The organism is Isoptericola hypogeus (assembly GCF_039531145.1).
Taxonomy (GTDB): Bacteria; Actinomycetota; Actinomycetes; order Actinomycetales; family Cellulomonadaceae; genus Isoptericola; species Isoptericola hypogeus.
On record NZ_BAAAPM010000002.1, the window covers coordinates 312,201 to 369,871 of the forward strand.

General features: G+C 75.2%; 46 protein-coding genes (2 of these 46 cut by a window edge). 24 read left to right on the plus strand and 22 right to left on the minus strand.

The window, feature by feature from the left end; all coding sequences use genetic code 11:
* The 3 genes from ABD254_RS01785 to ABD254_RS01795 form a co-directional block, all read right to left on the minus strand.
* Window positions 1–84 carry the start of a DUF5719 family protein gene (locus tag ABD254_RS01785; RefSeq protein WP_344245036.1) on the minus strand. Its footprint begins 1,632 nt before the window's first position, so only the first 84 of its 1,716 coding nucleotides appear in the window; the start codon lies at window positions 82–84; the stop codon falls past the left edge of the window.
* Between the two features lie 4 nt (window positions 85–88).
* Complete coding sequence (locus ABD254_RS01790) at window positions 89–3,538, minus strand: glycosyltransferase (RefSeq protein ID WP_344245038.1); 3,450 nt, start codon at window positions 3,536–3,538, stop codon at window positions 89–91.
* 90 nt (window positions 3,539–3,628) lie between these two features.
* Window positions 3,629–3,961: a WhiB family transcriptional regulator gene (locus ABD254_RS01795; protein WP_344245248.1), complete on the minus strand. Its 333-nt coding sequence runs from the start codon at window positions 3,959–3,961 to the stop codon at window positions 3,629–3,631.
* Window positions 3,962–4,109: 148 nt separating this feature from the next.
* On the opposite strand from ABD254_RS01795, the gene ABD254_RS01800 reads away from it, so the two are divergent.
* Both ABD254_RS01800 and rfbA read left to right on the plus strand, forming a co-directional pair.
* Complete coding sequence (locus ABD254_RS01800) at window positions 4,110–4,889, plus strand: TIGR03089 family protein (RefSeq protein WP_344245040.1); 780 nt, start codon at window positions 4,110–4,112, stop codon at window positions 4,887–4,889.
* Between the two features lie 64 nt (window positions 4,890–4,953).
* Window positions 4,954–5,817 carry a glucose-1-phosphate thymidylyltransferase RfbA gene (gene rfbA / locus ABD254_RS01805; protein ID WP_344245042.1) on the plus strand — a complete coding sequence of 288 codons (864 nt, stop codon included), beginning with the start codon at window positions 4,954–4,956 and terminating at the stop codon, window positions 5,815–5,817.
* Between the two features lie 59 nt (window positions 5,818–5,876).
* Here the strand turns inward: rfbA and ABD254_RS01810 are convergent, their stop codons facing one another.
* Both ABD254_RS01810 and rfbD read right to left on the minus strand, forming a co-directional pair.
* Window positions 5,877–6,632 (minus strand): class I SAM-dependent methyltransferase, encoded by a 756-nt coding sequence (locus ABD254_RS01810; RefSeq protein ID WP_344245044.1) that lies wholly within the window; start codon window positions 6,630–6,632, stop codon window positions 5,877–5,879.
* A 61-nt stretch (window positions 6,633–6,693) separates the two neighbouring features.
* Window positions 6,694–7,539: a dTDP-4-dehydrorhamnose reductase gene (gene rfbD, locus ABD254_RS01815; RefSeq protein WP_344245250.1), complete on the minus strand. Its 846-nt coding sequence runs from the start codon at window positions 7,537–7,539 to the stop codon at window positions 6,694–6,696.
* A 162-nt stretch (window positions 7,540–7,701) separates the two neighbouring features.
* On the opposite strand from rfbD, the gene ABD254_RS01820 reads away from it, so the two are divergent.
* Both ABD254_RS01820 and ABD254_RS01825 read left to right on the plus strand, forming a co-directional pair.
* Entirely contained in the window at window positions 7,702–8,316 is a 615-nt protein-coding gene (locus ABD254_RS01820; protein WP_344245046.1) for a dTDP-4-dehydrorhamnose 3,5-epimerase family protein, read from the plus strand.
* Between the two features lie 355 nt (window positions 8,317–8,671).
* A complete protein-coding gene (locus ABD254_RS01825) occupies window positions 8,672–10,432 on the plus strand; it encodes an HNH endonuclease signature motif containing protein (RefSeq protein WP_344245048.1) in 1,761 nt (586 codons plus the stop codon).
* A gap of 54 nt (window positions 10,433–10,486) precedes the next feature.
* Here ABD254_RS01825 and ABD254_RS01830 read toward each other — a convergent pair whose 3' ends face one another.
* Genes ABD254_RS01830 through ABD254_RS01845 form a run of 4 tightly spaced genes read right to left on the minus strand, consistent with a single transcriptional unit; the run spans window position 10,487 to window position 15,361 of the window.
* Window positions 10,487–11,524 carry a lysylphosphatidylglycerol synthase domain-containing protein gene (locus ABD254_RS01830; protein ID WP_344245050.1) on the minus strand — a complete coding sequence of 346 codons (1,038 nt, stop codon included), beginning with the start codon at window positions 11,522–11,524 and terminating at the stop codon, window positions 10,487–10,489.
* Complete coding sequence (locus ABD254_RS01835) at window positions 11,521–12,696, minus strand: glycosyltransferase (protein WP_344245052.1); 1,176 nt, start codon at window positions 12,694–12,696, stop codon at window positions 11,521–11,523. Before ABD254_RS01835 ends, ABD254_RS01830 begins: the two co-directional genes overlap by 4 nt.
* The gene (locus ABD254_RS01840) at window positions 12,693–13,718 is read right to left on the minus strand and encodes a glycosyltransferase family 2 protein (RefSeq protein WP_344245054.1); all 1,026 of its coding nucleotides are present in this window, start codon (window positions 13,716–13,718) and stop codon (window positions 12,693–12,695) included. The genes ABD254_RS01835 and ABD254_RS01840 overlap by 4 nt, the downstream gene beginning before the upstream one ends.
* Window positions 13,715–15,361, minus strand: coding sequence for a DUF2142 domain-containing protein (locus ABD254_RS01845; protein ID WP_344245056.1), 1,647 nt, complete (start codon window positions 15,359–15,361; stop codon window positions 13,715–13,717). Before ABD254_RS01845 ends, ABD254_RS01840 begins: the two co-directional genes overlap by 4 nt.
* Before the next feature lie 60 nt (window positions 15,362–15,421).
* On the opposite strand from ABD254_RS01845, the gene rfbB reads away from it, so the two are divergent.
* From rfbB to ABD254_RS01865, 4 genes are all read left to right on the plus strand, one after another.
* Complete coding sequence (gene rfbB / locus ABD254_RS01850; RefSeq protein ID WP_344245058.1) at window positions 15,422–16,417, plus strand: dTDP-glucose 4,6-dehydratase; 996 nt, start codon at window positions 15,422–15,424, stop codon at window positions 16,415–16,417.
* Window positions 16,418–16,522: 105 nt separating this feature from the next.
* Window positions 16,523–17,833, plus strand: coding sequence for an LCP family protein (locus tag ABD254_RS01855; RefSeq protein ID WP_344245060.1), 1,311 nt, complete (start codon window positions 16,523–16,525; stop codon window positions 17,831–17,833).
* A 27-nt stretch (window positions 17,834–17,860) separates the two neighbouring features.
* On the plus strand, window positions 17,861–19,219 hold the full coding sequence (locus tag ABD254_RS01860) for an LCP family protein (protein ID WP_344245062.1): 1,359 nt from the start codon (window positions 17,861–17,863) through the stop codon (window positions 19,217–19,219).
* A 148-nt stretch (window positions 19,220–19,367) separates the two neighbouring features.
* Complete coding sequence (locus tag ABD254_RS01865; RefSeq protein ID WP_344245064.1) at window positions 19,368–20,435, plus strand: TIGR00341 family protein; 1,068 nt, start codon at window positions 19,368–19,370, stop codon at window positions 20,433–20,435.
* A 101-nt stretch (window positions 20,436–20,536) separates the two neighbouring features.
* On the opposite strand, the gene purE is transcribed toward ABD254_RS01865, so the two are convergent.
* The 4 genes from purE to ABD254_RS01885 form a co-directional block, all read right to left on the minus strand.
* A complete protein-coding gene (purE, locus tag ABD254_RS01870; RefSeq protein WP_344245066.1) occupies window positions 20,537–21,067 on the minus strand; it encodes a 5-(carboxyamino)imidazole ribonucleotide mutase in 531 nt (176 codons plus the stop codon).
* Window positions 21,064–22,326, minus strand: coding sequence for a 5-(carboxyamino)imidazole ribonucleotide synthase (locus ABD254_RS01875; protein ID WP_344245252.1), 1,263 nt, complete (start codon window positions 22,324–22,326; stop codon window positions 21,064–21,066). Before ABD254_RS01875 ends, purE begins: the two co-directional genes overlap by 4 nt.
* A gap of 145 nt (window positions 22,327–22,471) precedes the next feature.
* Window positions 22,472–23,815, minus strand: a complete 1,344-nt coding sequence (locus tag ABD254_RS01880; protein WP_344245068.1) for an ATP-binding protein — start codon at window positions 23,813–23,815, stop codon at window positions 22,472–22,474.
* Window positions 23,816–23,842: 27 nt separating this feature from the next.
* A complete protein-coding gene (locus tag ABD254_RS01885; RefSeq protein ID WP_344245070.1) occupies window positions 23,843–24,526 on the minus strand; it encodes a response regulator transcription factor in 684 nt (227 codons plus the stop codon).
* 141 nt (window positions 24,527–24,667) lie between these two features.
* On the opposite strand from ABD254_RS01885, the gene ABD254_RS01890 reads away from it, so the two are divergent.
* The 5 genes from ABD254_RS01890 to ABD254_RS01910 all read left to right on the plus strand — a co-directional run bounded on the left by ABD254_RS01890 (window position 24,668) and on the right by ABD254_RS01910 (window position 34,465).
* Window positions 24,668–25,990, plus strand: coding sequence for a sensor histidine kinase (locus ABD254_RS01890; protein WP_344245072.1), 1,323 nt, complete (start codon window positions 24,668–24,670; stop codon window positions 25,988–25,990).
* On the plus strand, window positions 25,987–26,694 hold the full coding sequence (locus ABD254_RS01895) for a response regulator (protein ID WP_344245074.1): 708 nt from the start codon (window positions 25,987–25,989) through the stop codon (window positions 26,692–26,694). The genes ABD254_RS01890 and ABD254_RS01895 overlap by 4 nt, the downstream gene beginning before the upstream one ends.
* A 180-nt stretch (window positions 26,695–26,874) precedes the next feature.
* The gene (locus tag ABD254_RS01900; RefSeq protein ID WP_425553610.1) at window positions 26,875–27,672 is read left to right on the plus strand and encodes an ABC transporter ATP-binding protein; all 798 of its coding nucleotides are present in this window, start codon (window positions 26,875–26,877) and stop codon (window positions 27,670–27,672) included.
* On the plus strand, window positions 27,669–30,281 hold the full coding sequence (locus tag ABD254_RS01905; RefSeq protein ID WP_344245076.1) for an ABC transporter permease: 2,613 nt from the start codon (window positions 27,669–27,671) through the stop codon (window positions 30,279–30,281). Before ABD254_RS01900 ends, ABD254_RS01905 begins: the two co-directional genes overlap by 4 nt.
* A 71-nt stretch (window positions 30,282–30,352) precedes the next feature.
* A complete protein-coding gene (locus tag ABD254_RS01910) occupies window positions 30,353–34,465 on the plus strand; it encodes an FtsK/SpoIIIE domain-containing protein (protein WP_344245078.1) in 4,113 nt (1,370 codons plus the stop codon).
* 29 nt (window positions 34,466–34,494) lie between these two features.
* Here the strand turns inward: ABD254_RS01910 and ABD254_RS01915 are convergent, their stop codons facing one another.
* The gene (locus ABD254_RS01915; RefSeq protein ID WP_344245080.1) at window positions 34,495–34,917 is read right to left on the minus strand and encodes a hypothetical protein; all 423 of its coding nucleotides are present in this window, start codon (window positions 34,915–34,917) and stop codon (window positions 34,495–34,497) included.
* 218 nt (window positions 34,918–35,135) lie between these two features.
* On the opposite strand from ABD254_RS01915, the gene ABD254_RS01920 reads away from it, so the two are divergent.
* Window positions 35,136–35,384: a WhiB family transcriptional regulator gene (locus ABD254_RS01920; protein WP_166849954.1), complete on the plus strand. Its 249-nt coding sequence runs from the start codon at window positions 35,136–35,138 to the stop codon at window positions 35,382–35,384.
* A 78-nt stretch (window positions 35,385–35,462) separates the two neighbouring features.
* On the opposite strand, the gene ABD254_RS01925 is transcribed toward ABD254_RS01920, so the two are convergent.
* Window positions 35,463–36,938: a sensor histidine kinase gene (locus tag ABD254_RS01925; protein WP_344245256.1), complete on the minus strand. Its 1,476-nt coding sequence runs from the start codon at window positions 36,936–36,938 to the stop codon at window positions 35,463–35,465.
* 63 nt (window positions 36,939–37,001) lie between these two features.
* Between ABD254_RS01925 and ABD254_RS01930 the strand changes: the two genes are divergently transcribed.
* The 6 genes from ABD254_RS01930 to ABD254_RS01955 all read left to right on the plus strand — a co-directional run bounded on the left by ABD254_RS01930 (window position 37,002) and on the right by ABD254_RS01955 (window position 43,852).
* The gene (locus tag ABD254_RS01930; RefSeq protein ID WP_344245085.1) at window positions 37,002–37,529 is read left to right on the plus strand and encodes a DUF2505 domain-containing protein; all 528 of its coding nucleotides are present in this window, start codon (window positions 37,002–37,004) and stop codon (window positions 37,527–37,529) included.
* A gap of 213 nt (window positions 37,530–37,742) precedes the next feature.
* A complete protein-coding gene (locus ABD254_RS01935; protein WP_344245087.1) occupies window positions 37,743–39,071 on the plus strand; it encodes an ABC transporter substrate-binding protein in 1,329 nt (442 codons plus the stop codon).
* Between the two features lie 111 nt (window positions 39,072–39,182).
* Window positions 39,183–40,289 carry a carbohydrate ABC transporter permease gene (locus ABD254_RS01940; protein WP_344245089.1) on the plus strand — a complete coding sequence of 369 codons (1,107 nt, stop codon included), beginning with the start codon at window positions 39,183–39,185 and terminating at the stop codon, window positions 40,287–40,289.
* Entirely contained in the window at window positions 40,286–41,200 is a 915-nt protein-coding gene (locus tag ABD254_RS01945; RefSeq protein WP_344245091.1) for a carbohydrate ABC transporter permease, read from the plus strand. Before ABD254_RS01940 ends, ABD254_RS01945 begins: the two co-directional genes overlap by 4 nt.
* Before the next feature lie 69 nt (window positions 41,201–41,269).
* Window positions 41,270–42,832: a glycoside hydrolase family 1 protein gene (locus ABD254_RS01950; protein WP_344245093.1), complete on the plus strand. Its 1,563-nt coding sequence runs from the start codon at window positions 41,270–41,272 to the stop codon at window positions 42,830–42,832.
* 9 nt (window positions 42,833–42,841) lie between these two features.
* Window positions 42,842–43,852: a LacI family DNA-binding transcriptional regulator gene (locus ABD254_RS01955; protein WP_344245095.1), complete on the plus strand. Its 1,011-nt coding sequence runs from the start codon at window positions 42,842–42,844 to the stop codon at window positions 43,850–43,852.
* Between the two features lie 21 nt (window positions 43,853–43,873).
* On the opposite strand, the gene ABD254_RS01960 is transcribed toward ABD254_RS01955, so the two are convergent.
* The 3 genes from ABD254_RS01960 to ABD254_RS01970 all read right to left on the minus strand — a co-directional run bounded on the left by ABD254_RS01960 (window position 43,874) and on the right by ABD254_RS01970 (window position 49,438).
* Window positions 43,874–44,923, minus strand: coding sequence for a 1-acyl-sn-glycerol-3-phosphate acyltransferase (locus ABD254_RS01960; protein ID WP_344245097.1), 1,050 nt, complete (start codon window positions 44,921–44,923; stop codon window positions 43,874–43,876).
* Window positions 44,920–45,771, minus strand: coding sequence for a patatin-like phospholipase family protein (locus tag ABD254_RS01965; protein WP_344245099.1), 852 nt, complete (start codon window positions 45,769–45,771; stop codon window positions 44,920–44,922). The genes ABD254_RS01960 and ABD254_RS01965 overlap by 4 nt, the downstream gene beginning before the upstream one ends.
* A gap of 133 nt (window positions 45,772–45,904) precedes the next feature.
* The gene (locus ABD254_RS01970) at window positions 45,905–49,438 is read right to left on the minus strand and encodes a proline dehydrogenase family protein (RefSeq protein WP_344245101.1); all 3,534 of its coding nucleotides are present in this window, start codon (window positions 49,436–49,438) and stop codon (window positions 45,905–45,907) included.
* 53 nt (window positions 49,439–49,491) lie between these two features.
* On the opposite strand from ABD254_RS01970, the gene ABD254_RS01975 reads away from it, so the two are divergent.
* Entirely contained in the window at window positions 49,492–50,244 is a 753-nt protein-coding gene (locus ABD254_RS01975; protein ID WP_344245102.1) for an AraC family transcriptional regulator, read from the plus strand.
* A gap of 25 nt (window positions 50,245–50,269) precedes the next feature.
* Here ABD254_RS01975 and ABD254_RS01980 read toward each other — a convergent pair whose 3' ends face one another.
* A complete protein-coding gene (locus ABD254_RS01980) occupies window positions 50,270–51,559 on the minus strand; it encodes an Nramp family divalent metal transporter (protein ID WP_344245104.1) in 1,290 nt (429 codons plus the stop codon).
* A 219-nt stretch (window positions 51,560–51,778) separates the two neighbouring features.
* On the opposite strand from ABD254_RS01980, the gene ABD254_RS01985 reads away from it, so the two are divergent.
* From ABD254_RS01985 to ABD254_RS01995, 3 genes are all read left to right on the plus strand, one after another.
* The gene (locus ABD254_RS01985) at window positions 51,779–52,384 is read left to right on the plus strand and encodes a biotin transporter BioY (protein WP_344245105.1); all 606 of its coding nucleotides are present in this window, start codon (window positions 51,779–51,781) and stop codon (window positions 52,382–52,384) included.
* 249 nt (window positions 52,385–52,633) lie between these two features.
* Window positions 52,634–53,914, plus strand: coding sequence for a Glu/Leu/Phe/Val family dehydrogenase (locus ABD254_RS01990; protein WP_344245258.1), 1,281 nt, complete (start codon window positions 52,634–52,636; stop codon window positions 53,912–53,914).
* A 203-nt stretch (window positions 53,915–54,117) separates the two neighbouring features.
* The gene (locus ABD254_RS01995) at window positions 54,118–54,840 is read left to right on the plus strand and encodes a putative protein N(5)-glutamine methyltransferase (RefSeq protein ID WP_344245107.1); all 723 of its coding nucleotides are present in this window, start codon (window positions 54,118–54,120) and stop codon (window positions 54,838–54,840) included.
* A gap of 16 nt (window positions 54,841–54,856) precedes the next feature.
* Here the strand turns inward: ABD254_RS01995 and ABD254_RS02000 are convergent, their stop codons facing one another.
* The 3 genes from ABD254_RS02000 to ABD254_RS02010 all read right to left on the minus strand — a co-directional run.
* Window positions 54,857–55,714 (minus strand): tryptophan-rich sensory protein, encoded by an 858-nt coding sequence (locus ABD254_RS02000; RefSeq protein WP_344245109.1) that lies wholly within the window; start codon window positions 55,712–55,714, stop codon window positions 54,857–54,859.
* Window positions 55,715–55,786: 72 nt separating this feature from the next.
* Window positions 55,787–56,563, minus strand: coding sequence for a hydrogen peroxide-dependent heme synthase (gene hemQ / locus ABD254_RS02005; RefSeq protein ID WP_344245110.1), 777 nt, complete (start codon window positions 56,561–56,563; stop codon window positions 55,787–55,789).
* Window positions 56,560–57,671: the 3' portion of a ferrochelatase gene (locus ABD254_RS02010; protein ID WP_344245112.1), read on the minus strand. Its footprint extends 34 nt past the window's final position; only the last 1,112 of its 1,146 coding nucleotides appear in the window; its start codon lies beyond the right edge, outside the window — the gene reads right to left on this strand; it ends in the stop codon at window positions 56,560–56,562. The genes hemQ and ABD254_RS02010 overlap by 4 nt, the downstream gene beginning before the upstream one ends.

The window sequence follows — 57,671 nt, forward strand, 5'->3', positions numbered from 1 at the left end:
CGCCGCCACGCCCGTCACCCCCGCGACGACCCGTCGCGCCGTCGTCGGCAGCCTCCCCGCCGTCCGCTTCGTCGTGCTCGTCATCGCGTCACCGTCCCCGCCTGCGCCCGACCGGCAGCGCCAGCAGCGCGTACACCAGCAGCACTCCCCCGGCGAGCACGAGCCACGACGTGCGGTGGGGCGCCTCGTACGCCACCTCCACGCGGCCCGCGGCCGTTCCGACGTCGAAGGCCTGCAGGCCGCCCGCGTCGACCGCCGCGAGGCGACGCCCGTCGACCGTGGCCCGCCAGCCCGGGTCGGCCGACGCGGCGAGACGCACCGTGCGCGCGGTGTCGGAGCCCCGGAGCGCGCCGCCCGCGTGCATGCCGTCCGCGGGCAGCGTGCGCAGGGCGTCGGAGGGGGCGAAGGTCGCGCCCTCGGCGGCGCGCACCACGGTCGCCCAGCCGGGCGCCGGGCCGTCGGTCGTCACGCGCCACACGAGCACGCCCTCCTCCGTGACGCGGGCGAGGCCGGGGACCAGGTCGAGCGTCGTGACCAGGTCGGGGTCGCCCCCGGCGGGCACCTGCACCGCGCCGATGCCGAGCGACGCGAGCCGCGCGGCGACGTCCGGCGAGCGGCCGGTGACGACGTCGGCGACCACCGCGTCGAGCAGCGCCACGTCGTCCCGCTCGCCGCCGGACAGCAGGCCGGCCGCACGCGCCTGCACGACGCTCGACGCGTCCTGCAGACGCGACCCGTCGTCGTGCAGCAGCGTGTAGTCCACGACGCGGGGCCCGGCGGCGTCGCCACCCTCGGCCCCCGGCTCGGCCCCGGGGACGACCCGGTCCACCTGCAGCACGCCGGCGGCCCGCGGGGGCGCCTGCATCTGCTGCCCGACGGCGGGGACGACCGGTTCCTGCGCGGCCCGCAGGTCGCCCACCCCGCCGGCGACCTGGTCGCCGGTGGCATCGAGGGACCCGGTGGCGTCGAGGGACCACGACGCGAGCTGCGTCGCGGGCAGGGCGAGCGTCAGGACCCCGAGGACGGCGCGCGCCGCCGCCGGCGCCCGGCGCCGGCCGCCGTCGCGCAGCCCGTCCAGGGGCCGGGCCGGCAGCGCGCAGACCGCCGCGGCCCCGAGGCCCAGCAGCAGCACCGACAGACCGGCGCCCGGCCACCCGGTCACCGGCGCGCTCTCGCCGGACGTCGTCCCGCTCGCGACCGCCGTCGCCACCGCGACCAGCGCGGTCGCCAGGCCGGCGGCGGCGCCGAGCCAGGCCAGCCGCACCCCGCGCGCCGCGCGCCGGCGCACCAGCGCGACGGCCGCGAGCGCCAGCACGACGGCGCCAACGAGCGCGGGCCCGACGCGGCCGAGCACCCCGAGCGCCCCGTCCGCGTCGCCCAGCCCGAACCACGTGACCCCGCCCGGCAGGCCGAGCAGCAGCTCGAGCCCGCCGGGGACCACGTCGGCCACGACCGGGGCCCCCGGCTCGGCCACCAGGAGCCGCCAGCCGCCGTCGGACCACGAGCCCAGGACCTGCCCCCAGAACGGCAGCACGACCACCACCGACGGGACCAGCACGAGCAGCAGCGAGCGCCACGCCCGCCGGGCGAGCACCGCGGCCAGCGCGACGACCGGCACCGCGACGACGAGCAGCACGGGCGCGGCGCAGACGGCGAGGGCGAGCAGCAGGCCCGCGGCAGCGGCAGCCCCCAGGGAGCCGCGGCGACGTGCCAGGCGGGCCGGACGGGCCGCGGGTCCGCGCACCTCCGCCAGCTCGACGACGTCGCGCGCCTGCACGCCCACCGCCCGCACCGCGGCCAGCAGCACCCACGGGAGCACGAGGTGGGCGACGAGCGCCCCGAGACGGCCGGACGCCAGGGACGCCAGGAAGCCCGGCGCGGCGGCCCACGCGAGCGCGGCGACCGCCCGCACCCCCACCGCGCGGGTGAGGGCGCCGGCCGCGAACCACCCGGCCAGGGCGGCCAGCGGGAGCGCGGCCAGCACGAGCGCGTTCACCGCCGTCTGCGCCCCGCCGCCGACGAGCACCGTGAGCGCGGTCAGCGGCACCAGGAGCGGGTCGGCGGCGGCGCGGGTGCCCAGCCCGTCGCGCACCCAGCCGGACGTGGCGGCCTCCCAGACGTCGCCGAGCGTCCCGGGCGCGGGCAGCAGCGCGCCACCGACCACCCGGCCGCCGTCCGCGAGCACGCCCTGCCACGGCCCGAACAGCACGACGTCGAGCGCGACGACCGCGAGCAGCACGATCGCGAGGCCGGTGCGCCGGGCGCGGGCGAGGCGGCGCAGCTCGGTGCGCTCGAGCTCGCTCGGGGCCCACCGGTTGCGGTGCGCCTCGGCCCGCGCGAGGCGGGCGTCGCGCCGCTCGGCGGCGACCTGCCGCCACGTGCCCTGCAGCGGGACCAGCACGCGGCGCGGCAGCCGCCGGGTACGCGCCGCGCGGCGCCGCGCGCGGAACAACGGCACGAGCCGCAGCGCCGTCACCGCCGCCGCCACGAGCTCGTCCCGGGCGTGCGCGGGGCGCTTGAGCGCGAGGCGGTACATCGCCGCGAACGGCGCCCAGACGAGCATCGCCACCCACAGCGCGGGCACCGCGAGCAGCGGGGCCCACGCGAGCCGCAGGTAGAGCTGGCTGCGCCGGCGGGCGTATCGCGACGCCTCCGGGTCCGGACGCGACGGCGCCTCGGCGTCGCGCCGTCCCCGCAGCCCGAGGAGCGACGCCTGGGCGTGCCGCACCACGGCGCCGGGCACCACGACCACGCGGTGCCCCGCGAGCCGGGCGCGCCGGCACAGGTCGAGGCCGTCGCCGAACGGCCCCACCTCGGGGTCGGTGCCGCGCAGCTCGGCCCACACCGCGCCCCGCACGAGCGCGCCCGCGAGCCCGACGGCGAGCACGTCCTCGCGCCCGTCGTGCTGCCCCTGGTCGATCTCGGAGTCGTCGATGCCCGTCATCCGCCGGCCGAGCGGCGACACGGCGTGGCCGACCTCGACGAGGACGCCCGGCCCGTCGGCCGACGGGGCGCCGTCGTGCTCGAGGGGCCAGCGACGCTGCTTGCAGCCGGCGATCGCGACGGCGCTGGAGTGCTCGACGGCGCGCAGCAGGCGCGACAGCGTGCCCGGCTCCGGCGCTGAGTCGTCGTGCAGGATCCACAGCCACCCGGTCTCGGGGACGCCCACCGCGTCGGTGGCGCGGTCCACCGCCTCGCCGAGGCTGCGCACCCCGGGGGCGGGCACGAACCGGGCGCCGCCGAGACGCAGGTCCTCGTGCCGGGCGGTCGACTCCGCGGCGCCGACGTCGACCACGACGACCTCGTCCGGAGAACGGTCCTGTGCCGCGACGGCGGCGAGGGTCGCCGCGAGGAACGGGGTGCGGCCCCGCGTCACGACGACGCTGGTCACGGCCACGACGAGTGGGACCGTGCCGGTCTGGACACCCGCGTGTCCCGGCACGGTTCCCGGCAGCGTTCCCGGCACGGTCGAGCCGGTCGCACCCGGGGGCGCGACCTCGCCGCGCGGGCCGGGGCTGGTCGTGTGCGGAGCAGTCATCCTGCTCGCCATGATGCGGCGCCGGCGCGCGGCAGCGTGGGATATCCGGCCCGTGCGTGTCGGACCGGCCCAGCTCGGCTCAGGCGAGGCTCAGACGGCGCGCCGCTTGAGCTTGCGCCGCTCCCGCTCCGAGAGCCCGCCCCAGATACCGAAGCGCTCGTCGTTGGCCAGCGCGTAGTCGAGGCACTCGGCCCGCACCTCGCAGGAGGTGCAGACCTTCTTGGCCTCGCGCGTGGACCCGCCCTTCTCCGGGAAGAAGGCCTCCGGGTCGGTCTGGGCGCACAGGGCTCGTTCCTGCCACCCCAGGAGGGTTTCGTCGTCGGCGACCTCGCCGAACAGCGGCAGCACCGGTGCCACACGCTCCGACTCACGATCGACCTCAGACGGGAAGACCCCCCGGTCCCCATCAAGCAAGTTCCACATGGCGTGCCCCTCCATGCCGTTATTGGGGAAACTGCATACCTGGAATTACACGCGTGTCTTTCGAAGTCGTCAAGTCGAAATGTGCTAGTGAGCACGATCTCCACCGGCCATTCACACGAGCGCGGCACCCGCCCCTAGGCTGACCTGCGTGAGCACTGCGATCCCCGCCCGTGACCTGCCCGGCATGCTCGACGTCCTCGTCGCCGATCCGGGCCGCCCGCGACTCACCTGGTACGGCGACATGTCCGAACGGGTCGAGCTGTCGGGCGCTGTGCTCGTGAACTGGGTCAGCAAGACCGTCAACCTCCTCGTGGAGGAGATGGACGCCGCACCCGGCTCGGTGGTCGTCGTCGACCTGCCGGTGCACTGGCGCTCGGTGGTGTGGGCGCTGGCCGCCTGGCGGTGCGGAGCGACGGTCGTCGTGCCGGACGGCGGCCCCGCCGACGCGCCCGTCGGAACCCCCGACGTCGTCGTCACGACCCGCCCCCGCGCGTGGGCCGACGCCCACCGCGGCGGCGCCGACCTGGTCGCGGTGGCCCTGCCCGCCCTCGCACGCCGCTTCGACGGCGACCTGCCGCCCGGCGCGTTCGACGCGGCTGCCGCCGTCATGACCTACGGGGACGTCATCTCCTGGGCGCCCGACGCCGACCCGGAGCGCGTCGCGCTCGAGGCGCCCGGCGCGGCGGGAGTCGCCTTTGCCCACCTACTCGGCGTCGACGCCGACGCACCTGGTGCGGGCGGGGGCGAGCGCCTGCTCGTCGCGGGCGACCGGCCCGCCGGCGCCGTGCTGCGCCACCTCCTGGCGGCCTGGGCCGCGGACGGGTCCGTCGTGCTGGCCTCCGCCGACACCGCCGACGAGCTGCGCGCGGACCCGGCCCGGCTGGCCCGGCTGCGCGAGACCGAGCGGGTCACCGCCGGCTCGCTCTGAGCCACGGCGGGCCGGCGGGTCCAGGGCGCACACGAGCGGCGCGAGTACGCCACAATGGGCTGCCATGCGCGGAATCATCCTGGCCGGCGGGTCCGGCACGCGGTTGCACCCGATCACCCTGGGCGTGAGCAAGCAGCTCGTGCCGGTGTACGACAAGCCGATGATCTACTACCCGCTGTCGACGCTGATCCTGGCGGGCATCCGGGACATCCTCGTCATCACCACCCCGCACGACGCCGAGCAGTTCCGCCGCCTGCTGGGCGACGGGTCGCAGTTCGGGGTGTCGATCAGCTACACGGTGCAGGAGCAGCCCAACGGTCTCGCCCAGGCGTTCGTGCTCGGCGAGGAGTTCATCGGGTCCGACCCGGCCGCCCTCGTCCTCGGCGACAACATCTTCTACGGCCCCGGCCTGGGGAAGCAGCTGGGGCGGTTCCACGACATCTCGGGCGGCGCCGTCTTCGCCTACCGCGTCGCCGACCCCACCGCGTACGGCGTGGTGGAGTTCGACGACGCCGGCCGCGCGCTCTCCCTGGAGGAGAAGCCCGCGCAGCCCCGGTCGAGGTTCGCCGTGCCGGGCCTGTACTTCTACGACAACGACGTGGTCGAGATCGCGAAGGACCTCGAGCCGTCCGCGCGCGGCGAGTACGAGATCACCGACGTCAACCGTGAGTACCTGCGGCGCGGCACCCTGCAGGTCGAGGTGCTGCCCCGCGGCACCGCGTGGCTCGACACCGGCACGTTCGACTCCCTGCTCGAGGCGAGCGACTACGTGCGCACGATCGAGAGCCGGCAGGGCCTGAAGATCGGCTCGCCCGAGGAGGTGGCCTGGCGGCGCGGGTTCCTCAGCGACGACGAGCTCCGCGTCCGCGCCGAGAAGCTCACCAAGTCCGGCTACGGCGCCTACCTGCTGGGCCTGCTCGACGGCTGAGCATCCGTCGGTCGAGCCTGTCGAGACCTGGTTTCGACAGGCTCAACCGGCGGGCCGGCTCAACCAGCGGGGGCGGTGCCCCATGCCACGAGCCCCGTGCCGGTGCGCGGGAAGCCGCGCTGCGCGAGCCGGAACGGCCACGTGCCCGCGCGCACGAGGCGGCCCTGGGTCGCCGTCGTCGGCTGGAAGAGCCGCCCGCTGCGCGCCGTGCGCTCGGCGACGCTGCCCTCCTCGCGCAGGCCCGGACGCCGGCGCGCCAGCCGGTTGCGCACGGCCTCCAGCGCGTAGCCGAGCGGCATCCCGTACAGCCGCAGGCCGACACCCGTGAGCCCGGCGGAGGCCAGCAGGTCGCGCAGGACGGGCGGGTCGTAGCGGCGGAAGTGCCCCACCGCGGAGTCCATCGGCCCGAAGCGGGACTGCCAGGCCGGCGTGGAGACGAGGAGCGTCCCGCCCGGGGCCAGGCGGCCGGCCCACTCGGCCAGCGCGGCGCCGTCGTCCTCGATGTGCTCGATCACCTCGAACGCGCAGACCAGGTCGAAGCGCTCGTCGTCCTCGAGCGCGTCCAGCGAGCCGTGCAGCACGACGCCGCCCGTCCCGGCGTCGGTGACACGGTCGCGCGCGACGGTCGCGGAGGCCTCGTCGAGCTCCACCCCGGTGTACGACGCCGCCCGCTGCGCGAGCCGGACGGCGACCGCGCCCTGCCCGCAACCGACCTCGAGCACGCGGTCGAGGCGCGCCGGCAGCAGGGGCGCGACGACGTCCCAGCGCAGGTTCCCGTACAGGGTGAGCGGGGGCGGGGCGGCAAGGCTCGGCACGGAGGCTCCTTCGGGTCGGCGGGCTGCCGATCGGCGGGCGGTCCCGTCGTCGGCGACGGCGCTAGCCTGCCAGCACCTCGCCCGCGGCGGCGTCCCAGCGCTCGGCCCAGTCGCCGATCTCCTCGACGCCGGCCGCCCGCAGGGCGTCGTGCCCGAGCACGGAGTACGCGGGCCGGGGCGCGGGGCGCACGAACGCGTCGCTCGTCGTGGGCGCCACGCGGGCCTTCGCCCCCAGCCCCTCGACGATGCGGCGGGTGAACCCGAACCAGGACGTCTGCCCAGACGACGTGCCGTGGTAGGTGCCGGCCGGCGCCTGCGCCTCGACCAGCCGCACGATCAGGTCGGCGAGGTCGCGCGTCCACGTCGGCTGGCCGACCTGGTCGTCGACGACGGTCAGCTCGTCGCGCTCGGCGGCCAGGCGCGCCATCGTCCTCGGGAAGCAGCCGCCGTGCGCCCCGTACAGCCAGGCGGTGCGCACGATCAGGTGGTCGGGCGCCTCGGCGCGCACGGCCCACTCCCCCGCCGCCTTCGTCCGCCCGTAGGCCGACACGGGCCCGAGCGGTGCCCCCTCCGTGTACGGCGAGGTCGCGCCGCCGTCGAAGACGTAGTCGGTCGACACCTGCACGAGCCGTGCGCCCGCGGCCGATGCCGCGCGGGCGAGCAGGCCCGCTCCCGTGGCGTTGACGGCGAACGCCTGCGCCTCGTGCGACTCCGCGTCGTCCACCGCGGTCCAGGCTGCGCAGTTCACCACCACGTCGAAGTCGCGCACGACGGCGGCCGTGGCCACCGGGTCCGTGACGTCGAGGTCCGCACGCCGGGCGGCGACGACGCGCGCCCCGCGCTGGGCGAGCACGTCGAGCAGGTCGTGGGCGAGCATGCCGCCGGCCCCGACGACGAGCCAGCGCAGGTCGCCGGCGTGGACGCGGGAAGGGGGCGCCGAGGCCGGGGTCCGGGCGGGGGCCGAGGTGGGTCCGGGGGTGGTCACCGTAGGATCCTAGGGCCCACCGTGGCAGCCCTGCCCGGGCGGTCGCGCCCCGTCGTCATCCGTCGTCATCCAGGAGGAACGAGCGTGCAGTACCGCGAGCTGGCCGTGCCCGGCGCCTACGAGATCACCCCGAAGCAGTTCGGCGACCCCCGCGGCGTCTTCCTCGAGTGGTTCAAGGCAGGCGCGTTCGCCGAGGCCGTCGGCCACCCGCTCGACCTGCAGCAGGCGAACTGCTCCGTCTCCGCCGCCGGCGTGCTGCGCGGCATCCACTTCGCCGACGTCCCGCCCGGCCAGGCCAAGTACGTCACCTGCGCCAAGGGCGCGGTCCTGGACGTCGTCGTCGACATCCGCGTCGGCTCCCCCACGTTCGGCACGTGGGACTCCGTCCTGCTCGACGACGTCGACCGCCGCGCCATCTACCTCGGCGAGGGCCTCGGGCACGCGTTCATGTCCCTGGAGGACGACTCCACCGTCCTGTACCTGTGCTCCACCGGTTACAACCCCGGCGGCGAGCACGGCATCCACCCCCTCGACCCCACCGTCGGCATCGACTGGCCCACCACCGCCCGCGACGGGTCGCCCCTGACCCCGCTGCTGTCCGACAAGGACACCGCCGCGCCGTCGCTGGCCGAGGCCGAGCAGCAGGGCCTGCTGCCCACCTACGACGCCGTCGAGGCGTACCTGCGCACGCTGGCCTGAGCGGCGCTCAGGTCCGACGGACGACGGCGGCCGGGCTCCCGGCCGCCACGACCTGCTCGGGTACCAGCGGCCACTCGTCATCGCCACGGTCATGACGGCATCTGTCGGACGGGCCGGTCACCGAGGACGGCGTGCCCGGCCGCCGGGACAGGCCAGGTCCCTGCATCCTGTTCCGATCGCCGACCGGAGCGGCATCATCGTCCACATCTGCCCTGACCTCTGGTGTTCAGGCACGTCAAACGGTAAAATCGCACACATGTTCGACGGCGCGCATCGGTGGGGTCAGAGAGACTTCGCTGGCGCGCGCGAGTCTGTTCCGAAGCCCGTATCGACGGCCGGATCGGCGGACGACGGGGTGTCTGGCGCGCAGCTCGGTGCGCCGCTGGCGCTCGAGCCCGGGATGCTGTCCCCGGTGTCGGAGGCGCAGATCGAGGACCGGGTAGCGGCGCCGGTGGGCGCGTCGGTGCACTACGTCGCGGCGGCGATCGGCGACGTGGTCCGGTTGCAGGCGTTGATCGACGCGCTGGAGGGGCGCAAGCTGCTCGCGATCGAACGGGCGCGCCGGGCGGCGGCCGAGTGCGAGGACCGGCTGCTGGACGAGGCGGACCTGCAGGTCGGGCGGGCGTCTACCGTGCGCCGCCGCGAGCTGGCCGAGCGAGCATTCACCGCGGACCTGGCGACGGCGTTGCGGGTGGGCGAGCCACGGGCGGGACATCTCGTCGACACCGCGCGCGTCCTGGCCCGCTCGGGGGCGGCGACGCTGGTCGGGTTGTGCGCGGGCCGGTTCTCCCTGGCGCACGCGATCGTGCTGGGCGACGTGCTGGACGAGCTCCCCGACCCCGACGCTTCAGACCACCCGGACCTCGTGGATGGTGTAGACCCGGCGGCGGTGCGCGCGGCGGTGCAGACCGCGGCGCTGCCCGCGGCCCCCACGACGACGTTGGCGCAGTTCCGCACGTGCGCGCGGCGGGCGCGGGACCGCGCCCACCCGGTGCCGCTGGTCGTGCGGCACGAGCGGGCGGCCGACAAGCGTGCGGTGCACGTGGACCCCGCCGCGGACGGCATGGCGTGGCTGACCGCCTACCTGCCCGCCGCGCAGGCGCACGCCGCCTACGACCGGTTGACCAAGACCGCCCGCACCGCGCGCGACACCGGGGACCCGAGGACCTTGACCCAGCTGCGAGCGGACACGCTCAGCGCGCTTCTGCTCGCCGGTCGGGACGATCAGCCCGACCCATCACCGTCCGAGGCCCAACCAGCCGACCCGCCACCGACCGACGCCCCGCCCGCCGACCGTGTCCACCCGCCCAACGCGCGCGAACCTGGCCCCGGCCTGCCCGGCAACGAGCCCGGCAGGAGCGAGCCCGGCAGGAGGGCGCCCGGTGGTCGTGGTACGCCCGGCACGGGCGGTGTCGTCGCATCGGCCGGGGGTGAGGGCTCGTCGGCGGGGCGCTTGGCCGGCGGCCGTGTGCCGGACCTGGCGCAGCTCGCCCGCCGGATCACTCCGCGGGTGCAGGTCACCGTCCCGGTGCTGAGCCTGCTCGATCACAGCGACCATCCGGCGGAGCTCGCCGGGCACGGCCCGATCGACCCGGTCACGGCGACCCTGCTGACCGCGAACGCGCCGTCGCTACGGCGGCTGCTGGTCGATCCGGACACCGGGCAGGTGCTGTCCACGGACCCGGGCACGTACTCCGTCCCGGCCGCGCTGCGCGCCTTCTTGGAGGCGCGCGACGGGCGATGCCGGTTCCCCGGCTGCACCCGCCCCGTGGCCCGCTGCGACGTGGACCACACCACCGCCTGGGCCGACGGCGGCCGCACGACGGCGACGAACCTGGCTCATCTGTGCCGCCGTCATCACGTGGCCAAGCACCAGACCGGCTGGGACGTGACCGCCCAGCCCGACGGCACCCTGACCTGGACCTCCCCCACCGGCCGGGTCCACCACGACCCCGTCGCCGAGCCCGTCGACCTCACCGGCCCGGAGCTCGACGACGTCGCCCGCTGGGCGCGGGACGACGGCGCGGACGTCGGAGATACCCTCCGTGGCGACCGCCCGTCGGACCGCGGATCGACATCGTCTCAGCCGGGCGACCCCGGGCCGCCACCGTTCTGATGCGCGGGCGGGGCGGGCGGCAGCTCTGCCTCGGGTCATCGGCGAACCGAGGCGCTACGACGTCCGGCGGGCCCAAGCCCCCAGTGCCGCGAGCAGCAGGTCGGCGATCGTCACGAGGACGCGGCTGACCAGCACGACGAGCAGCACGGCAGCGTGGGGCAACGCCCCGGCCAGGACGGCGAGCAGCACGAGCTCCCGCGCGCCGGCACCGGCCGGCATCACGATCACGAGGAACCCGACCACCCACGCCAGCGCGTAGCCGCCGACGGCGAGCGCCGCGCCGCGCGCGTCCGCCGGCATCCCCAGGCCCACCGCGAGCACCCACACCTGCGCCCCGGCGCACAACCATCCCGCGACGGACCACGCGGAGGCGGCTCCGAGCCCCCGCCAGGACAGCGGGTGCTCCAACGGCTCCCGGCGCGCGAGCCGCAGCGCCCAGGCGACGAGCCGGTTGAGCACGGGCGGCAGCAGCACGACCACGACGGCCGGCAGGATCCAGAGCCACCGCGCCGCCGGTCCGAGCTCCTCGGTCGCGACGAACGGCAGCGCGACGAGCCCGACCACCGCCCCCGACACGACCCCGACGAGCGTCGCGACCGCCGTCGTCGTCACCGAGCGCCGTCGCGGGATGCCGTGGTCGGCGCCGATCTCCGCCGCGGCCACGACGTTCCACACGCCGCCGGGCACGTACTTGCCGAGCTGGCTCAGCCCGAAGATGCTCAGGGCCACCCGGCGCGGCACGGGTGATCCGAGGTCCGCGAGGACGGCGCGCCACGCGCCGAACGTGCAGCCCACGAACACGACGGCGAGCACGAGGGCGAGGGCCAGGCGCCCCGCGGAGAGCTGGGCGGCCACCTGCGCGAGCTCGTCGCGGGCGGCCACGACCGCGTAGACCGCGAGCCCGATCGCGAGCACCAGGAATCCCCACCGCACCCACGGCGAGCGCAGCACCGCGACCAGGCGACCCAGCGCGCCGGAGTGCCCTGTGTCGTGGCGCTGGCCGTCGTCGCGGCGCGGGGCGGCGGCCCCGTCGACACCGTCTGCGCGAGCCCCCTCCGTGCGACCGTCGGTGCCGGCGTCGCCGGTGGTCACGGGACGATGCCCCGCGCTCGCAGGGCGTCGACCAGGGGGACGACGACGACGTCCGGCCGCACCAGATCGCGGCCCCCCGCCGCCCGGTCGCGCGCCGCGGCCAGCGCTCCGGGGGCGGTGAGGTCGAGCAGGCGGTCGGCCAGCGCGCGGGGGTCGGCGGGCGGCACGAGCTCCACGTGACCGCCGAGGAGGCGGCGCTGCGGCGCCGTGTCGGAGGTGACGACGACACAGCCCGCCGCGAGCCCCTGGAAGACCTTGTTCGGCACGACCCTCAGGCCCTTGGGGGTGGCGGAGAAGATCCCGAGGCACACGTCGTGCGCGGCGACGAGGGCCGGCAGCGCGGCGGGGTCGATCCAGCCGTGCCACGTCACGCCCGGGACGCCGGCGAGCCGGGCCCGCGCCGCGGGCAGGTCCTGGCCGGAACCGACCATCGTCACCTCGATCGGCCGGCGCTCCGCCGAGCCGTCCGCCCGCCCCAGCGCGTCGGCGAGCGCCTCGGCCAGCACGTCGGCGCCCTGCAGCGGCGTGTACAGGCCGAAGAACACCAGGCGCAGCGGACGCGCGCCGTCGTCGACCCGCGGCGGGCCGCTCGGCGTCCCACCCGGCGACCCACCCGGCGGCCCACCCGCGTCGAGCCACGCCTGCGGCGCCCCCACCGGCACGACGAGCGCCCGTGACGCCCGCGACCCGGCGATCTCGGCCAGCATCGCGGCGTGCTCGTCCGTGTCGACCAGCACGACGTCGGCGCAGGCGGTCGCGACGCGGTCGAGGCCTCGCAGCAGCCGCACCCGCAGGCCGCGGGCACCGCGGTCGGCGGCCGTGTCCCCGGCGAAGACGAGGTGGTCGAGCAGCACGGGCGTGCGTGGGAACAGCAGGCGCGCGAGGACGACGTCGAAGTGGCCGAGGTAGCCGACGAGCACGGCGTCGGGCGCGCCGTGCCGGAGCCGGTGCGCGGCGGCGTCGCCGACGAGCAGCAACCAGCAGCGCAGCAGCCGCACGACCAGCACCCCGAGCCGCCACGGCTCGCGCAGCATGCGCACCCGCTCGGCGGTGCTGAGCCCCAGCGGGCGGTCGAGCTCGGTCACCGCGTACCCGTGCGCGCGCAGCCCGTCGACGAGGGTGCCGACCCGCGGGTGCCGGCCGGCGTCGTACGTGCCGAACGCGACGATCACGCCGTCGCGTCCTCGCCCTGGCGGCAGCCGTCGGCGACGGGCCCGGAGGCCTGGTCGCCGGCCGCACCGGACCCGCCGGGCACGACCCCGTACTGCATCGTCTTGACGCGCTCCAGCGTCTCCTCGACGAGCGTGCGGTTCGTGCGCAGCAGGTCGGCGATGACGAGGAGCGCGAGGCACAGCAGCGACCCGACGAGCATCGCCGCCGCGAAGACGAGCGACTGCACGTGCCCGCCCGGGTCGCCGGACGCCCAGAAGACCAGGAACCGCACGGCGGGGATCGCGGCCGCCACGAAGAAGACCGCCGCGAGGGTGAGGAACACCAGGTGCGGGCGGAACATGATCGACGAGCGCACGATCGCCCGGCCCGAGCGGCCCATGTGCTGCCAGATGTTGCGGAACAGGCGCGACTCGCGCGTCTTGGGGTTGGTGGTGATCGGCAGGCTGGTGATCCGCAGGCGCTTGTTGCCCGCCTGGATGATCGTCTCCATCGTGTAGCTGAACTGCGTGACGACGTTGAGCCGCAGCAGCGCCCCCCGCGAGTAGGCCCGGAAGCCGCTGGCGGCGTCGGGCAGCGACGTGCCCGCGGCGGCGCTCACGACGCGGCTGCCGACCCGCTGCATGCGCTTCTTGAAGGGCGAGAAGTGCGCGATGGTCGCCGTCTGCCGGTCCGCGATGACGATGTCGGCCTCGCCGGCGAGGATCGGCGCCGCGAGGTCACCGATGCGCTCGGACGGGTACTGGTTGTCGCCGTCGGTGTTGACGACGACGTCGGCGCCGTGCGCCAGCGCGTAGTCCACACCGTCGCGGAACGAGCGCGCGAGGCCCATCGTGCGGGTGTGCCGCACGACGTGCCGCACCCCGAGCCGCCGCGCCACCTCGGCGGTGCCGTCGGTGGAGCCGTCGTCGATCACGAGGACCTCGACGCTGTCGAACCCCGGGACCTCGCGCGGGATGGTCGCGAGCACGAGCGGCAGCGTCCCGGCCTCGTCGAGGCACGGGATCTGGACGAAGAGCTTCATCGATCATCCTTCACGGAGCCGGGCCCCGGACGGGGCGCGGCGAGTCTATTCGGCCAGGCGACGGTGGCGACCAGCGCCGCGACGAACGCCACGCCGGCGAGCACGAGCAGGACGAGCAGGGGCACCGCCTCGAGCGGGCTCCACGCGAGCCAGCGGTCGACGGCGTCGCCGACCGACTCCCCCGGCCCGCGGTAGAAGGCCTCGAACGCCCAGGCGATGCCCCAGACCGCGGCGGTCAGCGCGAGCGTCGCGAACACGGGCACGGCCAGCGCCAGCCGCCGCTCCGACCGGCGCACGAGCTGCCACACCGCCACGGCGACGACGGCGGCGAGCGCCGGGACGCCGCCGAAGACGTACCGGCCCTGGACCGCCACGAGCCCGCCGGTCACCGCGTGCGCGTCCCAGGCGTTGTACGCGACGCCGAGCGCGAGCCCGCCGGGCAGCAGGAGCAGCGCCGCGGCGGCGCGCCGGGCGCCCGGCAGCACGAGGGCGACCAGGCCGGCGGCGATCAGCACGACGGACCCGGCCACCACCCACGCCCCGGGGATCCGTACCTCGAGCCAGGAGAGGTTGCCGAAGAACGCCTGCGCCAGCTTCTCCACGATGAGCGACGGGACCTCGGCGTCGGGCACCTGCGCGACCGTCGCCGGGTCGCGCGGCAGGCCGACGGGCTGGACCGCCCCGAGCGTGAGCACGTTGCGCACCCACCACCACCCGCCGACGACCCCCGCCACGCCGACGGCCACGCCGACGCGCCCCAGCCGCGCCGGCCACGGGCGGCCGCGGGCCAGCAGGTAGGCGACGCCCACGGTGGGCAGGGCGAACGCCACCATGACCTTGGTGAGCAGCCCCAGGCCGACCGCCAGCCCGATCGCCACCGCCACGCGCCACCGCAGGTCGCCGGTGACGACGCGCGACGCCAGGTACGTGACCACGGCGCACGCGAGCAGCACGAGCGCGTCGTTGTTCACCGCGCCCATGATGTGCCCGAGCTGGGGCAGGAGCAGCGGGAACGCGGCGGCCACGAGCCCGGCCGAGGGCGAGCCGGTGACGCGGCGCGCGGTCTCGGCGGCGAGCGGGACCACGAGCGCGAGCAGCAGCACGTCGAGCAGGCGCAGGGCGAGCATGGCCTGGTCCCAGCGGGCGTCGGTCAGGCTCGTGGCCTGCAGCAACCCGGCACCGAGGGCGTAGTACAGCGGCGGGTGCTGCGTCATCTGGTCGACGTCGTTGCCCGACGACGCTTCCCCGAGGGCGGTGGTGGTTTCGACGCGCGTGCGCTCGTCGCGCGGCACCGGGTCGGCGTCCACGAACTGCCGCGCGTCCGAGCGGTGCACCCAGCGTCCGGGCGGGTCGGAGTGGTAGGCGGCCTCGTCCACGGCGTCGACGACGGCCGGAGAGAAGTAGGCGTCCCCGGGCGCCGGCCACCCGCCTCCGTACGCGAGCCGCAGCACGCTGTTGAGGTGGTTCTGCTCGTCGGGGGCCTGGAACGGCGGCGTGACGACGGCCCAGACCGCGCCCCAGGCCGCGACCGCGAGCGTGAGCACGACAAGGGCGCGCCGGTAGCCGCGCAGGCTCCTGTCAGGGGCGCTCGCGGTGGGGGTCGGCACGGGCCGTTGCCGCACGTGCGGCGTGGTGTCCGTCACGACCTCAGTGTGCCAGGGCACCCGGAGTGCCTCAGGTCGGGGGCCGGTAGGGTTCGGCGCATGCGCGTTCTCGTCACCGGGGGTGCCGGCTTCATCGGCGCCAACTTCGTCCACCAGACCGTCCGCACCCGTCCCGACGCGCGGGTCACCGTGCTGGACGCCCTCACGTACGCGGGAGACCGCTCGTCGCTGGCCCCGGTCGCGGACCAGGTCGAGCTCGTCGAGGGCTCGATCGCCGACGCCGACCTGGTGGACCGGCTGGTCGCGGACGCGGACGTGGTCGTGCACTTCGCCGCGGAGTCGCACAACGACAACTCGCTGGGCGACCCCTCGCCGTTCGTGCAGACCAACCTGGTCGGGACATACACGCTGCTGGAGGCCGCCCGCCGCCACGACGTGCGGTTCCACCACATCAGCACGGACGAGGTCTACGGCGACCTGCCGCTCGAGGGCGACGAGAAGTTCACCCCCACCACCCCGTACAACCCGTCCTCCCCGTACTCGTCCACCAAGGCTGGCTCTGACCTGCTGGTGCGCGCCTGGGTGCGGTCGTTCGGGCTGCGGGCCACGATCTCGAACTGCTCCAACAACTACGGGCCCTACCAGCACATCGAGAAGTTCATCCCCCGCCAGATCACGAACCTGATCGACGGCGTGCGCCCGCGGCTGTACGGGGCGGGTCTGAACGTGCGCGACTGGATCCACGTGGAGGACCACAACACCGCGGTGTGGGCCATCATCGACCGCGGCACCATCGGCGAGACGTACCTGATCGGGGCCGACGGCGAGACGTCCAACCTCGACGTCGTGCGCACCCTGCTGGGCGTCTTCGGGCGCGAGGCGGACGACTTCGACCACGTCGCCGACCGGCCCGGGCACGACCTGCGGTACGCCATCGACGCCTCGAAGCTGCGCGACGAGCTCGGCTGGACCCCCCGGTACACCGACTTCGCCGCCGGCCTGGCCGCCACCGTGGACTGGTACCGCGCGAACGAGGACTGGTGGCGCCCCCACAAGGCCGCGGTCGAGGCCAAGTACGCCGCCACCGGACAGTGACACGGCCGGCGGTGCGCCGATGAGCCGGCACCCACACATTTCCTCCACCGTCCCGGTCCGAGGGCACCTCCGGCGTGCAACACGGACCCTTTATGCTCGCTTCCCGTGACTCGCAACCCCGCCCGCCATGTGGCGTCCAGCCCTGAGTCGGTCAAGGGACCGGCGCACGCCCGTGCGCTGCGCAGCCACTCCGTCGCACGCATGCTCGGCCTGGGGCTGACGGCCGTCCTGGCGTTCGTCGCCGTCGGCGGCGCGACCGCCGCGGTCACCTTCACGGGCAACATCAGGTCGGTCGACGCCGACAAGTTGCTAGGCGACGACCGGCCCGAGGAGGTCGTCCCCGAGGATCCGAACGCCGAGAAGCCGCTGAACATCGTGCTCCTGGGATCCGACAGCCGCGGCGGCGAGAACTCTGACGTCGTGGACGACGGCACCGACGGCGCCCGGTCGGACACGACCATGATCATGCACATCTCGTCCGACCGGACCCGGGTCGAGATGTTGTCGATCCCGCGCGACACCACGGTGGACGTCCCGTCGTGCCCGACGTCGGACGGCAGCGAGACCACACCGCTGTACGGGACCAAGTTCAACGCGGCGTTCGCGCAGGGCGTCCTCACGGGCGGTGACGTCGAGTCAGGCGCGCTGTGCGTCATCGAGACGATCGAGGAAATCTCCGACGTGCGCATGAACGGCTTCGTCGTCGTCGACTTCGCCGGCTTCGAGAGGATGATCAACGCCATCGGCGGCGTCGAGCTGTGCATCCCCGAGGACATCGACGCCCCCAAGGCGGACAACCTCGTGCTGTCGGCCGGCGTGCAGGAGCTGGACGGCGAGACCGCGCTGAAGTACGCCCGCGCCCGCTCCGGCGTGAAGGGCCTCGGCGACGGCTCCGACCTGGGCCGCATCGGCCGCCAGCAGGAGCTGCTCGCCGCCCTCGCCCGCGAGGTGCTGAGCGCCGGCACGCTCGCCGATCCGACCAAGTCGCTGAAGTTCCTGAACGCCGTCACCAGCTCGATGACGATGAGCAGCAACTTCGCGTCCGTCCAGGGACTCGCCGGGCTGGCGTACAGCGCGCGCAACGTGCGCCCTGGGACGATCGCGTTCATGACCGCGCCGTACACGTACGACCCGAACAACTCGGCGAACGTGCTCTTCACCGACGAGGCCACGACGGTCTGGGACAACCTCAAGCACGACCGTCCCCTCAGCGACGCCATCCAGACGGAGACGAAGAAGTCCAAGAAGAAGGGCTCCACGGCGGCGGAGGGCGAGGATTCCTCGGCCGACGCGACGCCGGTGTCCGACGACGACACCGCCGCCGAGGGGACCACCGAGGACCCGGAGCCGTCGCGCACCCGCGACGCCGGCGAAGAGGCGTTCACCGGTGCCGACGTGACGTCGGTGTGCGGGTGAGCCGCCGGTGAGCACGGGGACGAGATCATGAGCAACGACGAGCAGCGGATCCCGCCGAGCTTCACGCCCTCGGGCGGTCGCTCCGGCCGGCCCGACCTGGCGGGCGACGCGATCCCCGTCGGCGGGACGACCCGGCAGCCGACGCCGCCCACGGGCGGCCGCGTGGGCCGGCGCGACGACGCCGCCCCCCTCGAGCCGCGCGTGCGCCGGCAGTCCTCCCGGGAGATCCCGACGACGCCGCCGGACCGGCGCGGTTCCGCCCAGGAGCGCGCGCCGCGCTCGTACCCGCCGCGCGGCTCCCGCGCGGCCTCGCAGCAGCCCTCCGGCACCCGCGTCGCGCCGGCGCAGGCGCGCCCCCCGCAGCAGGGAGGCCGGGCTGCGCCCCCCGCGCGCCCCGGGGACGCCGCGACCGCGACCGCCGGCGGCGGTGGCTTCCGGGTGCGCAAGGGCCGGGTCGTCGGCCTCGTCCTGGTGCTCCTGCTGGTACTCCTGCTGGCCTGGCCGATCGGGCTGGTGCTGTGGGCCAACGGCAAGATCCAGCACGTGGACGCCCTCTCGGACGCCCAGAACACGCCCGGCACCACCTACCTGCTCGCCGGGTCGGACGAGCGCGGCTCCGGGACGGTGGCCGACGACGGCACGTCCGGCGCCCGCACCGACACGATCATGGTGCTGCACAAGCCGAGCAGCGGCCCGACGTCGCTCATCTCGATCCCCCGCGACACCTACGCCGAGATCCCCGGCCACGACCCGAACAAGATCAATGCTGCCTACTCGTTCGGCGGCGCGCCACTGCTCGTCGAGACGGTCGAGGGGCTGACCGGGCTCACCGTGGACCACTACGCCGAGGTCGGCTTCGGCAGCGTCGAGGAGATCGTCGACGCCGTCGGCGGCGTTGAGCTGTGCTACCCCGAGGACGTCGACGACCCCAAGAGCGGCCTCGTGTGGGAAGCCGGCTGCCACCAGGCCGACGGCGAGACCGCGCTCGCGTTCTCGCGCATGCGCTACTCCGACCCCAAGGGCGACATCGGGCGTGCCGAGCGGCAGCAGCAGGTCATCGCGGCCGTCGCCGACAAGGTGGTCAAGCCCAGCGTGCTGCTCAATCCGATCAACCAGGTCCAGCTCGTCAACGCGGGCACGGACGCGCTCACCGTGGACGAGGACACCGGCATCGTCAACCTCGGTCAGCTCGCGCTCGCGTTCAAGGGCGCGACCGGGTCCGAGGGGGTCACCGGCACCCCGCCGATCGCCGACCCCGGCTACGACCCCGGCACGGGCGTCGGCTCGACGGTGCTGCTCGACGAGGAGACGGTCGGCCAGTTCTGGACCGACGTCCGCGACGGCAACCTCGAGGCGGGCAGCACCGTGGGCGGCCTGCCCGGCTGATCCCACCTCGCCGGTCGAGCCTGTCGAGATCACACGCCCGGTTTCGACAGGCCCGACGCACGGCTCGCGCGGCATACTTTCCTCGCCGCGGTGCACCGTGCCCGGGCTGCCCGGCCGCCAGCCGGGTACGGACCCGCCCGGAGGCCTCATGCCCGCCGACCCCTCAGCCGACCCCTCAGTCGCCGACCCCGCGCTCGTCGCGCCCCGTCGCGGCCGCTTCCTCGACGTGCTCGTCCCGGCCGCCCAGCGGCGGCCGCTCGCGGAGCTGTCCGACCGCCTGGACCTGTCGTCCGGGGAGGTGCGCGCCAAGCGCTCCGCGTTCTGGGCGATGCTGGTGCTCTCGGGCGTGATCGCGATCTGCGGCGTCGTCACCGACTCCACCGCCACCGTCATCGGCGCCATGATCATCGCGCCGCTGTCCACGCCCATCCTCGGGGTCGGCCTCGGGGTCGTCACGGGGCGGGCCGGGCTCGTCGGGCGGTCGGCGCTGCACGTGCTGGGCGGGATGGCGATCGTCGTGCTGCTGGGCTGGCTGGTGGCGCTGGCACTGCCCACGACGACGGACGTCGTGGCCAACTCGCAGGTCACCGGCCGCACCTCCCCCGGCGTCGGCGACCTCGTGGCGGCGTTCGCGACCGGGTTCGCCGGTGCCATCGCGCTGGCCCGCCGCGACCTGGGCGACGTGCTGCCCGGCATCGCGATCGCCATCTCCCTGGTGCCGCCGCTCGGCGTCGTCGGCGTGTGCCTGGGCGCGGGTCAGCCCGCGCTCGCCGCGGGTGCCCTGCTGCTGTTCTGCTCGAACGTCGTGGCGCTGGTCATCGCGTCGACCGTGGTGTTCACCGGCGCCGGCTACGCGGGCGACGCGGCCCACGCCAGGCGGGCCGCCGGCGGGCGCGCGAGGCCGCGCCGGGCCGTCGTCGTCGGTGCCGTCGCCGTGCTCGTCGTCGCCGTGCCGATGGTCGCCAACACCGTGCAGGCCGCGCTCGCCGAGCTGTGGGCCGGGCAGACGCGCGCCGCCGCGGAAGAGTGGCTCGCCGACACCCCCGGCGCCGAGGTCGAGGACGTGACCTGGCAGGGCACGGACCTCGTCGTCGAGGTGCGCGGCCCCGGCGACGTCCCGGACGTCGCCGAGCTGCAGGCCGCCGTCGACGAGCTCGTCCCGTGGGACCCGGAGGTCGTCGTCGTGCACACGGTGGGCGAACGCGTGGAGGGCTGAGCCGGAGCGCAGCGGAGGGTGGGGGCCGAGGGACGAGGCACGCGCCCGGAGCGGAGTGCAGGCTCAGCACGACCAGAAAGCACGAGGGCTGAGCCGGAGCGTCAGAAGCCGGTGCGGCGTGCGCGGCTCGCGCGCAGCTTCTCCCCCTTGGCGCGGGCGACGTCGCCCAGCTCGGCCTGGAACGCGACCATGCGCTCGCGCAGGGCGAGCGCCTCGGCGTCGGTTCCGGCGCCGAGGATGCGCGCCGCCAGCAGGCCGGCGTTGCGGGCACCGCCGACGGAGACCGTCGCCACCGGCACCCCGGCGGGCATCTGCACGATCGACAGCAGCGAGTCCATGCCGTCGAGGTGCCGCAGCGGCACGGGCACGCCGATCACCGGCAGCGGGGTCACGGACGCGAGCATGCCCGGCAGGTGGGCGGCCCCGCCGGCTCCGGCCACGATCACCCGTAGGCCCAGGTCGGACGCCGTGCGGCCGTACTCGATCATCTCGGTCGGCATCCGGTGCGCCGACACGACGTCGACCTCCACCGCGACACCGAGCTCGGCGAGCGCGTCCGCGGCGCCCTCCATCACGGGCCAGTCGGAGTCCGACCCCATGACGATGCCGACGACGGGCTGCTGGTCGCTCATGCGTGCTCCTCGATGGTTGAGCTTGTCGAAACCTCGTCCCCGCGCAGCAGCGCGGCGGCCTCGACGGCCCGTCGACGGACCTCGGCGAGGTCGTCCCCGCTGACGTTGACGTGGCCCAGCTTGCGGCCCGGGCGGATGCCCTTGCCGTACAGGTTGACCCTGGCCTCGGGGAAGCGGGCCATCAGCTCGGGCAACGCGTCCGTGAGCGCCTCCAGGTGCGAGCCGAGCACGTTGGCCATCACCGTCCACGGGGCGCGGGCGGCGGTGTCGCCGAGCGGCAGGTCGAGGACCGCGCGCAGGTGCTGCTCGAACTGGCTGGTGACGGCGCCGTCGATGGTCCAGTGGCCGGAGTTGTGCGGGCGCATCGCGAGCTCGTTCACCCAGACCTGGGGCGAGCCGTCGGCGCCGCGCGTCTCGAAGAGCTCGACGGCGAGCACGCCGGTGACGTCGAGGCCCTCGGCCACCGCGACGGCGATCTCGCGCGCCCGAGCGTCGGTCGCGGGATCGAGGTCGGGGGCGGGCGCGATCACCTCGGCGCACACCCCGTCGCGCTGGATCGACTCGACGACCGGCCAGGTGCGGACCTCGCCCGAGGGACGGCGCGCCACCAGCGCGGCGAGCTCGCGCGTGAACGGCACCTTCTCCTCGACCAGCAGGGCCGGGCCGCCCGCCGCGACGGCGTCGAACCAGTCCGCGACGTCGTCCGGCCCGGACACGACCCGCACCCCCTTGCCGTCGTAGCCCCCGCGCGACGTCTTGACCACGGCCTCGCCGCCGGTCGACGCCGCGAGGAAGTCGGCCAGGGCGGCGCGACCCGCGGCGGGGTCGGTGGGGAGCGGGGCCCAGCGCGGGCACGGCACGCCGAGCTCGGTGAGCCGGCGACGCATGGCGATCTTGTCCTGCGCCTGCACCAGGGCGTGCGGGCCGGGCCGCACCGGGGTGCCGTGGGCGATCAGGTCCGTCAGCAGCGCGTTCGGCACGTGCTCGTGCTCGAAGGTCAGCACGGTCGCCGCGGGGCGGCCGTCGGACGGGGCGATGAGGTCACGGATCGCGCCCTCGCCGGACGCCGCGCCGACCGGGGCGTCGGTGACAACCTGCGCCGCCGACGACGCCGGGTCCTCCACGAGCACCCGCAGGCCGACCCCGAGCTCTCCCGCGGCCGGCGCCATCATGCGGGCGAGCTGTCCGCCGCCGACGACGGCGACGGTGAGAGGTCCGCGCGGCGTGACAGTGCGGGGGGCGTGGGCGGTCTCGGGCAGGGGCAGGTCCGTGGGTCCGGTCACGGGGATCGAGGATACCGGCCCGTCCGCGACCGTCGGGCACGCGCCGAGCAGGCGGTCGCTCGCGGTATCGGCGCGTACCGGGTCGTATCCCGGCAGCAAGCGCCTGTTCGGCGCTGGACCGTCAGTCGCCGTGGTGGTGCAGCCACCCGCGCCGGCGTCCGCGCGAGGAGATCGTGGTGCCGGGCGGCAGCACGATCCTTGGGTCCAGCGCGCGCGGCACGCCCGCGAGGAAGAGCGCGAACACCGGCGGGCGGCGCTGCGCGAGCTCCAGCCGCCCGCCGTCGGCGGCGGCGAGGTCGCGCGCGAGCGCGAGCCCGAGCCCGGTGCTGTCGCCCGTCGTCATACCCCGTTCGAAGATGCGCGGCGCGATCTCGTCGGGCACGCCCGGACCCTCGTCGGCGACCTCCAGCGCGACGGCGCCGGTCGCGCCGGACGGGCGCGAGCGCACGGTCGTCGTCCCGTCGCCGTACTTGAGCGAGTTCTCCAGCAGCGTCGCGATGATCTGCGCGAGCGCGCCGGGGGTGGCGAGCACCTGGTGGGTGGCGGGAACGTCGACGACGAGCGGGCGGCCGGCCCGCTCGAACGTGGGGCCCCACTCCTCCTCCTGCTGGTGCACGACGTCGGCCAGGCCGACCGCCTCCGTGGTGCCGCCCTGCGCGCGCCGGGAGGCCGCCAGGAGGTCGTCGACGACCGCGACGAGCCGCTCCACCTGCTCGAGGGAGATCCGCGCCTCCTCGACGACCTCCGGGTCCTTCGAGGCGAGCGTGATCTCCTCCAGCCGCATCGTCAGGGCCGTCAGGGGGGTGCGCAGCTGGTGCGAGGCGTCCTGGGTGAACTGGCGCTCGGCGGCGAGCCGCCCGGCGAGCCGGTCGGCGCTGCGCACCAGCTCCGCCGCGACGAGGTCGATCTCCTCGACCCCCGACGGCTCGAGCCGGGGACGCACCTGCCCGGAACCGAGCTGTTCGGCCGACGCCGCGAGGTACACCAGTGGCGCGGACAGCCGGTTGGCCTGCCACACCGCGACGGCGATGCCCGCCGCGATCGCGACGATGCCGGCGAGCACCACGAGCACGACCGTCTGGGCCGACTTCACGTAGGCCCCCACGGCGGAGACGGTCATCGTGACGTTGGCGCGGCTGTCGGTGAAGGTGGCCTTCGCGATGTCCGGCCCCGACACGGGCTCGCCCGCGGTGAGGAGCGTGCCGTCGGGCAGCGTGACCTCCACGTACGCGGGCAGGTCTCCCTCGCGCCCCTCGCTGGCCCGGTCGACCGTGGCCTGGGTGACGTCGTCCCCCCGCTCGAGCGCGCTGTCGACGCTACGGGACAGCGTGTCGACCCGGTCGGTGACCCGCTGCTCCTCGATCGCCAGCACGTACCGGGCACCGAAGATGCCCAGCGGCACGCCGAGCAGCAGCACGGCGACGGCGACCGCGGAGATGGTCGCCAGCAGGACGCGGCGACGCACTTCGCCTGTTCCTGTCCGCCGGCGCCGTCAGCTCGCGCCGAGCTCGAAGCGGAAGCCGAGCCCTCGCACCGTCGACACGTAGCGCGGGGCGTTCGCGTCGTCGCCGAGCTTGCGTCGCAGCCACGACACGTGCATGTCGAGCGTCTTGGTCGACCCGACCGGGTCGGAGCCCCACACGTCGCGCATCAGGGTGTCGCGGACGACGACCGAGCCGGCGTTCGCGACGAGCACCTTGAGGAGGTCGAACTCCTTGGTGGTCAGGTGCAGCTCGCGGTCGCCCTGGAACGCGCGGTGCGCGGAGACGTCGACCCGGACGTCCTGCGCGCGCAGCTCCTCGTCCTCGCCGGTGTCGCCGTGCGTGCGCCGCAGCAGCGCCCGCACGCGGGCCAGCAGCTCGGCGAGCCGGAAGGGCTTCGTCACGTAGTCGTCGGCGCCCGCGTCGAGGCCCACGACGAGGTCGACCTCGTCGGCCCGCGCGGTGAGCACCAGGACGGGCACGGTCAGGCCCGAGCCGCGGATCTCCCGCGCCACGTCCAGCCCGTCCATGTCCGGCAGGCCGAGGTCGAGGACCACGATGTCCGCACTCCCGGCGTGGTCGACGGCTCCTTGACCTGTTCCTTGCACGATGACGTCGTAACCCTCACGCGAGAGAGCCCGCGCCAAAGGCTCGGCAATAGCCGGGTCGTCCTCGGCCAGCAGTACGTGGGTCATTCCCTCATGCTAGCGGCATCCCCCCAGGTCCTGGGCGTCGCCCCACGCCGTGTGGTGTGACGTCGTCGTGACACGCACGTGACCGCGACGTCAGCCCCCGGGTGGACGCGGCGGCTGCCTGGCGTGCCTACCCTGGCCGCCATGAGCTGGTACGAGCGGACGGGCCGCTGGTTCGAGGCGCACCGTTTCGCCGTCGACCTCACGACGACGGCGCTGATCGCGGCGTTCATGCTCGTGGCGGCCACGGACCTCTACGCGTCCGACCCGTGGGACTCGCGCGGCGCCACCCTCGTCTGGACGGCCCTGATGCTGGTGCCGCTGCCCTGGCGCCGCACGCGGCCGGTCCCGTCCGCGATCGCGGTCTACGCCGTCGCGCTGGCACACGTGCTCGCCGGGTACCCGATGATCATGCCGGCCGACCTGCTCGTGCTCGTCGCGCTGTTCTCCGTGACCGCATACGGCCCGACGTGGTCGCACGTCACCGCGATCTGCGCCACCGCCGTCGGGAGCGTGGTCGTGCTGCCCGTGGCCGTCGCGGCCCAGGCGGGCTTCAGCGCGAGGGCCGTCCTCGAGATGGTGCCCGTCGGGATCTTCTGCCTGGTCACCGGCCTGGCGGTGTGGGCGTTCGCCCTCGTGCGGCGTTCCCGGCGCGTCATGGTCGAGGCCCTCCGCGACCGCGCGCGCCGGCTCGAGATCGAGCGCGACCAGCAGGCCCGCATCAGCGCGGCCGCCGAGCGGGCCCGGATCGCGCGCGAGATGCACGACATCGTCGCGCACTCGCTGTCCATCGTCGTGGCGCAGGCCGACGGCGGGCGGTACGCCGCCGCCGCCGACCCGGCCGCCGCCGTCCGCGCGCTCGGCACCATCAGCGAGACCGGCCGCAGCGCGCTCACCGACATGCGCCGTCTGCTCGGCGTCCTGCGCTCGCACGACGACGACGCACCTGCCGGTGCGGCCGAGGGCTCCGCCGACCTCGAGCTCGTCGCGCCGGCCGCGGGCGCCGTCGCCGCCCCCGCCGGGCCGGGCCGCGCCCCCGGTGCGCGGCCCGCACCTCAGCCGGGCGTCGAGGAGCTGGAGGACCTCGTGGCGCAGGCCCGCGCCGGCGGGCAGCGCGTCGCGTTCTCCCGGATCGGCGACGCCCGCCCCATGCCGGCCGGCATGGGGCTCACGCTCTACCGCATCTGCCAGGAGTCGCTGACCAACGTCCGCAAGCACGCCGGGCCCGACCCGTCGGTGTCGGTCACGGTGACCTGGGCGCCCGAGGCCGTGCGCCTCGAGGTCACCGACGACGGCCGCGGCGCCGCGGCCGCGCACGACGCCGCCGACGACGCGGGCTTCGGCCTGCGCGGGATGCACGAGCGCGCGAACCTGTACGGCGGCACGCTCGAGGCCGGCCCGCGGGCCGGCGGAGGCTTCCGCGTGCGCCTCGAGCTGCCGCTGCCCACCCCGGAGGAGACCGCATGACCACCCCGCCCGACACCGCGCCGCACGAGACCGCCCCGGCGGCGGTGCGCGTGGCCCTCGTCGACGACCAGCAGCTCGTGCGCGCCGGCTTCCGGATGGTCATCGACTCGCAGCCCGATCTGGAGGTGACCCTCGAGGCCGGCGACGGCGCCCAGGCCCTGCGGCTGCTCGCCGACCACCGGGTCGACGTCGTCCTCATGGACGTGCGGATGCCGCACCTGGACGGGCTCAGCGCCACGGCGCAGCTCACGGCCCGGCCGGACGCGCCCAGGATCATCGTGCTCACCACGTTCGACCTCGACGAGTACGTGCTGGAGGCCATCCGGAGCGGCGCGTCCGGCTTCCTGCTCAAGGACGCCCCGCCCGAGGAGATGCTCGCCGCCATCCGCACGGTGCACCGCGGCGACGCCGTCATCGCGCCGTCGTCCACGCGCCGCCTGCTGGAGCACCTGGTCACCGCCCTGCCCGCCGACCAGGCCGCGCCGCAGCGCGACGCGCTCGCCGACCTGACCGACCGCGAGCGGGAGGTGCTGGTGCTCATGGCGCGCGGGCGGTCGAACACCGAGATCGCGACGGACCTGTTCGTCGCGGAGGCCACCGTCAAGACGCACGTCGGCCGGATCCTCGCCAAGCTCGGCGCCCGCGACCGCGTGCAGGCCGTCGTCACGGCGTACGAGGCCGGCCTGGTCCGCCCGGGGTCCTGACCCTCGCGGCGTCAGGGCCGGGTCAGGGTCGACGTCATACCTGAGGATGACCTGGGAGCCGACGAGGACCCGCCCGCGGGCCGATGCCCTCGGGGGCCCTCGCTCCGTAGCGTCGGAGGTGTCCTGGCCGGCCGTCCTCGTCGAGGGGCCGGGCCACCACCTCGACCACCGGAGAGCTCCGTGGACACGACCGTGTTCGTCCCGATCCCCGACGACGCCCCCGCCGGCGCCCGCCCCGCCGTCACGCCCGCCGTGCGCGCCCGCGCCCTCACCAAGACGTACGGCCGCGGCGAGGCGCAGGTGCGCGCCCTCGACGGCGTCGACGTCGACTTCGCCGCCGGTCGGTTCACCGCGATCATGGGCCCGTCCGGCTCGGGCAAGTCCACGCTCATGCACCTGCTCGCGGGGCTCGACTCCGCGACGAGCGGGCAGGCGTTCGTCGGCTCGACCGAGGTCACCGGCCTGGGCGACAAGGCGCTCACCGCGCTGCGCCGCACCCGTGTCGGGTTCGTCTTCCAGCAGTTCAACCTGCTGCCGATGTTCACCGCCGAGCAGAACATCACCCTGCCGGTGGAGCTCGCAGGCGGCACGGTGGACGCCGCGTGGCTCCGCACCCTCGTGGACACGCTCGGGCTGGGCAAGCGGCTCACGCACCGGCCGAGCGAGCTCTCGGGCGGCCAGCAGCAGCGCGTCGCCATCGCGCGGGCCCTCATCGCGCAGCCCGACGTCGTCTTCGCCGACGAGCCCACCGGCAACCTCGACTCCCGCTCGGGCGCCGAGGTGCTGAGCTTCCTGCGCCGCTCCGTCCGCGAGCTCGGCCGCACGGTCATTATGGTCACGCACGACCCGGCCGCCGCCGCGTACGCCGACCGCGTCGTCCTCATCGCCGACGGCAAGATCGCCGGCGACATCACGGACCCGACGCCGGAGTCGGCCCTCGCCGGCCTCGACGCACTGCGGACGGTGGCCGCGCGATGATCCGCCTCACCCTGTCGCAGATGCGACGCAGCGTCGGGCGGCTCGCCGCGGCCGGCGTCGCGATCCTCATCGGCACCGCGTTCGTCGCCGTCACCCTCGTCGCGGGGAACGTCGTCACCCGTACGACCTACGACTCGATCGCCGCCCAGTACACCGGCGCGGACCTCGTGGTGCGCGGCGTCCCGATGGCCGACGCCGAGCTGGACGCCGTCCGCGGGACGGCGGGCGTCGCGAGCGCGGACGAGCAGCTGCTCTCGTTCCAGCAGCTCGAGCACGGTGGACGCACCATCTACCAGGGCGTGCTCGCCGAGCCTACGGACCCTGCGGTGCTGCCGCTGGAGGTCGTCGCCGGCGCGCTGCCCGAGGCCTCCGGGGAGATCGCCCTGCCCGCGGACGTGGCCGAGCGCCTCGACGCCGCGGCGGGCGACACGATCACCCTGGTGCGCAACGTCGTCGACGACCCGGACGAGGGCACGTACCGCGAGGTGCGCGAGCGGCTCGCCGTCACCGGCACGCTCGACGACCCGTACGGCGCCTACTCCATGATGGGCGGCGCCGCGGTGGCGCCGGCCGCGGACGTCACCGCCTGGGAGGCGGACCTCTCGGCGCCGGGCGACGTCCCGAGCGAGCCGAGCACCGTCCTCGTCACCCTCGACGATCCCGCCGACCTCGAGGACGCGCGCACCGCGATCGCCGCCGCCGTCACGAACAGCGCCGCGTCCACCGGGGCCGACGCCGCGGGCCTGGACGTCGTGACGCCCACCGAGCACGCCGAGACCGTGGCCAACGAGATGACCGGCGGCGACAACGTCATCTTCACGACCTTCGTGCTGGTCTTCGCGGCGGTCGCGCTGCTGGTCGCCGCGCTCGTCATCGCGAACACCTTCCAGGTGCTGGTCGCCCAGCGCACCCGCACCCTCGCGCTGCTGCGCTGCGTCGGCGCGGACAAGGCGCAGCTGCGCCGGTCCGTGCTCGTCGAGGCGGCGATCCTGGGGTTCGTCTCCTCGGTCGCGGGGCTGGTCGTCGGCGCCGGGCTCGCGCAGGTGGCCCTGGCCGTCGGGCGCGGCATGGACCTCGGGGTCCCGCTGCCCGCCTCGATCTCCGTGACGCCGGCCGTCGTGCTGGTGCCGATCGCGGTCGGCACGCTGGTGACCCTGGTCGCGGCGTTCGCCCCCGCCCGCGCGGCGACCCGGGTCGCCCCGCTCGCGGCCCTGCGCCCGTCGGACGCCCCCACGGCCGCGCGGGGCGCCGGCCGCGTCCGCCTGGTGCTGTCCCTGCTGGTCGCCGTCGCGGGCTTCGGCCTGCTCGGCGCCGGCGTCGTGCTCAGCACGGCGGGGGGCGAGCCGAGCCTCGGCCTCATGGTGGGCGTCGCCGGTGGCGTGCTGTCGTTCGTCGGCGTGCTGGTCAGCACGGTGTTCTGGCTGCCCGGCGTGGTCGCGCTCGCCGGTCGCCTCGTGGGCGCCTCCGGCCCGACGGCGCGGCTCGCGGCGGCGAACACGCTGCGCAACCCGCGCCGGACGGCCGCCACGTCGACCGCGCTGCTCATCGGCGTCACCCTCGTCGGCATGATGTCGACGGGCGCGGCGAGCGCCCGCGTCACGATGGACGCGGAGCTCGACGGCCGCTACCCGGTGGACGTCATGGTATCGACCGACCTGGCCGGGTCCCCCGAGGACGCCCAGCCCGTGCCCGCGGGCCTTACCGGCACGGTCGAGGACGTCGCGGGCGTCGCGACCGTCACCGAGATCGCGTCGACCACCGCGCAGGTCGCGCCGGAGGGCGCCGGCGCCGGCGAGGCCACCGACCTGCCCGTGCGCGGCCTGGACCCCGCGACCGCCGGCGAGGTGATGCGGTCCACCGAGATGGTCGCGCCCCTGGCGGCGGGCACGGTCGTCGTGCCGGAGGAGCTGTCCGAGGACTACGGCATCGGCGACGGCCAGACCGTCACCCTCACGGGCCCCGACGGCGCGCTCGAGGCCACGGCCGCCGTGACCGACCTCGCCGACGACGGGCTGCTCGTCGTGCCGGACGACCTCGCCGCGATCGACGCCGCCGCGGCCACCACCCGGCTGTGGGTCGGCCTGGACGACCCGCGCGACGCGGCGTCCGTGGTCCCCGACATCCAGGACGTCGTCGCCGACACCGAGGCCCCGGCCGACGTGACCGGCGCCGCGGTGGAGCGGGCCGGCTTCCAGCAGGTCATCGACACCGTGCTCGCGATCGTCGTCGGGCTGCTCGGGGTGGCGGTCGTCATCGCGCTGATCGGGGTGGCGAACACGCTGTCCCTGTCGGTCATCGAGCGGCGTCGCGAGTCGGCGACGCTGCGCGCGATCGGCCTGTCGAAGGGCCAGCTGCGCGGGATGCTCGCGATCGAGGGAGTGCTCATCGCGCTCGTCGGTGCGGTGCTCGGCGTGCTGCTCGGCCTCGTGTACGGGTGGTCGGGCGCGGCCGCCGCGCTCGGCTGGGCCGGCGAGCCGGTGATCGCCGTGCCGTGGCGCGACGTGCTGCTGATGCTGGCCGTCGCGGCCGTCGCCGGGCTGGTCGCGTCGGTCGTGCCGGCGCGGACGGCGGCGCGCACCTCGCCCGTGGAGGCGCTCGCCACCGAGTGACCGAGCGACCGCGTGACGCGGTTGTCCACAGGCGGTCCGTGACCGCCGCCCGGGGCGGGCACCCTGGGGTCATGTCCGTGACCTCCGGGGTGCCCGCCCTCGTCGTGCCGCCGTCGGGCGCGGAGGGCGCGCCATCCGACGACGGCGTGCGGGTGACCGTGCACCCTGCCGAGGACGTGCTCCTCCCGGCCGGAGCCCCGCTCGGCGCGCTGCGGGCGGGGCTCGCCGCGCTGCTGCGCCGCCCCGAGCTGCGGCACGCCCCGCTCACGGCGGACGGCGTCCCGGTCGCCGACGCCGACGTCGTCGGCCACCGCCCGCTGCTGCCGGGCGTCACCCTCGCCGTCGCGAGGGAGGTGGGCGACCCGGTCGAGGACGTCGTCCGGGACGCCGTGCTCCGCCGGCCGTGGCTGGTCGCGCGCGCCGACGGCGTCGACGCCGGGGTCGTCACGGGCCTGCGTCCCGGCGTGCCCACGACGCTGCCCGCCTCGCCGGGCGCCGCCTCGGGCACCGGGCCGACGATCGTCGTGCGGACCCGCTCGCGGCGTCCGGACCGCGTGCACGTGCGCACCCGTTCGGGCGCCGCGCGGCTGGTGCGCACCACGGCCGGGGGCCGGCGACGGGTCGCGCGCGTCGGACGCCTCCCCCGGCGGTGGCGGCCCGGCTCACGCCTCGAGGCCGCGGGCGCGCGGTACACGCTGCACGCGTCGGGCGAGGTCGGCCGGTGGCTCGCGCCGCCCGCGCCGGCGGAACGCACCGAACCCACCGGTCACGGCGCCGGCATCGCCGCGGCCGCGGTGGTCCCGGTGGTCGGTTCCCTGGTGCTCGCCGCCGCGCTGCGTCAACCGGTCTACGCGCTGTTCTCGCTGGTGGGGGTGCTCGCCCTCGTGCCGCAGCTGCTCGCCGCCCGGCGCCGGCGGCGCGCCCGTGCCGCCCCGGGCGGCCAGGACGACGGCGGCCCGGTCGCCGCCACAGCGACCAACGCCGCTCCGCCCGGGTCCGAGCCCGGCCGTGTCCTCGCGCGTGTCGTGGCGGCGCACGAGGCGTCCGACGGCGCGTGGCGGCGCGCGGTCCAGCACGACCGCACCGGCGCCCGAGCCCCCGGCCGGACGTCGGGCGACGGCGACGGCTCGCCGCTGGGTGCGCTCGTCCCCGACGGGGCGCTGGCGGTCCGGGGGCCGCGGGACGCGGCGCGCGCCGTGGCCCGCGCGGTCGTCGTCGACATCGCCGCCGCGGGCGCGTCCGTGACGGTGCTCGGCGCGGGGCGCGACGCGTGGTCGTGGTGCCGCTGGCTGCCCGAGACGGGGCCGCGCGCGGTGGTGGTGGACGCCGCCGACGACCTTGGCGCCGAGCACCGCGGAGCGCCGGTGCCGCGCCCCGGTGACCCGCTGGGCCCCGATCGCGTCGACGTCGTCGTGCTGTGCCTGCCGGTGGACGCCGCGCCGCCGTCGTGGTGCCGCACCGTCTGGGAGGTGCGGGACGACGGCCTGGTACAGCGTCGCGCGCCGGACGGGACGGCGGCCGCCGAGCCGCTCGTCGGCGTCTCGGCGGGGTGGGCCGAGGGGTTCGCCCGGCGGGTCGCCGGCCTGGCGGCGCTCCGCCGCGAGCTCACCTCGCTCGCTGCCGCCGACGGCACCGGTGCCGGTGCCGGTGGCCGCCGAGCACGGCCGGGCGTCCTCGGCGCCCCAGGGGCGGACGACCGGGTGGCCGTGGACCCGACCGACCCCCGGCTGCCCTCCGAGGTGTCCCTCGCCGAGCTCCTCGCCGCCGACCTGCCTGCGACCGGGTCGCGCGGCCTGACGCACGGTGCCGCACGCGCAGCCGTGCACGCGTGGGACGCCTCCGAGGGCTGGGCCGTGCCGCTCGGTGTGGACGCCGACGGACGCACGGTGCGGCTCGACCTGGTCGGCGACGGGCCGCACCTGCTCGTGGCCGGCACCACGGGCTCCGGCAAGTCCGAGCTGCTCCAGGCCCTGGTGCTCGGGCTCGCGTCACGACGCTCCCCCCGCGACCTCGCGCTCGCCCTCGTCGACTTCAAGGGCGGCGCCTCGTTCGGGCCCTGCAGCGCGCTCCCGCACGTGGTCGGGCAGGTCACGGACCTCGACGCGGGGCTCGCCGGGCGCGCCCTGGCCGGCCTGCGGGCCGAGCTGCACCGTCGCGAGCGGCTCCTGGCCGACCGCGGAGCCGCGGACCTGGCCGCGCTCGCCGGCCACCCGGACGCACCGCCGCGGCTGGTCGTCGTCATCGACGAGTTCCGGGCGCTCGCCGACGACCTGCCCGAGTTCCTGCCCGGCCTCCTGCGGGTCGCGGCGCAGGGCCGCTCGCTGGGCGTGCACCTCGTGCTCGCCACGCAGCGCCCGGCGGGCGCCGTGAGCGCCGACGTGCGCGCCAACGTGTCCGCGCGCGTCGCGCTGCGCGTGGTGGACGCCGCGGACTCCCACGACGTCGTCGACACGGGCGCCGCCGCGCGCATCCGGCCCGGCACCCCCGGGCGGGCGGTGCTGCGGCTGGGCGCCGCGGACCCGGTCGCCCTGCAGTGCGCGCACGCCGGGACGGCGCCCTCGGCCGGGCCTGTCGTCCGGCGCGCGCCCGCCTGGCGCGCGGCCGGGTACCCGCCGGCGCTGCCACCCTCGGACCTCACGGACCGACCGGACGAGCCGGGACGACCGAGCGAGCCGCAACGACCGGGCGCGGCCGAGCGCCTCGTGGCGGCGCTGCGGGAGGAGGCCAGCCGCCGCGGCCTGGCCGCCGGGCCGGCGCCGTGGCTCCCCCCGCTGCCCGAGCGCGTGACCGCGGCGGAGGCGGCCTCGCTCGTGCCTGCGGGCTCCGACCCGGCCGCCACGACGCTGCCGCTCGCCCTCGGCGACGACCCGGCACGACAGTGCCGCCGGCTCGTCTCCTGGTCGCCCGCCGACGGGCACCTCGCCGTGGTCGGGACTGCCCGGTCAGGACGCACGACGACGCTGGTCGCCCTCGCCCGCACGGCGCTCGGCGGCGGCTGGCACGTGCACGCCCTGGCGCCCCGCGCGGGCCGCGACGCCTTCGCCCCGTTGACCCGGCACCCGGGCTTCGGGACGCTCGCCGGCCCCGACGACCCCCGCCGCGCGGCTCGGCTGCTGCGGCTGCTCGCCGCGCACGAGCCCGCGCCCGGCGCCGCGCCCGTGCTCGTCGTGGTCGACGCCGTCGAGCAGCTGCGCGCGGCCCTCGCCGGGCCCGACCCGTGGGACCCGCTGGCCGCTGCGCTCGCGGGCCGCGGCACCGCGTTCGCGGTCGCGGCCGACGGGGCCACCGTGGGCGGGCTCGCGCCGCGGGTGGGGCCGCGCCTGGTGCTGCTGGGCCGCGACCCGCACGCCGACGTCGTGCTCGGCGCGCCCTCTCCGCTGGCCGGGTCCGGCGGGCCCCCAGGGCGCGGGGCGTGGCTCGGCGGGGACGCCGCGCTGTGCCAGGTGCTGCTCCCCGGCACCGGCCCGGTGCCCGTCCCCGCGACCGAGGCCGGGACCGAGACCGGCACCGACCGCCCCGGGCCGGTCGTCGTTCGCCCGCTGCCGGTGGTGGTCCGCGCCGCCACGCTGCCCGCACCGGCGCGGGAGACCGTCGTCGTGCTGGGGGCGGGCGGCGACGCGGCCGAGCCCGTGAGCCTCGACGTCGCGGGCGGGGCGCTGGTGTCCGGGCCGCGTGGTTCGGGCCGCTCCTCCGTGCTGCGGCTGGTCGCGCGGCGGCTCGCGTCGGCCGGGCGGCTCGCCGGCGTCGTCTCGCGCGACGCCGACCTGCGGGCGGAGGCCGGCGTCGCCCCGGCCGCCGTCCCCGCGCCCGCCGCGGTCCGCCGCCTGCTGGACGACCTGGCGCCCGGCGTCCTCGTCGTCGACGACCTGGACCTGCTCGCCCAGACCTGCCCCGTCGAGGCCGAGCTGGTCGCGGGCCTGCTCGGCCCGGGCGGGCACGACGTCGGCGGCCGCGTGCTCGTGGCGTCCGCGACGACGACCGGCGCCCTGCTCGCCCACCGCGGCGCGCTGGCGGAGCTGCGGGCCACGCGGACCGGCGTCGTGCTCCACCCGGGCGAGCGCGGCGCGGACGACGTGCTGGCGACCCCGCTCGGCGAGACCGCGGAGCCGGGGCCGCCCCGTCCGGGGCGCGGCGCGCTGGTCGCGTCGGGGCGGGCGCGACCGGTGCAGGTGGCGCTGCCGTGACGACGCGCGGCCTCGTCGGTCGGAGGCGGTCAGCCGGAGGTGGCGTCGACGACCCGGCGCGTCATGAGCGCCACGAGGACGACGGCGGCGACGACGACGAGCGCCACCCCTGCCAGCACCGCCCAGGTGACCCCGCCCGTGAGAAGGCTGAAGCCCACCAGGCCCTGCATCACCTGCCAGACCACCAGCGGGGCGCGCCCGCCGTGCCGGCCCCGCCAGAGCACGCGGGTCGCGGCCACCAACGCCCACGCCACCCCGAGGAAGAACAGCACGAGGAAGACGCTCACGCCCACGCTGCCCGACCCGCCGCTGACGAGCTCGACCCCGACCGTCGCGGCCGCGGCGACGAGCAGCAACGCCTCGAGGGCCACGCCGGCCGCCACCACCTTCAGCAACCCGGGCCGGTCCGGGCTCGGGCCGACGGGCTCCGGGGGGGTGACAGGGGGGCGCATGACACGCCAGAATACGTGCGACCTGCGGTTTCACGACAGTGTGATGAAGCACTCACGCTTCATGCGCCAGAAACTTCCGCGCAACCTCTTGTGCCCCGCTTCACGAGGTGTGACTCTGGATAGCAGTTCCACTGAACCCCCGAACCCCCGGACCCGGACGGGCACGCTGCGCCGTGCCCGGGGCCCCGCCCCCGGGTTCCCACCCCGTAGGAGATGACATGGACTGGCGCCACAAGGCTGCCTGCCTCGACGAGGACCCTGAGCTCTTCTTCCCCATCGGCAACACCGGCCCCGCGCTCCTCCAGATCGAGGAGGCCAAGGCGGTCTGCCGTCGCTGCGACGTCGTCGACACGTGCCTCAAGTGGGCCATCGAGTCGGGCCAGGACGCCGGCGTCTGGGGAGGCATGAGCGAGGACGAGCGCCGCGCGCTCAAGCGCCGCACCGCCCGCGCCCGCCGCGCAGGCTGAGTCCCGGCCCCGCGCGCACAGACGCCCGTCCGCTCCGAGGAGCGGGCGGGCGTCGTCGCGTCCGGGACCGTTCGCTCCCTACTTCGGGTGCCCGTCGCGCAGCTCCATCTCGAGCACCACCTGGGTGCCGCCGCCTTCGCGGGCCACCCACCCGATCGTGCCGCGAAGCTCGTTCGTCACCAGCGTCTGCACGATCTGCGAGCCGAGCCCGCTGCGCGACGCCCGGCCCAGCGTGGCGATCCCCTCCGGCATCCCGACGCCGTCGTCCGCGACGACGACCCTCAGCGCCGACCCGGTGCGCGCGACGTCGATCTCGACCGTGCCGGACTCGCGGCCCGGGAAGCCGTGCTGGACGGCGTTCGTCACCAGCTCGGTGAGCACGAGCGCCAGCGGCGTCGCGTCCTGCGCGGGGACCATCCCGAACGACCCGGTCTGCCGGGTGCTCACCTGGGTGCGGGTCGACGCGACGTCGGCCGCGAGCCGCAGCGCCCGGCTGAGCATGTCGTCGAGCTCGACGTTCTCGTCGAGCGTCTGGGACAGGGAGTCGTGCACCAGCGAGATCGTCGCCACCCGGCGCATCGCCTCCTCGAGCGCCGCGCGGGCCTCGGGCACGTCCATCCGGCGGGCCTGCAGCCGCAGCAGCGCGGCGACGGTCGCCAGGTTGTTCTTGACCCGGTGGTGGATCTCGCGGATCGTCGCGTCCTTGGTCATCAGCTCGCGCTCGCGTCGCCGCAGCTCGCTGACGTCCCGGCACAGCAGCACGGCGCCGATCCGCTGACCGTGGTCGGTCAGCGGGAGCGCCCGCAGGGACAGGGACACGCCCTTGGCCTCGATGTCGGTGCGCCACGGCGCGCGCCCCATGACGACCAGCGGCAGCGACTCGTCGACCGTGTTCTGGTGGGTGGCGAGATCCGCCGTCACCTCGACGAGCGACTGCCCGACGAGCGGGCCGATGACGCCGAGCCGGTGGAAGCACGACAGGGCGTTGGGGCTCGCGTACAGCACCTCGCCCTCGGAGTTGAGCCGGATGAGGCCGTCGCCGACGCGGGGGGCGCCGCGGCGCGGCCCGGTCGCGGCGTTGGGCGACGGGTACTCGCCGCGCGAGACCATCGCGAGGATGTCGTCGGCCGACTCGACGTAGTTCAGCTCGAGACGGCTCGGCGTGCGCCCGGAGCCGAGGTTGGTCTGGCGCGCGACGACGGCGATCGGCCGACCCGAATGCACGACGGGCACGGCCTCCTCGCGCACCGCGTACGCGCCGAACCAGCGGGGCTCACGCGAGCGCTGCGCCCGCACCTCCGTCATCGCGGCGGCCAGCTGGGGGCGCTGCCCCTCGGGGGCGAGCGATCCGACGATGTCGTCGTAGTGCACCGTCGCGCCGGTGGACGGGCGGCACTGCGCGATCGCGACGAACCCGCCGTCGGTGGTCGGCAGCCACAGCACCAGGTCGGCGAACGCGAGGTCGGAGACCATCTGCCAGTCGCCGGCGAGCAGGTGCAGCCACTCGACGTCACCCTCGGCGAGGTCGGCGTGCTGGGCGATGAGGTCACTCATGGCGGACACGCCCACCAGGGTACGGGCGTCGGCGCGTGCGCCGGGCCTCGGTAGGGTGTGCCCGTGCACCTGACCGTGGAGCTGACGTACGCGGCGGACGCCGACGAGGTCGTCGCGATGCTCGCCGACGAGGCGTTCGTGCGCTGGCGCGCCACGCGGACCGCGGGCGGCACCGTCGAGCAGGTGGACGTCTCCGGCAGCCCCGGCGAGGGCTTCACCATCGCGGTCCGCCGCACGCTGCCCACCGACCTCATCCCCACCCAGGTGCGCCCGTTCGTCGGCGACCGGCTGGAGGTGCGCCAGGCCGAGGCGTGGGAGCCCGCGACGGGCTCCGGCGGCGGCCGCGTGGGGACGGTCGCGCTCGAGATCGCCGGGGCACCGGTGCGCGTCACCGGCACGGTGGCGATCGAGCCGCTGCCCGGGGGCGGGTGCCGGCAGGTGTACGACGGCGTGGTGCGCGCGTCGGTCCCCCTCTTCGGCGCGGTGGTGGCCGAGGCAGCCGCCCACGCTGTCCGCTCGACCCTCGAGGCGGAGGGCGAGGCGGGGCGCGAATGGCTCGCCGCGGGCGGCCGGCCCCGCGGCGACGGGTAACGATCCCGTCACGACCGCTCGGCCCTCACCCCTCCTGACCTGCGATAACGCCGCGGCCAAGGTCACGGTCCGGCATCGTCGCCGACTCCAGCCTTGACGTGACCCCCCTGGGGCAGACACGATCTGAAGCGGCCATGGGAGCGCTACCACCATGGCGGTGGAAGCGCTCCCATCACGTCTATCCGTATGCCCGACCCAGACAAGGGAGTCATCGTGCTCGACAGCACCCGACACACCCGCCGCACCCGCCGCGCCGTCGCGGCCACCGCCGGCATCGCGACCCTCGCTCTTGCCCTGACCGCCTGCGGCGGCTCGGACGACGGGGGTGACGACAACGCTTCCGGTGACGAGAAGATCACCCTCACCGTCGCCACGTTCAACCAGTTCGGGTACACCGACGAGCTCCTCGCCGCGTACACCGAGGAGCACCCGAACGTCACGGTCAAGCAGGTGGTCGCCCCGACCTCGGAGGAGGCCCGCAACAACCTCACCACCAAGCTCGCCGCCGGGGGCGCAGGCCTGGCCGACATCGAGGCCATCGAGGTCGACTGGCTCCCCGAGCTGATGACGTACCCCGACCTGTTCGAGGACCTCACGGACCCTGAGCTCGACGGCCGGTGGGTGGACTGGAAGGTGCAGCAGGCCACCACCCCGGACGGCAAGCTCATCGGCTACGGCACCGACATCGGCCCGGAGGCCATCTGCTACCGCGCCGACCTGTTCGAGAAGGCCGGCCTGCCCACCGACCGCGAGGAGGTCGCCGAGCTCCTCGGAGGCGAGGACGCCACGTGGGACGACTACTTCGAGGCGGGCAAGCAGTTCGTCGCCAAGTCGGACTCCGCGTGGTTCGACGGCGCGCTCCCCACCTACCAGGGCATGGTCAACCAGCTCGACGGCGCCTACGAGGACCCCGAGACGGGTGAGCCCAAGGACCTGGCCTCCAACACCGAGGTCAAGGACCTGTACGACCAGGTGCTCGCCGCCTCCGTCGGCGACGAGCTGTCCGCCGGCCTCGAGCAGTGGTCCCCCGACTGGGACGCCGGGTTCCAGAACGACGCCTGGGCCACGATGCTCTGCCCGCCGTGGATGACCGCGTCCATCGAGGAGCGCGCAGGCGGTGTCGACGGCTGGGACGTCGCCGACGTCTTCCCCGGCGGTGGCGGCAACTGGGGCGGTGCGTTCCTCTCCGTCCCCGCGTCCGGCCCGAACGCCGAGGCGGCCAAGGAGCTGGCGGCGTGGCTGACCGACCCGGAGCAGCAGACCACCGCGTACGAGAACGCCAACACGTTCCCGTCGCAGGTCGACGCGCAGGCCTCGGACGCGGTGCAGTCGTCCACCAACCCGTTCTTCAACGACGCTCCTGTCGGGCCGATCTTCTCGGCCCGCGCCCAGGCGATCGAGAGTGCGCCGTTCAAGGGCGAGAACTACTTCTCGATCCACCAGTCGGTGCAGAACGCGCTGAACCGGGTGGACCTCAACGGTGAGGACCCGGAGAAGAGCTGGCAGGGTGCCCTCGACGAGTACGCCTCGCTCGGGCTCTGACCTGACCAGTCTCTGACCACACCCTCGCTGGTTGAGCCTGTCGAGACCAGGTTTCGACAGGCTCAACCAGCGGCCCCCGGCTCTCCACCGGCGACGTACAGGAAGCAGCAGATGGCCGTCCTCTCCCCCACCCAGCCTGCGCCCGGGCGCAGCGGTCCCGCGTCCCGCCCCCCGCGGCGCGTCGGGTTCTCCCAGCGGCTCGGCAGCTGGGACGTGAAGCTCTCGCCCTACCTGTACATCTCGCCGTTCTTCATCCTCTTCGCCGTCACCGGGCTGTTCCCGCTGGCGTACACGGCATTCGTCTCGATGCACGAGTGGAACCTGCTGGGCGGGCAGGGCGAGTTCGTCGGGCTGGAGAACTTCTCCGCCGTCCTGGCGCAGCCCATGTTCTGGAAGACGCTCGTCAACACCTTCTCGATCTTCGTCCTCTCCACCGTGCCGCAGGTGATCCTGGCCATCACCATCGCGGCGCTGCTCGACCAGAACCTGCGGGCCGCCACGTTCTGGCGCATGGGGGTGCTCGTGCCCTACGTCGTCGCGCCGGTGGCCGTCTCCATGATCTTCGGCCGGATGTTCGCGGACGACTACGGGCTGATCAACGAGATCCTCGGTCTGGTGGGCATCGACCCGGTGGGCTGGCACAGCGACCGCGTCGCGAGCCACGTGGCGATCGCCACGATGGTCAACTTCCGCTGGACCGGCTACAACGCACTGATCTTCCTCGCCGCCATGCAGGCGGTGCCCCGCGAGCTCTACGAGGCCGCCGTCATCGACGGCGCCGGACGCGTCCGCCAGTTCTTCTCCGTCACCGTGCCGCAGATCCGCGCCACCATCATCTTCATCGTGATCACCTCGACGATCGGCGGCCTGCAGATCTTCGACGAGGTCCGCATGTTCGACCCGTACGGCCTCGGCGGGCCGGACAGGGACTGGATGACCACGGTCGTCTACCTCTACGACGTCGCATGGGGAAACCAGAAGGACTTCGGCCGCGCCTCCGCCGTCGCGTGGCTGCTGTTCCTGCTGATCATCGTCATCGGCATGGTCAACTTCCTCATCACCCGGCGGATCTCGACCTCGGGGCCCAAGGCCGCCAAGGTGAGCCGGCGCCACACCCGGCAGCTGCTCGCGCAGGCCCGCGCCACGGAGGCCCCGACGAGCGCCGCCACGGCGACCACCATCCCCACCACGACCACCGACCGGGAGGACCGCCGATGAGCTCCGTCGCCGTCACCGCCCAGACCGCCGGCAAGGGCGCCGCCCGGAAGGCCGTACAGCGCCGCAACCGCGCCACGCGGACCGCGCAGCGCCGTCCGGGCCGCACCACCTACGTGCTCCTCGGGATCGTCCTCCTGATCTCGATCTTCCCGCTGTACTTCACGCTGCTGCTCGGCTCGTCCGACCCGACGTCCATCGCGCAGAACGCGGTGCCGCAGTGGTTGCCCGACGCGAGCCTGTTCCAGCAGTTCGCCGAAGTGGTCTCCAACGACGCGATCAACTTCTGGAAGGCCCTCGCCAACTCGGTGATCATCGCCGTCGTCACGTCCGCCTCCGTGGTCCTGTTCTCGACTCTGGCCGGCTACTCCTTCGCCAAGCTCCGCTTCCGCGGGCGCGGGCCGCTCCTGGTGTTCGTCATCGCGACGATGGCGGTGCCCACGCAGCTCGGCGTCATCCCGCTCTACATCCTCATGACGGACCTCGACTGGATCGGCAAGCTGCAGGCCGTCATCGTCCCCGCCCTCGTCACCGCGTTCGGCGTGTTCTGGATGACCCAGTACCTGTCCGAGGCCCTGCCGTACGAGCTCATCGAGGCCGCCCGCGTCGACGGCGCCTCCATGATCCGCACGTTCTGGTCCATCGCCCTGCCGGCGGCTCGCCCGGCAGCCGCGATGCTCGGCCTGTTCACCTTCGTCCAGCAGTGGACCAACTACTTCTGGCCGTCGATCGTGCTGAACCAGTCCAACCCGACGCTGCCACTGGTCGTGAAGTCGCTGCAGGGCAACTTCTTCGTGGACTATTCGCTCGTGATGGGCGGCATCTTCCTGGTGACGCTGCCGCTGCTGGTGATCTTCGCCTTCGTCGGCAAGCAGCTGGTCGCCGGCATCATGGCCGGTGCCGTCAAGGGTTGACCCGGCCCGCACCAGCACCCTCCGCCAGTGGCCCCTGCGTGGGCCCGAGACCGATGGAAAGATTCACAAATGAGCCTCGTCATCCCCGGCCCCGGCGCGCACGTCCCGGCTCCCGGCACCCCCGTGCCGTTCGTCCCCACCGCCCCGCTCGCGGCCCCCACGCCGAGCTCCTCGGGACCGGTCGCGTTCCCCGACGGCTTCCTGTGGGGCACGGCCACGGCGGCGTACCAGATCGAGGGCGCGGGCGCCGAGGGCGGGCGCCGGGACTCGATCTGGGACGCGTTCTGCCGCATCCCCGGCGCGGTGCGGGACGGCGACGACGGCATGGTCGCGTGCGACCACTACCACCGGTACCGCGACGACGTGGCGCTCATGAAGGGCCTGAACCTCGACACCTACCGGTTCTCGACGTCGTGGGCGCGCGTCGTGCCGGACGGCCGGACCGTCAACCGCGAGGGCCTCGACTTCTACTCGCGGCTGGTCGACGAGCTGCTCGGCGCCGGGATCCTGCCCTGGCTCACGCTCTACCACTGGGACCTCCCGCAGGCCCTGGAGGAGCGCGGCGGCTGGCCGGAGCGCGACACCGCCTACCGGTTCGCCGACTACGCCGTCACGATGCACGAGGCGCTCGGCGACCGGGTCGGGGTGTGGACGACGCTCAACGAGCCGTGGTGCTCGGCGTTCCTCGGCTACACGTCGGGCGCGCACGCCCCGGGCCGCAAGTCGCCCGAGGCGGGGCTCGCCGCCGCGCACCACCTCATGCTGGGCCACGGCCTGGCGACGTCGGCCCTGCGCGAGCTGGCCCCGGAGGCGACGCTCGGCATCACGCTCAACTTCACGGTGTCCGACCCGGTCGACCCGACGGACCCGGCCGACGTGGACGCCGCCCGCCGTGACGACGGGATGTTCAACCGGATCTTCCTCGACCCGATCCTGCGGGGCGCGTACCCCGCCGACATCCTCGACGACGTGGCCCACCTGGGGCTCGCCGACCTCGTCCTGCCCGGCGACCTGGAGCTCATCTCCACCCCGATCGACGTGCTCGGCGTCAACTACTACAACGGCGGGGCGGTCTCCGCCCGGCCCCAGCACGCCGGGGGCGGCGCCCCCGAGGGCACGGCCGGCCCCGACGGCGCCCGCGAGGACACCGTGCTCTGGGAGACCCGCTCCCCCAACCCGGTCCCGGACGGCATCCACCACCACAGCCGCGGCCTGCCCACGACCGACATGGGCTGGGAGGTGCAGCCGGAGGGCCTCACCCGCCTGCTCGTGCGGCTGCAGCAGGACTACGCAGGCCCGCGCGACACCGCGCTGTTCGTCACCGAGAACGGCGCCGCCTACCCGGACGCCGTCCAGGCCGACGGCAGCGTGGACGACCAGGACCGGCTGGAGTTCGTCGACGCGCACCTGCGCGCGGTCAAGGACGCGATCGACGCCGGCGCCGACGTGCGCGGCTACTTCGCCTGGTCGCTCATGGACAACTTCGAGTGGGCGCTCGGCTACGCGAAGCGGTTCGGCCTGGTCCACGTCGACTACGGCACGCAGGAGCGCACCGTCAAGGCCTCGGGCCGCTGGTACGCGGGGGTCGCGCGCGACAACGCGCTGCCCGCCCGGCCGGCCGCTCGAGAGTAGTCTCCGGTCGTGAGCACCGAGCACGGCAGCCCGACGCTGGACGACGTCGCCCGGACCGCGGGAGTCTCGCGGTCCACGGCGTCCCGCGCCGTCAACGGCGGCGAGCGCGTGTCGCCCGAGGCGCAGTCCGCCGTCGACGACGCGGTCGCCCGGCTCGGGTACGCCCCGAACCGGGCGGCGCGCTCGCTGGTCACGCGGCGCACCGACTCGATCGCCCTGGTGGTGCCCGAGCCGGACGCCCGCATCCTCACCGACCCGTTCCTCGCGGGCGTGCTGCGGGGCGTGAGCGAGGGCCTGACCGGCACGGAGCTGCAGCTGGTGCTGCTGCTCGCGCGCCCGGGCGAGCGGCCCGGCCACATCGCCCGCTATCTTCGCAGCGGGCACGTGGACGGCGTCATCGTCGCGTCGCACCACGAGGGTGACCAGATCGAGCCGGAGCTGATCCGTTCCCGGATGCCCGCCGTCTTCGTCGGTCGGCCGTTCGACACGCAGAGCCTGCGCTTCGTCGACGTCGACAACGCGGCCGGCGGCGCGGTCGCCACGGCGCGCCTCGTCGCGCGGGGGTGCCGGCGCATCGCCACGATCACCGGCCCCCTCGACATGACGGCGGCGCTCGACCGCTTCGACGCCTGGCAGCGCACGCTGGCCGACGCGGGCCTGCCCGCCGGCGCCGTGGCGCACGGCGACTTCACCGTCTCGGGCGGTGCCGCCGCGATGGAGAAGATCCTCGTCACCCAGCCCGACGTCGACGGCGTCTTCGTGGCGTCCGACCTCATGGCCACCGGCGCGCTGCAGGTGCTGCGCGAGGCCGGCCGGCGCGTGCCCGACGACGTGGCCCTCGTGGGCTTCGACGCCCTCGGGGCCGAGCGCACCACCCCACGGCTGACGACCGTGCTGCAGCCGGTCGTGGAGATGGTGTCCGCCGCGACGTCCACCCTCCTGGACATGGTCGACGGCCGGCCCGTGCCGGCCGAGCCGCAGATCTTCGTGCCGCGCCTGATCGAGGGCCAGTCCGCCTGAGACGGAGTGCGGCGACCCTCCCTAGCTCGTCGCCCGCTGCTCGACGCCGGCGGGGTCGCGCTGGGCGATCCACGCGTCGACCCTCTCCCACTGGTCGAAGAGCCACAGCTCGCGGCCCTCGGCAGCGGGGGGCAGGTCGGCCACCGTGGTGAGCCAGCCGCCGAGCACGATCGTCTTGTCCATCGGCAGCTCCCGCCAGATGTCCTTGACGCTGACGAGCCGCTCCAGCCCGGTGTGCGCGACGACCAGCACCGCGGCCTCCGCGGGCGCCGCGTCCAGCGCGGAGAGGAACCCTCCGGCGTGCGGGGCCATGACGTGCGGCATCCGCGCGGCCCGGTCGGCCAGGGCGTCCTGGCCGCGCGCCCGCAGGGTCTCGATGCGGCGGTCGCGCCGCCGGGGCGTCACGTTGCCGCCCTCGGGGAAGAGGACGAGCGCGCCGTCCGGGCCCATGCCCCCGGCGATGCGGGAGATCGTCGCCGCGGCCCCGGGCTGGCCCGCCTTCCGGCGCTGCAGCGGCGTGACGAACGCCGCGGGCAACCGGTGCAGCAGGACGTCGATCGCCGGGTCCCACTGCAGCGTGTCCTTGAGGACGATCGCCGGGGTGCGGCGGGCGCGCCCCAGCAGGGTGTCGACGAGGATGAACGAGTCGCCCGGGCCGGCGTGCCGGCTCACCACCACCAGCGGCACGTCGGGCAGCGTGGCCTCCGACGGCGCCTCGACGAGGATCCGCAGCCGCAGCGTCCACCGGGCCTGCCAGAACAGGGTCCCGAGCATCACGCGCGCGAACGCCACGTGGGCCCGCTGCACCCACGGCCGGTCCATCGCCAGGCCGAAGCCCGACGCCACCCACAGCAGGAAGAAGCCGACCAGCGCGGCAGCGTCCCACACGACGTAGAAGCTGAGCATCCACAGCACGCGCAGCACCCGCAGCCGGCCGGGGAGCACCCACGTGAGCACCGCGCCGACGACGAGCGCGAGCATGAGCGTGGTCGGCACGAGCGCGACGGCGAGCAGCACCACGAGGGGGGCGAGGACCACGCGGCGCGCCCACCGCGGCGGGGGCGCGATCACGACGCTCCCCCGCCGTCGCGGGTCCCGGTCGCGTGCTCGGCCAGGTAGGCGCGGCTCGCGCCGTACGACTGCCCGATGCGGCGCATCGTGGCGTCGAGCCGGCGGAACGCCCCCACCTTCTCGTCGCCGGGCAGGGAGCCGCCGCTGGGGAGCACGTGCACGGTCGCGACCGACCGGGCGTCCTCCAGCTCGCGGAAGAAACGGTGCCGGCGCGCGATCTCGAAGCTGACGCGGGCGACGTCGGACGGCTTGGTCGGCACGGTCAGCGGCTCCTCGACCCGGCCCACCTGCAGCACGTAGACGGTCGTCGCGCCGCGTCGCACGGCCTCTCCGAGCGGGATCGAGTTCACCATGCCGCCGTCGACGAAGTGCTCGCCGTCGATCTCGGTGGGCGGCAGGGCGCCGGGCACGGACGCGGAGGCGAGCACGGCCTCGACCAGCGGGCCGGCGTCGAACCAGTGCTCGGAGGCGCGCTCGATGCTGGCGGCGACGACGACGAGCGGCACCTGCAGGTCCTCGAAGGTGCTGTGCTCGCCGAGCGTGCCGGCGATGAGGCGGCGCAGCGCGGCCGGGTCGTAGAGGTGGGTGCGGGAGCGGGCGAGGCGGCCGAGCTGCCGGTACCAGGCCTCGCCGTAGACCTCGTTCGCCGTGGGGCTGGACCAGGCCCGGGCGAGCGTGTCGACGACGGCGACGCCGGGCTCGGCCGCCACGGCCGCGCCGTTGATCGCGCCGATCGACGTGCCCACGACGAGGTCCGGGTGGACGCCCGCCTCGAACAGCGCCTGCAGCATCCCGACGTGCACCGCCCCGCGCACGCCGCCTCCCCCGAGCACGAACGCGACCGTCATGCGCCCGATCGTGCCATGTGGGCCGCTCGTGCTCGCGCCGACCATGCCCTTCTCGAAGGCCGAACATGCGGTTGGTCCGGGATTCGCCCAGCGAATCCCGGACCAACCGCATGTTCGGCGGGGGTCGGAACGGTTAAGCGTGCACGTGGCCGTACCGGTGGCGGGTGCGGCTCACGGCCTGCTCGCGCAGCATGGCGAGCAGCTCGCGGCGGCCGCCGGCGAGCACCGGGCCGTCGAGGACGGTCACGGTGCCCAGGCGGCGGGCGGCGGCCTCGGCCAGCCCCGGCGCCTCGCCGATCACGCGGACGCGCCCGGTGACGCGTCCGGCCGCGACGGCGGCCGCGAACTCCTCGTGCGACACGGGGGCCTCGTGGGGCACGCCCCAGCCGGCGTCGGTGGCGGGCACGACGACGGCGGGCACGCCCGCCCGGCGGGCGGCGGCCAGCATGCGGCGCACCTCCACCGGCAGCGCGCCGTCGCCGACGCGCACCGTGATCCGCTCCAGCGGCCGGTAGCGGAAGGTGTTCTCCTCCACCGACAGGCCGGACCGGTCGTGCCCGACGCCGAACTCGGCGTCCCAGGCCGCGGCGTCGGAGCGCTCGGCCCAGGCGAGCCAGCCCTCGGGGTCGTTGCCGCGCGACGGCACGACGGCCGCGTCGTCGGCCCAGGCGCCGAGCTGGCCCACGTAGTTCGGGCCGCCGGCCTTCGCACCCGGTCCGACGCTCGACGCCTTCCAGCCGCCGAACGACTGGCGCTGCACGATGGCGCCGGTGATGTGCCGGTTGACGTACACGTTCCCGGCCTCGACCCGGTCGAGCCAGGTGGCGATCTCGTCGTCGTCCAGCGAGTGGATGCCGGCGGTGAGGCCGAACGACACCTGGTTCTGCAGGCGCAGGGCCTCGTCCAGGTCCTTGGCGGTCATGATGCCGAGCACCGGGCCGAACACCTCGGTGAGGTGGAAGAACGAGCCGCGCGCGACGCCGTCGCGCAGGCCCGGCGACCAGAGGCGCTCGGGGTCGATGCCCGCCGCGGCGGCCTCGGCGTCGAGGCGGCGCGGCTTGACCAGCCACGTCTCGGAGGCCTCGAGCGTCGTGAGGGCGCGCAGCAGCTTGCCCTGCGCGGGCTCGGTGAGCGGCCCCATGACGGTGGACAGCTCGGTCGGGCCGCCGACGGACAGCGAGCGCACCGCGTCGACCAGCTGGCGACGGAACCGCTTGCCGGTCTCCGTGGACGGGTCGCCCACCGAGCCCACGAGGATGACCAGGGACGCGGCCGAGCACTTCTGCCCGGCGTGCCCGAAGGCGCTCTTCACGAGGTCCGCGACCGCGAGGTCCAGGTCCGCCGATGGCGTCACGACCAGCGCGTTCTTGCCCGACGTCTCCGCGAGCACCGGGCGCTCCGGGCGCCAGGCGGCGAACAGCTCGGCCGTCTCGATCGAGCCGGTGAGGATGACGCGGGCCACGTCGTCGTGCGTGACGAGGTGCTGCCCGAGGTCGCCGTCGGGCACGCGGACGAAATGCACGATGTCCCGCGCGACCTCGGTGTCCAGCCCGATCTCGGGCGCGACCTCGGCGAGCGCCTCGTGCACCGCGTCGATCGCGATCTCGAAGCAGCGCGGCGTGGGCGGCGCGGGCTTCGCGAGCACCGCGGACCCGGCCGCGAGCGCCGACAGGACGCCGCCGGCCGGGATCGCGACGGGGAAGTTCCACGGCGGGGTGACGAGCGTGACGCCGTCGGGCGAGAACGTGGCGCCCTCGACGTGCTCCAGCTCCTCGGCCGACTGCGCGTAGTAGTTCGCGAAGTCGACGGCCTCGCTGACCTCGGGGTCGGCCTCGGCCACCGTCTTGCCGGGCTCGTGCACCATCGCGGTCACGAGGTCGGTGCGGCGCGCCTCGAGCCGCACGGCGGCGGCCCGGAGCACGCGGGCGCGGTCGGCGGGGGCGACGGCGGCCCACGCCTGCTGGGCGCGCGCGGCCCGGGCGACGGCCGCGTCGATCGCCTCGACGGAGGTGATCTCGGGCGCCTGGACTCCCACGAAGCCCGAGTCGGGCCCGACGATGCCGCGCGCCCACGCGCGGTGGGCGGAGACAGCGGGGTCGGTGTCGACGGCGTTGCGGAACGCGCCGCCGGACGGGCACCCCGTCGCGGTCGGGGCGGTCGCGCCGCCGGCGAACCGGTCGCGCCGGCGCGGCGCGACGTCGACGGGCTCGTAGTGCACGCCGTGCGTGACGGACGCGCGGAACGCGAGCTCCTGGCGGTCCATGGCCGACGCCTCGACGCCGGGGGTCCCGGCGGCGGGCGCGAACGCCGCGTGCAGGAAGTTCTGCTCCGCCGCGTTCTCCTCGAGCCGGCGCACCAGGTAGGAGATGGCGACGTCGAAGTCCTCGTCGCGCACGACGGGCGTGTACAGCACGACCTTGCCGCCGTCCTTGGCGAGCTCCTCGCGCACGAGCCGCGCCTCGATGGGCGCCATGCCCTGCAGCATCTCGATGTCGAGGCCCATGTTCGAGCCACCGTTGACGCCGCGGCCGCGGGCGAGCAGCACCGCGAGCGCCACGTGGAAGAGGTTGTGCGACGCGACGCCGAGGCGCACGGCCGCCGTGCGGTCCGGGCGCAGGTGGTGGTCGAGGATGCGGACGTAGTTGGCGTCGACGTCGGGCTTGGTCGGGTACGGCGCCTGCTCCCAGTCGTGCAGCTCCGCCTCGACGTGCTCCATGGCGAGGTTGGCGCCCTTGACGAGGCGCACCTTGATGCGGGCGCCGCCCGCGGCGACGCGGCCCTGCGCCCACTCGGTGAGGTGGTCGAGCGCGCCCATCGCGTCGGGCAGGTAGGCCTGCAGCACGATGCCCGCCTCGAGACCGCGGAACTCCTCGCGGTCGAGGATCTGGGTGAAGACCGCCGTGGTCAGCGCGAGGTCCTTGTACTCCTCCATGTCGAGGTTGAGGAAGACGCCGTTCTTCTGCGCCGCCCGGTACAGCGGCAGGAGGCGCTCCACGACGCGCTCGCGCGAGCCGTCCAGGTCCCACGTGACGAGCTGGGCCGCTACCGAGGACACCTTGACGGAGACGTAGTCGACGTCGGGGCGCGACACGAGGTCGATGGTGCGCTGGAGGCGGGCCGCGGCCTCCTCCTCGCCGAGGACCGCCTCGCCGAGCAGGTTGACGTTGAGCGTGTACCCCTCGGCTCGGGTGCGCGCCAGGTGCGCCGCGAGCCCCTTGCCGGCGTCGGCGACGAGGTGGCCGACGAGCTGGCGCAGGCGGATGCGGGCGGCCGGCACGACGACCGACGGCAGCGCGGGCGCGACGATCGCACCGACCTTGAACAGCGTGCGGTCGACGGGGCTGAGGAACGTGGCCGACCCGGCGTCCCGGCCGAGCCGGGACAGGGCGGTCGCGGCGACGCCGACGTCGTGCGGGCGGGCGACGTCGTCGACGAAGCCGACGGCCAGCTCCAGCCCGGCGGGGTCGGAGACCAGCGAGCCGAGCCGCTCGGCGGTGGCCCGCGTCCTGCGGTCCGCGCGCGTGGTCCGCGCGCCCGGGACCTGCGGGGACGCCCCGGAGGCGACGGCGATCCAGTGGTGGGCGAGGGCGGCGGCGTCCTCGACGAGGGCCTCGGCGTTCACCAGGCCGGAGGGCGCGGCATCGCGCGCGGGAACAGCAGTGCTCATGGTCCCAGGGTGCGCCCTGCCGCGAGGGCTCGTCTTGTACGATCGGGCACGCGATGAGCCCGGATTCCGACAACCCGACGACAGGGCTGATGGCCCCCCTGTCCCCGGTGATGGTCGCGCTCATGGACGAGCTGTCCGACGTGATGTTCTGCGCCAAGGACGCCGAGGGCCGCTACATCGCGGTCAACCAGGTCTTCGTGCGGCGGACCAACGAGCGCTCGCGCCGGCAGGTGCTGGGCCGCCGGGCGACCGACCTCTTCGTGCCCGAGCTGGCCGAGCGCTACGAGGCGCAGGACGCCGAGGTGCTGCGCACCGGCCGCCCCCTGCGCAACGAGCTCGAGCTCATCCGCCGCGTCGGCGGCACGCCCGGCTGGTTCCTCACCGCCAAGCTGCCCGTGCGCGACGACGCGGGCCGGGTGGCCGGGCTGGTGTCGGTGTCGCAGGACCTGCGGTCCGGCGACGCGGACGACGCGACGATGGACGCGATGGCGCGCCTGGTGGCCGCGGTAGAGGCGCACCTGGACGACTCCCCCGGGGTCCCGCTGGCCGTCGCCGACCTGGCCGCGCTGGCCGGCAGCACCCCCGCCGTCCTTGACCGCCGCGTGCGCAAGGTCTTCGGCCTCTCCCCCCGCCAGCTCGTGCTGCGGGCCCGCGTCGACCGGGCCGCGCACCTGCTGACGTCGACGACGACGCCGCTCGCGCAGGTCGCGACGGCCGCCGGCTTCTACGACCAGCCGTCGTTCACCCGCACGTTCGCCCGCCTCACGGGCGAGACGCCGTCGTCGTTCCGGCGCAGCGCGCGCTGACCGACCGGCCGCCCGGCGCGGGGTCTCAGCCGCCCACGACGGGGGCGAGGGCCTCGATGAGCTGCTGCACGCCCAGGACGACGAACATCCCCGCGATCAGGACGAGCACCACGTTGGTGAAGGGCCGGTTGCGCCACCGCTCGGGCACGCGGGAGGAGTTCATGAGGATCAGCAGCGTGATCGCGAGGAACGGCATGAACAACGAGCCCAGCGCGCCGTAGGCCACGACCAGGGCGATCGGCTTGTCCAGCAGGAGCAGCAGCATCGGCGGGAAGGTGAGCCACAGGATGTACGCCCGGTAGTACGTGCCGCCGGACTTCCGGCGGGGGTCGTCCTCGCCCAGCCCGCGGGCGGTGGCGACGAAGTCGGCGAACATCAGGGACACGCCGTTCCACACGCCGAGCACCGACGAGAACGACGACGCCCAGAAGCCCACCAGGAACAGCGGCGCCATGAAGGCCCCGTACCGCTCGGCCAGCACGTCGGCGAGGTCCACGAGCCCGCCCTCGCCGTCGGCGATCGTGGTGCCGGAGGAGTACAGGAGCTCGGCGCCCACGATGAGCATGGAGATGACGAAGACGCCGGAGATCACGTAGGCCATGGCGTTGTCGATTCGCATGACCCTCATCCAGCCCGGCGTGTGCCAGCCCTTCTCCTTGAGCCAGTACCCGTACGCGGCCAGGGTGATGGTGCCGCCGACGCCGCCCGCGAGGCTGAGCGTGTAGATGAGCGAGCCCTCGGGGATCCGCGGGACGAGGCCGCGGACGATCTCGCCCAGGTTCGGCACCGTGAGGACCGCCGAGCCGACGATGGTGACGAACATGAGGCCGACCAGCACGGCGATGACGACCTCGAACGTCTTGTACCTGCCCAGCCAGACGACGGCGGCCCCGATGAGCCCGGACGCGATCGCGAACCAGATCAGCTCGACCTGCGGGAAGAGCGCCGCGAGCGGCAGCGCGGTGCTGGACATCGCCGCGGCCCCGTAGCTGAAGCCCCACACGACGATGTAGACGCCGAAGTACACCGACGCCCAGGCGCCCAGCGACTTCCAGCCGTCGAAGATGGTGCGCCCGGTGGCGAGCGACCAACGCCCGGCCCCCTCGACCAGCACGATCTTGATGAGGACGCCCACCACGGCAGCCCACAGCAGCGTGTAGCCGAAGCGGCTGCCGGCCACGAGGGTGGCCACCAGGTCTCCCGCGCCGATGCCGGTGGCGGCGACCACCAGCCCGGGCCCGACGATGCGCCAGCGGGGCCGCTCGTCGGCGAGCTCGTGCTGGACGGGGGGCGTTTCGACGTCTTTGTCTGCCATGGCGCCGGAGGCTACCAAAGCCCGCCGACGCCCGGCCGGCGGCGTGCCGGGCGCGCCGCGGTCCGTCGTGCACGATTCCCACAACGTTCCGGCCCGCCCGTGGTCCCTGGCACACGGCACGCCGCCGGGTGTGTGTACGACCCGCACAAACTCGGCGCCCTCACTCTTGGTGCCCGCCGGTCGTGACCCGGCGGCGGGCTGCGCCCTAGCGTCGACGGCATGACCGCTGCCGCGCTCCCCCTCGCCCCCGCCCGCCGCCGAGACCCGTCAGGTCGCGTCCTCGCGGACCTCGTGCCCGGCGCCCTCGCCCGCGACGTCACGCTCGTCGTCGCGGTCGCGGTCCTCACCGCGCTCGCCGCCCAGGTCGTCGTCCCGGTCCCCGGGCTGCCGGTCCCGCTCACGGGCCAGACGTTCGCCGTCCTGCTCGGCGCAGCCGCCCTCGGGCCGTGGCGCGGCGCGGCCGCCCAGGCGGTGTACCTCGGCGCCGGCGTCGTGGGCCTGCCCGTGTTCGCCGGGGCGTCCTCGGGGTGGGAGTCGGTCGCAGGCGCGACCGGCGGCTACCTCGTCGGGTTCGTCGTCGCCGGCGTGGTCGTGGGCGCGCTCGCGCGCCGAGGCGCCGACCGGCGCGTGCTCTCCACCGCCGGGGCGTACGCGCTCGGCTCGCTGACCGTGTACGCCGTGGGCGTGCCGTGGCTCGCCGTCAGCACCGGCATGCCGGCCGGCGCCGCCCTGCTCACCGGCGCCGTCGTCTTCCTGCCCGGCGACGCGATCAAGGCCGCCCTCGCGGCCGCGCTCCTGCCGTCGGCCTGGCGCCTCGTCCGCTGACGCGCGCGTGCTGACCCCGCGCTGACCCGGGGTGCTCCCGGGTCAGCGCGGGGTCAACCTCCGGTCAGCCTTCCGGCAGGGGTTCGCGAAGCGCGTGCGGCCACCTCGTGGGCGGCCCGGGAATGCGGCTACGGTGGGCCGCGAGGCCCACGATCCCGGGCCGCGCCACCCCCGCCGGAGCTCCCACAGGGGTCACCGGCACCGTGTCCTGGAGGACCCGTGACGACGACGTCGATCTCCGACTCGCCCCTGCCCGCCGCCCCCGCAGCCGCCCCCGGCCACCCCGCCGCCGGCTCGCCGCTCGCGACGGCGCACAGCCAGCTCGCCTCCGCCGTCGAGCTCCTCGGCTACGACGCCGGCCAGCACCAGATGCTCGCCACCCCGCGCCGCGAGATCCACGTGGCCGTGCCCCTGCGCCGCGACGACGGCGAGACCGTGCTCTTCCACGGCTTCCGCGTGCAGCACAACATCTCGCGCGGCCCCGGCAAGGGCGGGCTGCGCTACCACCCGAGCGTGGACATCGACGAGGTGCGGGCGCTCGCCATGTGGATGACCTGGAAGTGCGGCATCGTCGACCTGCCCTACGGCGGCGCCAAGGGCGGCGTCGCGATCGACCCGCGGCACTACTCGCAGGCCGAGCTCGAGCGCGTCACCCGCCGGTACACGTCGGAGATCATGCCGATGATCGGCCCCGACACGGACGTCATGGCCCCGGACATGGGCACCGACGAGCAGACGATGGCGTGGGTCATGGACACCTACTCCGTCAACCGCGGCTACACGATCCCGGCCGTCGTCACGGGCAAGCCGCTCGCCGTCGGCGGGTCGCGGGGCCGGGGCACGGCCACCAGCGCCGGCATCGTGCACGTCACCGCCGCCGCCCTCGAGGAGGCGGGCGTCCCGCTGACCGACGTCACGGTCGCCGTGCAGGGCTTCGGCAAGGTCGGGTCGCACGCGGCCGCGATCTTCGCCCAGCGCGGCGCCAAGGTCGTCGCGGTCAGCGACCAGTACGGCGGGCTGCGCAACGACGCGGGCATCGACGTGAACCGGCTGCTCGAGCACGTCGCGCACACGGGCTCCGTCGTCGGGTTCGACGGCGCCGACGCCCTGTCGAACGACGAGCTCCTGGGCCTCGAGGTCGACGTGCTGGTGCCCGCCGCCGTGGAGGGAGTGCTCGACGAGCGCACCGCCGGGCAGGTCCGGGCCCGCTGGGTCGTCGAGGGCGCGAACGGCCCTACCACGACCGCCGGCGACGAGATCCTGGCGCGCAACGGCGTGGTCGTCGTGCCTGACGTGCTCGCCAACGCCGGCGGCGTCGTCGTGTCCTACTTCGAGTGGGTGCAGGCCAACCAGACGTACTGGTGGACCGAGGCCGAGATCGCCGAGAAGCTCGAGCACCGCATGACGTCCGCGTACGCGGACGTGTCCGCCCTCGCGCGCCGCCAGGGCCTGTCGCTGCGCGACGCCGCCCTCGTCATCGGCATCGAGCGCACCGCCGAGGCCCACCGCATCCGCGGGCTGTACCCCTGATCGACGACGGCCCCGCTCCCGCCGCCGCGCCGCAGCCGCGCGACGACCTCCTCGCGCGGCTGCGGGCCGCCGGCTGTGTCTTCGCGGAGGACGAGGGGGCGCTGCTGCTCGAGGCCGCCGGCCGTCCCGCGTCGACCGATCAGCGCGGCAGTTCGGGATCACGGCGGCAGCTCGAGCTGCCGCCCTGATCCCGAACTGCCGCGGTGATCGACCCCGCACGGCTGGAGCGGCTGGTCGCCCGGCGCGTGGCCGGCGAGCCCCTGGAGCACGTGCTCGGCTGGGTCGCGTTCGCCGGACGGCGCTGGTCGGTGGGCCCGGGGGTGTTCGTGCCGCGCCGGCGCACCGAGCTGATGGTCGCCGCCGCGCTGTCGCTCCCCCGGCGCCCCGGGGCGGTCACGGTCCTCGACCTGTGCTGCGGCTGCGGCGCCGTGGGCGGGGCCGTGCTGCTCGGGCTGCGCGAGGACGGCCGCGATGTCGCGCTGCACGCGTTGGACGTCGATCCCGCCGCGACCGGGCACGCCCGGCGCAACCTGGAGCCGCTGGGCGGCGCGGTGCGCACGGGCGATCTGTTCGACCCGCTCCCGGCCAAGCTGCGCGGCCGGGCCGACGTCCTGCTCTGCAACGCCCCCTACGTGCCGACCGACGCCATCGCGACCATGCCGCCCGAGGCGCGCGAGCACGAGCCCGCGGTGGCGCTCGACGGCGGGGGCGACGGGCTCGACGTCGTGCGCCGGGTCGTCGACGCGGCCCCGGCCTGGCTCGCCCCCGGCGGGTCACTGCTGTTCGAGGTCGGCACCGGCCAGGTCGCCCGGGCGACGGCGCTCGTCGGGCGCGCCGGGCTCGCGCCGCGCGTCGTGACCGACGCCGACCCCGACGCGGACGACGCGACGGGTGGCACCGTCGTCGTCGCGACCCTTCCCCGGTGACGGGCGGGCCCCGCCGTCAGCGCCGCAGCGCGAGGACGACGGGGGTGGCCGCGGCGAGCACTGCGGCGACCGTCGCGACCACGGCCACCGTCTCGTCGACCAACGGGCCCTGGACGCGGGCGACCGCGATCCAGGCGATGCCCCAGCCCGCGGCGAGCCCGACGGGGATGGTGATGCTCGGACGCCGGGCCCCGAAGAGGGCCACCGCGACGGCGACCAGCGCGCCCAGGACGACGAGGACGGCGCCCCAGCCGCTCGGGCCGAGGCCGAGCCCGCCGACCTCGGACACCGCCAGGGCCGCGGCCGTGTTCGCGAGCGTCGCGACGCACACCCAGCCGAGGTACAGCCCGACGGTGACGTCGGTGACGATCATGTCGAGCCGACGGGATGGTGCCAGGCGGACGAGCCGGACGAGGAGCACGCTCAGCACCGCGACCAGGCACGCGATCACCGCGACGCTGCCCCACAGCCATCCGGCCTGCACGACGCCGATCCACGCCGCGTTGAGCAGCATGGACGCCAGCACCCACCAGGCGGTGGCGCGCAGCCGGGCGTCGTCGGCACGGCCCGGCAGCGCCTGCACGACGGCGAAGAGGACGAGCCCGACGTAGATCACGGTCCAGATCGTGAACGCCGGCGAGCCGGGCGCGACGATCGTCGCGTCGGCCGACAGCGCCCCGTCGGCCGCCTCCGAGACGGGCTGACCGCCGCCGGCGCCCGACCCGAGGGCGGCTCCCGCCACGGCGAGCAGGGCGCCCAGGAGCACGACGACCTGCCGGACGCGGTCGGCGCCCGTCGGGCCGTTCGCAGGGGTCTGGCCGCCCGGGTTGCTCAGGCCGGGCGCGGGAGCGGAGTGTCGGCTCGTGTCGCTCATCACCCCAGGATGACAAACCTCAGCATGCTGAGCATCTCGGCGGCGGGGCAGGGCCGACCCCCGCCCACGACGTCAGGCGCGGGGCTGCTTGTCCGCCCAGTCGGCGAGGGCGACGCGCGGGCCGGTGAAGAACGGCACCTCCTCGCGCACGTGCCGCCGCGCTTCGGTGGCACGCAGGTCGCGCATGAGGTCGACGATGCGGTGCAGCGCGTCGGCCTCGAACGCGAGCAGCCACTCGTAGTCGCTGAGGGCGAACGTGCTCATCGTGTTGGCGCGCACGTCCTTGTACCCGGCGGCGGCCATGCCGTGGTCGCGCAGCATGGTGCGGCGCTCGGCATCGGGCAGCAGGTACCAGTCGTAGGAGCGCACGAACGGGTACACGCACAGGTAGTCGCGGGGCCGCTCGCCGGCGAGGAACGCCGGCACGTGTCCCTTGTTGAACTCGGCCGCGCGGTGCAGCGCCACGACCGACCACTCGGGTGCGAGCGCCGAGCCGAGCCGCGACGCGCGCAGCCGCTGGTAGGCGCCCTGCACCGACTCGACGGACGGGCCGTGCACCCACACCATGAGGTCGGCGTCGGCCCGCAGGCCGGCGACGTCGTAGACGCCGCGCACGACGACGTCGCCGTCGGCCCGCTCCGGGTCGCGGGCGTCCGCGGGCTGGCCGTCCCACAGCGCGTCCTCGGCCTCGGCGGCCACGGCCTCGCGCTCGCCGTCGTCGGCCGGCAGTGGCTCGGCGAGGGAGAAGACGGCGATCATCGCGTACCGGATGGACTCGTTGATCGCGGCGGCGTCGACGGCCTCGCCGGAGTCGCCGTGCACGTGGGTGGTCTCGCGGGGCTGGTTCATCGGTGCAGGTCCTCCGAGCAGAGAGCAGGAATGCCGCTGGGCTCCTCGTGGCGGCGCAGGCAGCAGTCGTCCGGCGTGACGGACGGGAACGCGGGCAGCGAGCCCACGGTGGCCTGCTCGACGTCCTCCCCGCGGGCCAAGGCCGCGCGCTCGAGGATCAGGTCGACGAGGCCGGCGACGAACACGGGCCGGGTGCCGACCGTGCCGGCGCGCACCGCCGTCATGCCGAGCTCCGCGGCGGTGGCCATGGCCTCCGTGTCGAGGTCGTAGGCGACCTCCATGTGGTCGGAGACGAAGCCGATCGGCGACAGCACGACGTTCTTCAGGCCCTCGCCCGCACGCTCGGCGAGCAGGTCGTTGACGTCGGGCTCCAGCCAGGGCTGCGACGGCGGACCGGAGCGCGAGCAGTACGCCAGCTCCCACTCGACCGCGTGCCCGCGCACCTCGGCGACGACGGCCGCGATGACGGCCGCGACGTCGAGGTGCTGCGCGGAGTACGTGGCGTGCCCGACGCCGGACGCGGCCTCCATCGTGTCGGGGATGGAGTGGGTGACGAAGACGACCTTCGCCGCGGCGGCGTCGCCGCCCTGGCTCTCCAGCTCGTCGTAGGCCTCGAGCACGGCCTCGGCGTTGCCCGCGACGAAGCCGGGGTGGTTGAAGTACGAGCGGACCTTGTCGAACTGCACGCCGGTGGAGCCGTCGGGGCCGAGCTGGCCGCGCTTCTCCAGCGTCACCGCGAGGTCCTCGCGGTACTGGCGGCAGCCCGAGTACGACGAGTACGCGGAGGTGACCAGCGCGACCGCGCGCCGTGCGCCGAGGCGCTCCAGCTCGTCGATCGCGTCGGTGGTGTACGGCTCCCAGTTGCGGTTGCCCCACACGACGGGCAGGTCGATCCCGCGGGCCGCAAGCTCGGCCTCGAGCGCCGCCTTGAGCGCGAGGTTCTGCTCGTTGATCGGGCTCTTGCCGCCGAAACCGTAGTAGTGCTCGCCGACCTCCTCGAGCCTCGCGTCGGGGATCCCCTTGCCGGCGGTCACGTTGCGGAGGAACGGGACGACGTCCTCCGGCTTGTTCGGACCACCGAAGGAGTACAGGAGCAGCGCGTCGTACG

Bases quoted from the DNA above. Each gene is read 5' to 3' on its own strand.
- ABD254_RS01790 (WP_344245038.1), bottom strand. From the start codon at position 3,538: ATGACTGCTCCGCACACGACCAGCCCCGGCCCGCGCGGCGAGGTCGCG.
- ABD254_RS01795 (WP_344245248.1), bottom strand. From the start codon at position 3,961: ATGTGGAACTTGCTTGATGGGGACCGGGGGGTCTTCCCGTCTGAGGTC.
- rfbA (WP_344245042.1), top strand. From the start codon at position 4,954: ATGCGCGGAATCATCCTGGCCGGCGGGTCCGGCACGCGGTTGCACCCG.
- ABD254_RS01840 (WP_344245054.1), bottom strand. From the start codon at position 13,718: ATGAAGCTCTTCGTCCAGATCCCGTGCCTCGACGAGGCCGGGACGCTG.
- rfbB (WP_344245058.1), top strand. From the start codon at position 15,422: ATGCGCGTTCTCGTCACCGGGGGTGCCGGCTTCATCGGCGCCAACTTC.
- ABD254_RS01860 (WP_344245062.1), top strand. From the start codon at position 17,861: ATGAGCAACGACGAGCAGCGGATCCCGCCGAGCTTCACGCCCTCGGGC.
- ABD254_RS01865 (WP_344245064.1), top strand. From the start codon at position 19,368: ATGCCCGCCGACCCCTCAGCCGACCCCTCAGTCGCCGACCCCGCGCTC.
- purE (WP_344245066.1), bottom strand. From the start codon at position 21,067: ATGAGCGACCAGCAGCCCGTCGTCGGCATCGTCATGGGGTCGGACTCC.
- ABD254_RS01885 (WP_344245070.1), bottom strand. From the start codon at position 24,526: ATGACCCACGTACTGCTGGCCGAGGACGACCCGGCTATTGCCGAGCCT.
- ABD254_RS01890 (WP_344245072.1), top strand. From the start codon at position 24,668: ATGAGCTGGTACGAGCGGACGGGCCGCTGGTTCGAGGCGCACCGTTTC.
- ABD254_RS01895 (WP_344245074.1), top strand. From the start codon at position 25,987: ATGACCACCCCGCCCGACACCGCGCCGCACGAGACCGCCCCGGCGGCG.
- ABD254_RS01905 (WP_344245076.1), top strand. From the start codon at position 27,669: ATGATCCGCCTCACCCTGTCGCAGATGCGACGCAGCGTCGGGCGGCTC.
- ABD254_RS01910 (WP_344245078.1), top strand. From the start codon at position 30,353: ATGTCCGTGACCTCCGGGGTGCCCGCCCTCGTCGTGCCGCCGTCGGGC.
- ABD254_RS01915 (WP_344245080.1), bottom strand. From the start codon at position 34,917: ATGCGCCCCCCTGTCACCCCCCCGGAGCCCGTCGGCCCGAGCCCGGAC.
- ABD254_RS01920 (WP_166849954.1), top strand. From the start codon at position 35,136: ATGGACTGGCGCCACAAGGCTGCCTGCCTCGACGAGGACCCTGAGCTC.
- ABD254_RS01925 (WP_344245256.1), bottom strand. From the start codon at position 36,938: ATGAGTGACCTCATCGCCCAGCACGCCGACCTCGCCGAGGGTGACGTC.
- ABD254_RS01940 (WP_344245089.1), top strand. From the start codon at position 39,183: ATGGCCGTCCTCTCCCCCACCCAGCCTGCGCCCGGGCGCAGCGGTCCC.
- ABD254_RS01945 (WP_344245091.1), top strand. From the start codon at position 40,286: ATGAGCTCCGTCGCCGTCACCGCCCAGACCGCCGGCAAGGGCGCCGCC.
- ABD254_RS01950 (WP_344245093.1), top strand. From the start codon at position 41,270: ATGAGCCTCGTCATCCCCGGCCCCGGCGCGCACGTCCCGGCTCCCGGC.
- ABD254_RS01965 (WP_344245099.1), bottom strand. From the start codon at position 45,771: ATGACGGTCGCGTTCGTGCTCGGGGGAGGCGGCGTGCGCGGGGCGGTG.
- ABD254_RS01970 (WP_344245101.1), bottom strand. From the start codon at position 49,438: ATGAGCACTGCTGTTCCCGCGCGCGATGCCGCGCCCTCCGGCCTGGTG.
- ABD254_RS01975 (WP_344245102.1), top strand. From the start codon at position 49,492: ATGAGCCCGGATTCCGACAACCCGACGACAGGGCTGATGGCCCCCCTG.
- ABD254_RS01980 (WP_344245104.1), bottom strand. From the start codon at position 51,559: ATGGCAGACAAAGACGTCGAAACGCCCCCCGTCCAGCACGAGCTCGCC.
- ABD254_RS01985 (WP_344245105.1), top strand. From the start codon at position 51,779: ATGACCGCTGCCGCGCTCCCCCTCGCCCCCGCCCGCCGCCGAGACCCG.
- ABD254_RS02000 (WP_344245109.1), bottom strand. From the start codon at position 55,714: ATGAGCGACACGAGCCGACACTCCGCTCCCGCGCCCGGCCTGAGCAAC.
- hemQ (WP_344245110.1), bottom strand. From the start codon at position 56,563: ATGAACCAGCCCCGCGAGACCACCCACGTGCACGGCGACTCCGGCGAG.